The organism is Mesorhizobium sp. B3-1-8 (assembly GCF_006439495.1).
Taxonomy (GTDB): Bacteria; Pseudomonadota; Alphaproteobacteria; order Rhizobiales; family Rhizobiaceae; genus Mesorhizobium.
Genome location: NZ_VFTK01000020.1, coordinates 1 through 56,237 on the forward strand (window position 1 = coordinate 1; position 56,237 = coordinate 56,237).

The window sequence follows — 56,237 nt, forward strand, 5'->3', positions numbered from 1 at the left end:
CCAAATTAACGAACTCCTGCCCTGGACCTACATCGCCAAGCCGGAAATCAAGGCCGTGGCCTGAGAACGACGCTTACCCTTCTGGAGAGCTATCGTGGCTGCAGATTGGTCGCGGTCGTGCTGTCAATGGTCACACCCAAGAGGCGGTTGAATTGCCGTAACGGCCACAGTGCTGTCGTCGCACGGGTGTGCAAACCGCTTGCCGTCCGTCGGAAGTCAAGTTCGGACACTCGAACCACGCCCGTGACATCGCAATGCCGGTCGCTCTCCAGGAAATGCAGTCACGTTTTCGGGCGATAGCGTTCTAGCCTGCTAGGCCTAGGCGCAATTCGGCGGAACACGGGGTCGGGGACACCCATGGGCTCTGAGACGGTCAGCCACTGCAGATATTGCGTAAGCGCATCGACTTGGTCGTTATTTGACCCATGTGGAAACGCGGTGAGTTCGTCCAAGAAGTCTTCAATTCCGGGCATACCCGCAACGATATGAACGTACTGTCCGGCGATTTTGCCCATCACCACGTCGAGCCGCGCCTCTTTCGAAAATCCACCTGTATTGATGTCAATGACGTTTGCTCCACGAGCTCTGAGCTCGCTCGCTAGCGAAATGCCGGTCGAGGTGGCCTCGATTAAGTGTCGGGTGGGCTGATATCGGTCTTCCAGCGCAAGGGCTAGCTCCTTCAGTGCGACATAACCCAGGCGAACGCGACTTATGTGTTTGAGATAACTTACGGTCCCATGCTTCTGAAACACCAAACTGACCGAGAACGATGAACCGGGGTTGGTGCTTGAGGCGCAATCCCAAGAAAAGATGGTCTCGCCACCTGGTGGAAGGCTTTGGGCGATAGGAAAGTACGCGGCCTTGAGTACTCCGGACTCTCGGGCCGTCGGGCGTTGCTGGAACTGCGTGGCGAAGATATGCGGCGCCAGCGTGTCAAATTCCTTGGCAATGATCTCTGGCGTGTGCCGGCTAGGTTGCAGGACCTCGCCTTTTTCCCGATGAAACTGGATACGTCCGCGGGTAACATGTTCATCCTGCTCTGCCTTGAATGGGAGATTGAGGTGCTCAAAGCCGCGAGCTAGGAGATGGCCTTGTAGATCGTCTGGATGGACCCGGTGACCGATCGATATCACTGATTTGGTTGCCGGATTATTTCCTCGGGTGGAGAACACCGACTCGAAGGCGTTGATCACGCTCTCGCGCGCTGCTTTCGATTCTGCTTCATGCGGCGACAACGCGTCGTCCATAATAAGCAGGTCTGCGCCGCGCCCTTGCATTCTCGTTCCAAACCCGCCGGCCTTGAGGCCGCCACCAGCTTTGGTCCGAAAGTCCATTAGGGCCTGCCGGTCATCACGGATCTGCAAACCTGGAAAAATCTGATGGTATTCCTCGCTGCGCATCATTGAGGCGGCCTTCGCGGCCAAGTCTCTGGAGAGGCTTTCGGAATGGGTGACGAGCATCACTTCTCGGTCCGGGAATGTCCCCAAGTACCAAGCTATCGTCGACATTCCGGTGTATGATTTGAGATGGCGAGGGGGCAGAGTTATCACAAGGTTGCCATCAGTGCGTCGCAAGGCGGCGTCTTCGATGGCTTGCGCCATAAGAGTTATGTAAGGAAAACGTTCGTAGCCCGAGACCAAAGCTTTCAGCATGCGTTCGTTGAATGCCCAAAGATATTTTCGGCAAAGCGCGAGCGCTGTTTCGTGGTAATCTGGCGGCGTGCCGCCACTATTTCTTCCATGCATGGTAAAACGTCCAATTGACGGATTGAAATCTCGCTTCGATGTCGCTCGCTCGGGCGAGCGGGATTGGTCTTGCGGCACGTCTGCTGCGGCGGGTACGGTACCGCAGCAGACGTCTAGCTGCTTAAACCTTCTGCGATCCTCCGAAGTTGGGTCTCGTAGCCAGGTAGCTTCTCAGATCAACGAGTTTGGTCGGATCGACTTCGAGCACTTCCACAGTTCCGTGATACTTGCCCCACCCTTCATCCTTCGGGATCAGGGAAGGTCGCGGTTTCACGGAATGTTCGAAAATTATGGTCGAACGGATCCATATGAGGTCGTAAGTTGCGAACGGCATTATCTGGAAAGCCTTGACGAAGGGCTCCGTAGTTACAACCCACCCTGCCAACAGCGGAGCCCACACAACGCCTCTTATTCGGGGCGGCATGGTCTGATCCATGAGGTCGTCAAAGTCCTCTAGTACGAACTCTGGCGGAATACCGAAAATTTCTCGTGCGACTCGATCGATGAGAAACTTCGAAGTCGTTGCGTCCCACGTCCATCTGCCGCTCATCGTCAGCCTCCATTTGCAAAAACGTTGATTTGTGCTGCCTCTGGCGGAAAGTTCTCGGCGTGGGCGGCCGCTTTCCGCGCTTTCAATGCGGCCCGTGAGGCGCACTGGCCAAACGCTAAGATCTTGATGGAGGGTCGATGCAATCCGATCCAAGGCATTTGGCGTTTGCGCCGGGCCCTCGTTCTCGCGGTGTCACTCGGCATTGCCCGGCTCCTTCGTTGTTGAAGAGCCCTGCGGCTCCTGTGGGGGCCTTTCTGTACCTCCTCCGAACAGCCCCAAGAACTGATCGAGCAGTTGAGCATCATCATCGCTAGACGCACTGGTGCGCTTTGCATCGGCGTGGAGCTGGAACAGCTTTGGCAGCAATTCCCTGATCTCTCTCCAAGCGCGAACGTCGCCCTTCATGGCTTTGCCAACGAGCGTCTTGACGATAACCGCACCTTTCGTGAGTTGGATCTCGCGTCCGTTTTCGCGAACGACGACTTTGAGATCGAGTTCGGACTGGACTTCATTCGCGAAGTTTTTCTCGGGTTTTTTTGGCCGGCCCTTGGGGTTCCCCGACTGCCCCGGTTTGAACCGAGAGTGCTTTGGGGGTTTGCCGTAGCCGACTTCTTGCTCGTCATCGAAGCCGCTCATTGAAGCACCTCCTGCCTGGTGGCACTTTGGATTGCCGAAGAACTGAGTGTCTCGATAGGCGAGGACCCAGCTTTCGATTGATGGTGGTCTAAGAGGCGTTGCATGGTCGCTGCTCCTTCGGCGCGCCCCATGACAACCCTGCGAGAGGAGGGACGGGCGCCCGTTTGCTCGCGCCCTTGTGGTTCCATCAGATAAGTTTCAGAGGTGAAGGCCCGAGTTTTGATCACGTTCCCGTGATCCGCTAAACTTTTTTCAGCTAGCCACCCGGCTTTATCGATCGAACATTTCATCACATTGTCTCCCTTCAAGGCACGTGAGGAGAGCACAGCCTCAGCTCTGTTGCTGGAATGCAAAGGGTTGGATATTTGGCTGCAGGCCGGCACTATGCCGGCCTGCTGCCTATCTCCCCAACGCCCGTCGGCTTGAACCGATCGGGTCTTGCCTGTGCTATGAGCGGTGGGACAGCTTTGGCGCTTTTGGGCCGTCGAGAAGCAGGGGAGGTGATGGCCTTTGAGGCTCCGCCTCTGCTTCTGTTGCCGCCTCGGCTTCGCTGAAGGTTAGGCCGTCGCTTGCGCGGACCGCATCCTTCCCGGTCTCGGCCTGCCAACGCCGAATTGCCAGGTCGACGAAAGTAGGCTCGATCTCAATTCCGTAACATCGCCTGTCGGTCCGTTCCGCGGCGATAAGGGTCGTGCCAGAACCCAAAAACGGGTCAAAGATGATGTCGCCGGGAACGCTTACATCACGGACGGCATCGCAAACCATCGCGGATGGCTTCACTGTGGGATGTTCGGCAAGCAGGTGTCGCTCTGGTCCCATGACATTGACACCGCGATAATGCCAAACGTTCGATCTGGATCTGCCATGCTTGCCGAGTTCGATATTATTGCGATGCGACGCACCGGCCCTTTTAAATATGGCAACCAGTTCGTGTTGAGAGCGCAGGAAGCTTCCCATGCCCGGGTTGGTTTTCACCCAGACGGCGAGATTCAGGAGCTCAAGCCCGACGAAAGATCCGGCGTCAACAAGCGCAGCGATGGAACGCCAATCCATACAAACGTAAGCGACTGCGGTCGCGGCCAATCTGTCGAAAATCCGCTCTAACATCGCAGTGAGAAACGATTGGAACTCAGCCCTGCTCATTTCCCCAGAGGCCATCGCGAATTCTCTGTGAGATGTCTGGCCCAAGCCAGACACGTGGCCCTGAATAGGAACGTTGTAGGGTGGGTCGGTAAAGCAGACCTCAGCCGTCTGACCCTGAAATACCCGGTCCAGCACCGATTGATCGCGAAAGTCGCCACAGGCGATCCTGTGACCGCTTACTGGATCACCCAGGACCCAAATGTCGGCTGGTCGGGAGACTGCGATGGAGGACATCATCCTGGCATCAAGATGCTCCTCACTACCAGGCGCATCATCAAGAACGTCGATGGCAGTTTCGATTTCGACTGTCTCGAAGCCTGTAAGGTCTAAATCGTAACCGACTTCAATCAGATGTCTGAGTTCGGACCCGAGAGCCTTTCGGTCCCACTTGCCATCCTCGGCAAGGCGATTAATCGACAAGCGAAGGGCGCGTCTATCCACCTCCGCAAGATGTGAGACATCGATGGTTAGGAGATGGCTGAGTCCGAGCTCGCGAGCAACTTCAAGGCGCAGATGCCCGTCGACAATGAAGCCCCCGCTCTCTATAAGCAGCGGAAGCAGTTGGCCGTACTTCCGCATGTGGGCGGCCAATTTGCGGCTTTTTTCGCGCGGATGGTTGCGAACGGCAAACGGTGATGCACGAAGTTCCGCAATTGCGGTGAGTTGCATTTCGAGGCGATTTGACATGGGAATTCTCCGACCCATGGAAAAGCCCATGGTTGGAGGGTATAGTGAGCAGCCGGAAAAATGACCGCGGCTTTTCGCAAATCGTGATCAAATGTTACAGTCGATTTTTCGATGAGTTGCACAAATGCAACTAAATCGCCAGTTGTGCCACTTAGCCGCGGTCCATGCCGCGTTTTGATCACACCTGAAAGCATCCGCTGTCGCAATTGGGCTCCCGCAAGCACTGTTGATCGGATCTCAGCCATCGCAAGGCCGAGCGGCACTAGCCGCCTGGGTTTTTGGGCGAATTCAGGAGGATCGCTCGTGTCCGCGGGGTGGTCACAGCAAGCAGGTGCTTTTCCGATAGTTTCCGCTGTCCGTCTCCTAGAGAGACGGGACGCGCGATAGCACCCCGCCTGAATTGTAGCCTCGTAGGTCGCGTACCAAGGTTCCAAATGCAGGATTTCATCTCCGACCCCCCGCAACGGTCATCAGTGCTGCAAACAGCGCGTTTTGAGCCCCGCCGAATACCGTGATGCCGCTCTTAGCCCTTGCAAAGGCGGTTTCGCAACAATCACGAGCCTGTAGAATCTCCCCTGTCTCATACGACGAGTGATGATTGGTCAACTGGGCACATGTGCCTGATGATGTGACCAACTCAAGTTCAGATGCGGAGACATAAAATGAAGTCTGGCAAAGTCGCGTTCGTCACGGCTGGTGGCAGTGGAATGGGAGCAGCTGTTGCAAAAAAGCTTGCGGCGAACGGCTACGCCGTGGCGATTTGTCCTCATCGGGTAAGGGCGAGGCGCTGGCCCAAGAACTTGGTGGCGTCGGTGTCACGGGCTCAAATCTGTCAACGGATGATCTCCAGAACCTTGTCGACCGTGTCATGCAAAAATGGGGCAGGATCGATGTTCTCGTCAACAGCGCTGGGCATGGCCCGCGCGGTCCGGTGCTGGAGATCAGCGATGATGACTGGCACAATGGCATGGGGGTTTATTTCCTCAGTGCAGTTCGTCCGAGCCGGTTGGTGGCGCCGATCATGCAGAAGCAACGCTCTGGAGCAATCGTCAACATTTCGACTTTTGCTGCTTTCGAGCCAGACCCGGTGTTTCCAACCTCCGGCGTTTTTCGTGCAGGCTTGGCCGCTTTCACAAAGCTGTTCTCCGATAAATATGCGGCCGACAACGTCCGCATGAACAATGTGCTGCCGGGATTCATAAACAGCCTGCCTGAAAAGGAGGAATTTCGTAGCCGAATTCCGATGCAGCGTTACGGCAATGTGGAAGAGATAGCAGGAACGATTGCTTTCCTTGTGTCAGACGAAGGCGGATATATTACCGGGCAAAACATTGGCGTTGATGTGGGAATAACTCGTTGTGTGTAGTGGACGCTACGCAGCCGAAGTATAAGTGTATTAGATGGTCTTCGGTCGGGTGGAGCCCTATCGACAAGACTTCGAGGGTAAACCCGGCGGATCGGTGCTCAAAATCAACGGAGAGAGCAATGAAGCTACTTGTCGAACTGCCAGATTACAACATTACTGCAAAAGCTATTCCGTACCCAGATCGTGCGCCAAGGCGGTGCGCTGCGATCTGGGAGTCGCTCAAGGTTCCGTTCGTGACAAAAACCAGGCACGCAATCTTTGAGGGCTATGAGATCTACGCGTTTCTACCCCCATTCAAAGAAATACCTCCGATGGAAAATCAGACAATGCGTCCCAAACCGGGCGATATCACGAACTTCGTCCTCGGCAAAAAAGGACTACGCCTGTATGGCTTGGGGCATGTTCGATGACAACGAAAGCCACATCTACGAGTTGAACTTCATCTATGGCGAAGCCGACTTCCGCTACTTTTATGAGGAGGGGCAGAGGGCTGGTAGGGCGAATCGTTGAAGGCTACGAGGAGTTCGCAAAGGGTTGCGGGCGCACCCTTATCGAGGGCCAAACCACCCTGCGCATCAGCCGAGATGAATCGTAACCATCCTCCCGCGCCTTTGTAGGCGCGCTGGTCTGTCGCATTTCATGTACGCATGCGGCACGCGTCCACATGGGCGGACAGACCAGCAAGTTTATGACGGTGAAAGCGCCAGGCACGTTCGGCCCAGACGGTGCGTGCCGCGCGCTTGCGGCGCCATAGAAATAGCGCTCGCATTGCACTCGTTCCTGCGACGCTCAGCATAAACTCTCACACGGTATGCCGTCGTTGTCACGATCGAGCTTCCCACCCGGAGTTGACTTAAATTGTGAAAATATTCCTAAAATCCGAGCAAAGGCATTCCGACGCGCCATCGCGGCCTGTGTGCAATCGTTGGTAGTATTCGGTGGGAATGTCTAGGCTTTGAAAATGAAAGTCGCATAAAGGCAGTCCGGAATTTGACCTCGGTTGATCGCCAGCACCGCCCCTGCTTTTCTGTCTGCCAACCCGGTGGAACAGCGGCCGCGCGCCGTGCTTCGACGGAACGGTTTTGCCGCTGTCAACATATTGCCATTTTGGACCACTCGTTTCACGGCCTGCGCGTGGTATGCGGCGGCGCCTAGCTGCCTTTCGGGGGCCGGACCTCGCCGGTCATCACATTCATGATACTCTCCCCAATCGATCAGGCGATGCTCGCTCCCCAAGTGGGGAGCGAGTCTGCCGGCGCTCAGAAATCCATTCCGCCGCCGCCCGGCATCGCCGGGACCGGTGCTTCCTTCTTAGGCTTTTCGGCCACCATGGCTTCCGTGGTGACGAGCAGGCCCGCGACCGAGGCGGCGTCCTGCAGCGCGGTGCGCACGACCTTCGCCGGGTCGATAACGCCCTGCGTATAGAGATCGCCGAACTCGTTGGTCTGGGCATTCCAGCCCCAGCCGAACTCCGCCTTCTCGCGCAGCTTGCCGACGATGATCGAGCCCTCGGCTCCCGCGTTCTCGGCGATCTGGCGCACCGGGGTTTCGATCGCGCGGCGAACGATTTCGACCCCGGTCTTCTGGTCGGCATTGTCGACAGCCACGTTATCGAGCGCCTTTGCAGCCCTGAGCAGTGCGACGCCGCCGCCGGGCAGCACGCCTTCCTCGACAGCCGCGCGGGTCGCATGAAGCGCGTCGTCGACACGGTCCTTGCGTTCCTTGACCTCGACCTCGGTCGAGCCGCCGACGCGGATCACCGCGACGCCGCCGGCGAGCTTAGCCAACCGCTCCTGCAGCTTCTCGCGGTCGTAGTCCGAGGTGGTCTCCTCGACCTGCGCCTTGATCTGGGCGATGCGGCCCTGGATCTCTTCCTTGCGGCCGACGCCGTCGACGATCGTGGTGTTTTCCTTCTCGATCGCTACCTTCTTGGCGCGGCCCAGCATCTGGATCGTAACATTCTCCAGCTTGATGCCGAGGTCTTCCGAAATCGCGGTGCCGCCGGTGAGGATGGCGATGTCCTCGAGCATGGCCTTGCGACGGTCGCCGAAGCCCGGAGCCTTGACGGCCGCGACCTTCAGACCGCCGCGCAGCTTGTTGACGACCAGCGTGGCCAGCGCTTCGCCCTCGACGTCCTCGGCGATGATCAGCAGCGGCTTGCCTGACTGCACCACCGCTTCAAGCACCGGGAGCATGGCCTGCAGGTTGGAGAGCTTCTTCTCATGAATGAGCACGTAGGGCTCCTCGAGCTCGACGCGCATCTTGTCCTGGTTGTTGATGAAGTAGGGGCTGAGATAGCCGCGGTCGAACTGCATGCCTTCGACGACTTCGAGCTCGGTCTCGGCGGTCTTGGCTTCCTCGACCGTGATGACGCCTTCATTGCCGACCTTCTCCATGGCCTCAGCCAGGAAGCGGCCGATCTCGGCATCGCCATTGGCCGATATGGTGCCGACCTGCGCGATTTCGTCGTTCTTCGTCACCTTACGGGCGTTGGCCTTCAGCTCCGCGACCACTGCGTCGACGGCCTTGTCGATGCCGCGCTTCAGGTCCATGGGATTCATGCCCGAGGCCACGGCTTTGGCCCCCTCCTTGACGATCGCTTGCGCAAGAACCGTTGCCGTGGTCGTGCCGTCGCCGGCGATGTCGTTGGTCTTCGATGCCACTTCGCGCACCATCTGCGCGCCCATATTCTCGAACTTGTCCTCGAGCTCGATCTCCTTGGCGACGGTGACGCCGTCCTTGGTGATGCGCGGCGCGCCGAACGATTTATCGATGACGACGTTGCGGCCCTTTGGTCCCAGCGTCACTTTCACGGCGTTGGCGAGAATGTCGACGCCCCGCAACATCTTCTCGCGGGCTTCGGTATGGAATTTCACCTCTTTGGCAGCCATTGGATAACTCCTCTTTAGGCAGCTTTCATTGACTGGTTGACTGTTTGAAATAGCCCTCAGGCGGCCTTCTTCATTGTGGCAGTCTGCTCGATCACGCCCATCACGTCGCTCTCCTTCATGATGAGCAGGTCCTCACCGTTCAGCTTGATCTCGGTGCCGGACCATTTTCCGAACAGGATTCGGTCGCCGACCTTCACGTCGAGTTCGACCAGCTTGCCGCCGTCGTCACGAACGCCAGAGCCGACGGCGATGACTTCGCCTTCGCTCGGCTTTTCTTTGGCGGTATCGGGGATGATGATGCCACCCGCCGTTTTTTCGTCGGCTTCGATGCGGCGGACCAGGATACGGTCATGCAATGGACGGAACGCCATGTCGTTCTCCTTCAAGGACAAACAGGTTTTGAGGTTCCCCCGCACCGGACCGGCAATATCGGCCGGTGCGGGGCGACGCGACCCTCTCGGGCATCGCGCGCATATCGAGCTAGTTTTGGGATTTTCGGGTTTCAAGGGGCCTATGCAAAAAAATTGGCACTCGGCATATGAGAGTGCCAACAGACTGTTATCGTGCAGCTATTTCGTTCGAACGGGAGATTTTGCCGCTTGAATTTTCGCGACTCGCAGACAAAATTATCGCTGCTGCTGCCCATGGGACGGCAGCCTGGAACACGAACGCTATTCGAGGAGTTTTTGCAGACGGAGGACATCGATGAACCACCAGACGTTTTCGCCGATAATTTCCTCTCTTGCCCCCGAAACATCCGACTATTCGCTCGATCGCCTGCTGGCCCCGGCCAGGCATTTCAAGCATCCTGACGAGGTCTTGAAGGACGAGACGCTCGATCGTCAGGAAAAGCGGGCGATTCTGTCGTCCCGGGCTTCGGATGCCTGCGCTGTGGAATCCATGCCAGCGCTGCGTCAGCCGCCGGGTACCGAGCGGCCGGTAACCTTGGACCAGATTATGGATGCCTTGTGCAAACTCGATGTCGAGGCTGCGACGCCATATCCGGCAACCGATCGTCGGCACATGTTTGACCGACTGGACGCATGAAATCGTAAGGAGAAGCATATGGTCAACGCGGTCAGCAGGGAGTGCCGACTGCAGATGGTTGGCTACGGGCTGACCACCGCCGAGATCCATTACCATCTTCCCGATCACCCGAGCCTGCTGCAGCTCTACGTCTGGCAAGAATATGACCTGGCGCCGGAGTTTCCGGAGCTGCAAGAATTCCTGGGCTATTGGGAGCGTGAACTGGTGGGCGCGCTGCATTCCGTGCGAGTCGCCCACCATCGCCTCATCCAACCTTCGGAATTGCGCGCCGTCGACGGGATCATTGCCATCCACTGAGCGTGGCGTCAGATCGCAAGCCTCCGGTCGTCCTCCTCGGACGGCATTTGCGGAGCGCGGAATGGCCATCTGCCGGTATCAGGCCGGCCCGTTTCGCCGCTTTCTTGAAAGCGTTATAAGCCTCACGGCCGCTGCGCCAGCCATCCAGCGCGTCGCGGCAGGCCCGCTCTGCGGCGCGCCAGCTGCGTCCCTGCGCCCATTCAGGCCATTGCTGATCCAGGCATTCCAATGCCTCGAAGCTGCTGGCGACCTTGCGCGAAGTGGCGGGAAATTCGAGCTTGACCGGTTCGGGAAACCGAACGTCGTTCATCACTTCCTCCGTTTGTTGTTCCAGTCTTTTTGCGAGCAAGCAATCGGGCGGCGCCATCGGCGAACGCCCCTTGTCGAGATGGTTGGCCGCCCATGCCGTGTCAAGGTTGCCGCATGGCCGGCGTCAAAACCGTTGAACCTCCCCATCGGCAGCCAGCAGCCCGATCGGCCCGGCGATGCCTTCGGGCGCCATGATGATTGCCGCTCTGCCTCTTGACGCGGTGGAATTGAATTCCCAGATCGATTTTGCTGGCGCCTGAAAGGGCCAGCGAAGGTCAAGGAGCGCCGCATCCTTGGCGCTCCTCGTATCTATATTGCTCAATGGAGGATGTAGCTATGAGAACGACATTCGACTTTACCCCTCTGTTCAGGTCGAGCATCGGCTTCGACCGCATGCTGAACGCGCTCGAGGCTGCGAGCAGAGGCGAGCCGATCGACAACTGGCCGCCCTATGACATCGCCAAGACCGATGAGGACGACTACCGCATCACCATGGCGGTCGCCGGATTCAGCCAAGACGAACTGACCGTCACGCAGGAGCAGAACATGCTCATGGTGTCTGGCCAGAAGGTCGGCGAGGACAACAGCCATTACCTGCATCGCGGCATTGCCGGCCGAGCCTTCCAACGCCGTTTTGAACTGGCCGATCACGTCAAGGTTGTCGGCGCCGGTCTCGTCAATGGTTTGCTGACGATCGATCTCAAGCGCGAGATTCCCGAAGAGATGAAGCCGCGCAGGATCGAAATCGCATCCGACAAGACGATGCCGAAGGTCGCGGCGAACCGGAAGATCGAAGCTGAGAGGCAGGTCGCCTGAGAGCTCGCTGATGGTCTTGCGCGCGCGGCATCGGGCCTCGCCCGGTGCCGTCGCGAAACGATTGGTCAAATCCAATCAACAGAAAGGAGAACAACAATGAGTGTACGTGATCTGATCCCTTGGAGACGGGAAAATAGCCGGCTTCCGAGCTTGTTTCGCGATGACGAGCGCGACCCCTTTCTCTCGTTGCATCGCGAGGTGAACCGCCTGTTCGACGACGCTTTCCGCGGCTTCGGCCCTGCGGTACCGGCCTTCGGTACGCCATCTTCATTCGGCAGCGGCTGGCCGAGCGTCGAGATTTCCGACGGCGAGAAGGAGATCAAGGTGACGGCCGAGGTTCCCGGTCTGGAGGAAAGGGACATCGAAGTGCTGCTCGATGACAGCGTGCTGACGCTGAAGGGCGAGAAGCGCTCCGAAACGGAGGACAGGGACCGGCAGTTCTCGGAGCGCTACTACGGCCGCTTCGAGCGGCGCATCCCCCTCGGTTACGAAGTCGAGGAGGGCGAGGTCGACGCCCGCTTCAAAAACGGTGTGTTGACGGTGAGGCTGCCGAAGACCGCGAAAGCGCAATCACAGGCAAAGCGCATCGAAATCAAGAGCTGACATGTGGCGCGGAAGGTCGCCGACAGGCCGGGCCTCCCGCGCCACACCTGCTCTACCAGGAAGAGAAATGCCTCTCAGCGACGAGCCGCATTCCGGCAAAGCCCGAACGAAACACGCGGGCGCCGTCGAGAACGATCGAGGCTGCCGCTAAAGAGGAACGCATGCTGCTCGATTGAGCGCGGCCTAATGGCGCGGTTCAGATATCGGTATGATGCCAGCGGCCAAGCTCTCCTCTTCGAGAGTATCTGTGACATCACCGACGCTGGCCCCCGCGTTGGGGTGAGTCCTCGCCAGTTCTTCTGCCTTGGATTTCACATCAAAGGAAGCTCGCTGCCGCTTTTTTGCTGCTGCTACCGCATCCGCAATCTCGACTGCCAGGGTGAGTGCCGGTATTAGACTTCTCCCGGATGCCCAGCCTCTACTCCCAAACATTGCAGACGTTCGGCCAACCCGACAGCTGTGCCGGCGACAGCGTCACCGAGCCGCCAGCTCGGCCACATGAACTGTCCGTGGTTCATGCGCTTGGTGAACAGACAAAGACCGGTGACATCCCAGAACAGGATCTTCAGCAGCCAGGCATTCTTGCCGCGGAACACGAACAGATGCCTCGAGAACGGCTCCTTCTTCAGATGTTCCTGGATCAGCGTCGCGAGCCCATCGAGCCTTTGCGCATGTCGGTGTGACCCAAAGCCAGATGCACTTTCACGCCGGCCGGAACGACGATCATAACGCCTTCTCCGTGGCCGCCAGCTGCCGCTTCACCGCGGCCGCAGTGCTGCCAGTCGGCGCAAACACGCGTCGCCCATCATAAAGACCCCGCGCCAAGGCGCTAGGTGCCAAGGGCGGAAAGAAGCGCGCCGAGAACATGACGCCAGAGCGGCGCCGAGATCGTTAAGAAGGCAGCAGCGAAACACCGGGAAAATAGCAAGCACGTTCACTTTTGTGGTCGATGGAAGACCTTTGCGAGAAAATGGACGCCGTTGCGCCGAAGCCGGGCACGCGGTCCATGTAAGAAGCGCGCTGCGGACAACTCCTAACAACCGCAGGTCGATTAGATGACGCTACGGAAGAACGATTGCAGGAGATCCAGGGAACGAAAAGCCCGCCGCTACCCAGTCGAGCGGCGGGCTTCCTGCGATTTCGTAAGCGGCTACACCCCTGAAAGGAGCGACCGCTTCCCCGGTTAATGCGGCGACCGCGCAACGGTCCCGACAATTTTAACCAACGTCAAAATTTCAAACTGAGACACTACCGATACGAGCGCGCGTTGCAAAGCGGCAGCTGGCCGAGAGGCTGGCAAAAGAGACCGGGATCACGGAGCAGCGGGCCGCTGAGCTAATACATCTGATTGGGACGGACTGGACCGCTTTGCTCCGCGAAGCGCAATCCTGAAAAATCGGCATTGACAGTCCCCAGGCACTTGCGGATCTGGAACCGCCCGCTTGTCTCGATGTTATGCAACAGAAGGGACGTTGCAGCTTCCAAGGAGATGAGAACAATGAGGCAGATACTTTTAGCATCAGCGATAATGGCCATGTCCACGGGGCTGGGCTTGGCCCAGACCAACAGCACTACCACGAGTGGATCTTCTTCAAACACGACGACAATGCCCAGCGCTCAAGGCACCGACTCCACCACCACTAGCGGCACCAATTCCAATTCGGCAAAGGATTGTGCACCTGGCCAACAGACCGGCAGCGCAAAACAGGCGGCTCCGGGCCAGCAAGATACCAGCGCGAAATCAGCAGCCCCGGGCCAGATGAAAACAACCACCGAAGGGTGTTAGTCAACTCAAGCGAGCGGCGGCTTTTTCGTTTGATTTGTCTGCAACCAAATCCGCGCATCTGAGTCGGCAAGTGGTCAATCTCTACGGGGTGTAGCCGCTCACCACCCATCGCAGAAAAGCCGGTTGCTTACGCTTATTAGCTGCGACGGGCTTTGCAGATCACCCGGATTGGACGGCCCGCTTATTTATCCTGATGCGCGACTGTCACTGTCCTTTCGCTACAGCATCTGGCGCACCGCCCGCGCTGTCGGGTGAAATCCGAAGTGGTCCCCAACGCCTCGGTGGTCTGGGCGGCATGCGCATGAGAGCTGAGACGCAGGGCTTCGGCAATGCACCTATCGCAAATGGCTCCCGGATACCTGCACCGTGACGAAGTCGTTTATCATCTGAGCAACGATCACGGCGGGCCGCCCCTCCCTTGCATTGCGCTAAGCATAAAGGCCGAGATTGACTGTCACTTTGCCCTCATCGACGCGGGTGACATCGCCTATCAGCTCGATTGGCTGGCCGTGCTTCACCTTCGACGTCCTGTCCATTACCGAATGGGGAAAGTCGTAGCTGGGGTCGACACGCTGATCCGGTCTTCGGTCACATACGCCCGCGCAGCGTCGCTGTGATGGCGACTTCGTCGCCGATGTTGAAAGAGCCCTTCGCCATTCTGGGATTCTGGGGCGGCCGGCGTCTTAGTCAAGCAGTTGCTAATATATGTAACGCATATTGACAGTGGATAAGCCGACTGCGGCCGAAAAACGTGAGTTGCGAAAACCGCAAGCAATTGCGTCGACGCGGCGGCCCAATGCCCTCTATTTGCGGAGCTCCTGAGCCAAGGCGTTAAGCGCCTTGGTCATGACGGCGACGGCTTCAAGGTTGATTGCAATTTCGACATCCTCGCCGATCGTCTGCAGCGTTAAGACCCCGACCTTGGTTATGCCGTCGTCCATCATTGCGATAGAGACACCAGTTGGCATGTGAGGCGGCTTGCGCAGCGGTTTATGCAGCATCTCGGGCTCCTTTCGTCGCAATTGAGAGACAGTGAACGAAAAGAGAACAAAATGTCAAGGGATCCCTTGACCACACAGGATTGCGTTCCGCATTTCACTCCTATGCCTGAGCAACCCGAGAAGTGGCCGAGAGGTGCTCCCTGGACCTTGTCGCATGCCCACGACGCAGGGCAGGTGGCGGGGATCCGCTGCGCCCGCTGCAACATCACGCGCTACTACAAGCCGATCGAGTTGCGAGAGGTCATCGGCAACGTCACGATCGACGAGGTGAGGGGCAAAGCCCGCTGTCAGAAGTGCGGCGGCCGCGAGTGGATGAGCGCGCAGCTATTTCACGCGACCGGCGAGCAGGCCCACACGATCCGCTTTCGGCGGCTTGTCGAAATCCGGTGGGAGAAGCGGGTGATCTGGCGCGATGAGCAAAGGACAGCAGGAGCGGCCCGGCAGGCTGGCAGCTGCCAGCAAACGCCGGGCCTAGCCGATGGGTCTCGGGGGCGAGACACGGCACCGGCTAACGACAACCAGCGCGCTAATTCCCGCGCCGTCTGGCTCTTGATCCTGGCACGGTTTCACACGGATTTTCGGCCAATCTGGCGAGCCGCCGATCTCTCAGCCACAGGGATTTCTTGCTTTCCCGTCTCTCATGGCGAGCATCAAAAGCGGCCGATTGGCCTTGCATCGATGCGATGGCATAGTCGGCTCTGTTGGTTCGATAGTCTTCCTTTTGGATGGTCATTGGTATTCCTCCCGCGCGGCTTTTCCCTCCTAAATGACGGCCAGAACCAATAGCCGCCAATCGCAGGAGTCTACAAATTGAGGATTGTATTAAAATGATACACACCCGCGCGGAGCAGCAACGTTTCAGCGGGTGGCTGACGCGGGCGTAGCGGAACGGCGATTCCAGCTTCTAACAGTGTTCAATTCGTCGATGCAGACCGGGCCGGATGCGCCGCAGTCGCCCACGCAACGACGACCCGTACAATCACCGGCCCGAGCGCTTTTTACCGGCGATCCCCCTGGCTTGGCCCCAGGCTTGCGACGAGTCCGCTCGCCTTCGCCAGTGCCGACCGCTGCGCGGCATAATTTGGCGCTACCATCGGATAGTAACAAGCCAGGGCCCCATTTCTCGCGGTAGTCGTCGGGCGTCAGGCCGTGCAACGCAAGATGCCGCTTCAGCGATTTGAACTTCTTCCCGTCCTCGAGGCAGATGATGTAGTCGGGGAGCACCGATCGCTTCGGATTGACCGTGGGCGCCAACGCAGGTTGCTCTGGTGCCTTGGCTGGCGAATGCCGGACAGCGAGGTATCGAGAGAAGCAATGAGGTCGGGCAGCCCCGATACGGGGAGGGGATTGTTGCCGACATATGCGGAGACGATGTCTGCGGTTAAGTTGATTAGCTCGTTGTTTGGGTCTGGTCGGCCAAGTCGTTTTCTATCCTGCTAGTCACCGGCCGGCCAATCGGAAGCTTCGCCCGCACAATCAGAGATACGTGGCCGGGTTGCCTTCGAGGAACAGAACATGACGGCGCGCGCCCCAGGCAAAGCAGATGGCCCAACTCAACCAATCCTCTAATGCCGAAGGTTCTTCCAATCTGAGCGACAGCGATCCCGCCGCCTGATCAGCTACTTTGTGCGCATTTTGGAGCGGAGCGATTTGGCTGACTAGCAACCCAAGCTGGTCGAGCGGCGTATGCGATTTACATTATCTGAAGCCTTTCGCCGTAGCCGCGAGCGGATTCAGAAGACGCCTTAGACTCCGGCCGCTACTTCAGCCCATGACTCTAATAGCTTGCAACTTCATGGAACAATATCTTCCTCTGCGGGTAAGGTCTCCATGTCATCGGGTCGTTGTCTATGCGGGTCTGTGCGTTACGAAATAGCGGGCGAGCTTGCACAGCCTATAGCCTGTCACTGCACCCAATGCGCCCGCACAAGCGGCAACTTCGCGGCTATGGCGGCCTGTCGCTCGGAGGATCTCCGACTGCAAGCGTCGTCGACTCTCAGTTGGTACCGGTCGTCAGATGACGTCGAGCGGGGCTTCTGCTCGCGCTGCGGTGGTAATCTATTCTGGAAGGCGGCTCCGGGCATCGAAACCTTCGTCGCTGCTGGAACCCTTGACCGACCGACCGGCCTGCGCCTTGCCAAGCATATTTTCGTCGGCTCGAAGTCCGATTTCTACGATCTAACCGACGGCCTACCGCAGGAGCAGGATGGCTAGGTTCAGCCGGCAGGCGCTCGAATGGGGGCGCCTCAAACGGCCGCCGTCGGTTGCCAGTTTTTTTGGCCTGCACGCTTCGGCTGCCAGCTACAATTCGTCGCTTATGGCAAGTGAGGCGCCTCACCATCGATGATCAGCCGCCGATGCTCCGAGAAAGAGTGCCAGACCACCTGCCGCGCGTCCCGCTCATCCACCATCTGACCGCACCGGGGGCAGCGGTAGAAATACTCACTTTCGTGCTCGCAAATCCTTCCGTTGAGGTGAGCTTCGAATGGGCCGAGCTCCGAAAGCTTCGTCATGTCGCCTTGTCCATCAGAGGAGTCTTCCGCTTCGGCGGGACGTTGCGCATGACCAGCCTTACCGTATCGGCGTTGACCGTAACGGGAATGCCCAGGTTGACCGTGACCTTCGCTTCGTCGACATGGGTGACGTCGCCGGTCAGTTCGATCTCCTGGCCATGCGTGATCTTTGTCGTTCGGTCGATAATCGAGTGGGGAAAGTCGTATGAGGGGATCGTCACGCTGACGCGATCTCCGTCACGCGACCCCGCACCTTAGCGGTGATGGCGACCTCGTCGCCGACTTTGATGCCGCCCTTCGCCATAAAGGGAGTCTGGAGCGGGCAGCGGTTTAGTCAAGCAATCGCTAATGGAACGTTCAATCAGCCACCAAGTTGGGTGAATGCCGGGCGTGGAATCGTCCGCGCCGCTTTGTTGGGAGGTCTCCGGCCGCGCCCGCGCCGCGAGAGGCGTTGGAGAACTCGAGCCGAGAGTCTCGGCCACTTTGGATGAGTAGCGCTATGCCCCGTATGGTTGGTCGGCGATCCACAGCAACTGCACGCGATCGAGGCGGGTGCTGCGTTCCGTTCGATCCACGAACGTCACTGCGGCGTCGAAATCGGCCAGGTGCGCAAGCAGCGCGAGGACTGGCAGCGTGATGCCACCTGCGATTTGGCAACCGGCAGGATCGGCGCAGCGATCGACGCCTATGAGGCGCAAGGCATGGTGCGTCAGGCGGCGACTCGGGACGACGCGCGCAGCGGTCTGGTCGAACGCTGGGATCGCGACAGGCAGACGCAGCCTGAGGCAAGCCGGATCATTCTCACCCACACAACGACGAGGTGCGCGCGCTCAACCAGGCAGCACGCGAGCGCATGCGCGCTGCAGGCGATCTCGACGAAGATATTTCAAGTGGAAGTGGAACGCGGCGCGAGAGCTTTCGCCAGCGGCGACCGCATCATGTTCCTGCGAGAGGAAAATCAATAACCATGCAAAGGGAAGACAATCGAACGAACAGAGCCCATTTTCCCATGCATTGCTCGCCAAGAGACGTGGGAAAGAAATCCCCGTGAGTAAGAGACGTCGCCGCCATCAGGGCGATGGGCGGCAAGGGTCCGATCGGAATCAAACTTGGCGCTGGTGATCTGACCGGGACTGTCTTGCCTGGCCAATACCAAACGCAACGCTTCCCGGCTGTGAGCCCTTGGGTGGACGTGAACGAAGAGCTGGAGATTTGGACGCCGGATGAACGGCGCGCGCTCCTGCTGCGATTCTGGAATGCTCTGCTGGACGCCTACGGTCGGCCGCCTGCGTGCTCCATTACAGAGTTCGAGCGAGCAGCTGCGGTAGCGCCGCTTTCGAAATAGGCGATGCATGATTAACGCTTCTGGGGCTAAGCCAACGTCAGCAGTTCGATGCCGGACTGACCGGTTCCCAGTCGAAAGACCGACGGGTCAGCAACCCACCGAGCGCGTTGAAGCGGCCGTCCGCGCTACGTCGGATAGGCGCTCAAGTTCTTGCCGCATTCAACGCGGCTCGCCCTCGGCTAACATCATCGAAATGAGAATGGCCCATATGAGTTTCCGCTGCCTTGATCGGCCAGGCGAGGAGCGGTGTCGGCAGCACCATGGCTTGGGCCCGCAAGCCGTCTGGCGGTTGCGGACGCGAGGCGCAAAACGGCAGGCCTTCGAACTGGCCTGCCGAGATTGGCAACTGGCGGCCAACCCCGTCCGCTTCGAGCTTGGGAACTGGAATACGAGTTTGCCGGCGTCAGCCGCATTGAGAGCGCTCGCTGCGCTTGAAGCGCCCCTATATAATCCCCGCCGCCGCGTCACCTTGGGCGAATACAGCTTGAGAACGAAAAGAATATTCGCCACTTCTTGTGCGAAGGTGGAATAGCGCACAATGCCGTTTAACGAAGACCGCTTTGTCCTGAATCTGACCGACAGCGAACTGGAAGATTTAATCAAAAAGTGGTTCGCACGCCTCGAAAGCAGCTATATCGGATTTGAGCGTCCCACGCGATCAGCGGACATGGGTCGCGCCGCCGTCGGATTCCTGTCCAACAACGCTACGACGGCGAATGGCACAATTATCAGTGTAAGCACCTGAAATCGCCCTTGGGCAAGGCGGAGTTCGTCACCGAGCTCGGGAAATTTTCTACCATGCGGGCCAGGGCGAATTCACGCTGCCCACCAGCTACATTTTCGTCTGCCCCAACTCGGCGGTTCGCGATGTGAAAAAGGTGATTGACCGGCCGTCGTTCATCGCCGACTTCCTGATCGACAATTGGGCTGACTATTGCATCGCGCCGTCGACAGGACGATGACGCTGTTGAAGTAGACGTTCTATTTCCCGTATCGCTGCTCCAGCGCTTCGGCAATGTGTTCGCAAAGCAACTCCCCGGTGACGATGGTGACGTGGAGACGGATGCGTGCGCCCTGCGGATCGACCATCGTGATCACCGCGCCGCGGTCGGAGTATTCCAACGTATCCAGAACCTTGTGAATGACGAAGTCAGCTACGTTGGGCAGCGAGCCGGCGCGATCTTCCACGGCCTTTCTCCATCCCGAAATCAGCGGATCATCCCTTTGGTCGGCAGTCGTGTGCCTAGAAGGTCTCCGACAGCTGCCCGATCGTTAAATATGTAGCGGCTTGTACTAGCGTCCAGAAGAATATTAACGCTCCGCAGCATCCGTTGCGCATGTCCTTGGAGCGGGCGGCTTCTCGGCAAAGCCAAGCCGGGAACCGGATCTTTGACTGGCTGCTTTCCGCATAGGTCTGGATAAGCGTCAGGTCGCGGTGCCGTGCAAGCGTGCTGCGACGGCTCGAAAAATAGCGGCATCATCGAGTCGCCGGATTTGCTGGTCCGGCGCCCGCGAACGCCTTCCAGCATAACACCTGCCGTTAATGGCCGGGTGAATTGTGCAGCCCGTTGGAACCTCTTGTGAAATCGAGTGTTAAGCTGCGTTTAGGGGAATTCAATCTTTCATGGAACAACGAGCTTTGCCCTCCAGCATTTCTGGCGCGAAATCCTTCGCCGATGAAAGGGACGTCGAAGGGCCCCGTGCGGTCCTGCTCCCCGGCAGCGATATGGAAGATTTCTTCGAGAATGCAGCCGTGGCTCTCCACCTGGTCGCGAATGATGGCACGATTTTGCGCGCCAATAGAGCCGAACTGGACTTGCTCGGCTATGCCGCAGAGGAATACATCGGCCGGAACATCCGCGAATTCCACGCCGATCCCGCCGCGATCGAAGACATTTTGCACCGCCTTTCTCGGGATGAGCAGCTTCGACATTATCGTGCGAGGTTGCGCGCCAAAGAAGGCTCCATGCGTTGGGTCGAGATAACATCGAATGTGCGTTCGGTTGGTGGTCAGTTCCTCAATACGCGCTGCATCACCATCGACGTGACTGAGAAGGTCGAAGCGGAAGAGTTGTTGCGCGAACAGGAGCAGCGGCTTGCCCTGACCTATCACAGCGCTGGTGTGGGAATCGTGGAAGCTGACGCCGAAGGCCGGCTGCTGCGGGTGAACGGACATTTGTGCCGTCTTTTGGCCTGTACGCAGGAGGAGCTTGTTGGCCGATCTATTTTCGATCGGACCTTTCCTCCCGACGTCGAGGCGGATCGCATGAAATATCGCCAACAGGTCGCCGGCGAGATCAAAAGCTACACGATCGAGAAGCGGTTCGTGCGCAAGGACGGGTCGCTTTTTTGGGCTGTCGTGACGTCTTCCAGCGTCTACGACGGCAGTGGGCGGTTTCACTACGCGGTACGGGTGCAGCACGATATCACCGAGCGGAAAGAGATTGAGGCGACGCTCGCCCAAAGGGCCGAGGAGCAGGCTGCGCTGCATCAATTAACGGAAATGCTACAGCACGCCCGTACCCGCGAAGACGTCTACGAGGCGGCGCTCGACGCGATCCAGCGCGGGCTAAGATGTCAGCGTGCTTCTGTTCTGCTCTTGGAAGGCGGGATCATGAAGTTTGTCGCCTGGCGGGGCTTGTCGAAGGCATATCGAGGCGCCGTGGAAGGCCATTCGCCCTGGTCTGCGGCAGACCGCGATCCGCAGCCGATTTGCATGCGCGATGTGGAACAGGCCGAACTCCCCGACGGCTTGAGACAGGCAATCCGAACAGAAGGCATCGGCGCGGTCTGCTTCATTCCGATAACCGAAGGTGGGCGTGTGTTGGGCAAGTTCATGGCCTATTTCGACGAGCCGCACGAATGCTCGGCCGAAGAGGTTGAAGTCGCCCGGACAATTGCACGCCAGCTCGGCTTCGGCATTGAGCGTGTCAAGACACAGAATGCGACCCGGCAATTGGCGGCAATCGTGGAGTCGTCCCATGACGCCATCGTAAGCAAGGATCTCAGAGGCGTCGTCTCGACCTGGAATCGCGGCGCCGAGCGGTTGTTCGGCTATACGGCCGCGGAGATGGTCGGTAAGCCCATCACCACTATCATTCCCGAGGGTCGGCAGCACGAGGAGCCGCTGATATTAGGCCGCATCCGCAACGGCGAACTCGTCGATCATTTCGAAACGGTTCGCCGCCGCAAAGACGGAACGCTGGTAGATATCTCTCTCACAATATCGCCGGTGCGGGATGCGTCAGGCCATATCGTCGGAGCATCCAAAATCGCCCGGAACATAACCGACAAAAAGGTAGCGGAAGCGAAGATACAAGACAGCGAGCGCCACCTTCAAGACCTGCTCGCGGCCATTCCTGCCGCGATCTACACCACGGATGGCGACGGCAAGATCACCTACTTCAATGAAGCGGCGGTGCAACTCGCCGGCCGAACGCCCGTCATTGGCACCGACGAATGGTGCGTGACATGGAAGCTCTACTGGCCGGATGGAACGCCGCTCCCCCACGATCAGTGTCCCATGGCCATCTCACTGCGCGAAGGGCGGCCCATCCGGGGATATGAAGCGGTGGCTGAGCGGCCGGATGGCACCCGGGTTCCATTCATTCCCTATCCCACACCGATGCGCGATGCCGCGGGAAACATCACCGGCGCCATAAACATGCTGGTCGATGTGAGCGAGCGTAAGCAGGCAGAAAGCCAGCAACGGATCTTGCTCGACGAGCTCAATCATCGCGTGAAGAACAACATGATGATGCTGAAGTCCCTGCTTTCCATGGCGGCAAGGACCAGCAAGAGTTCGGAGGCTCAAACCGTTCTGCATGAGGCCAGCAAGCGGGTGGCCGCCATGGCTGCCGCTCAGCGGGTCCTCTATGACACGCCCGATGCCATCAACTTCGGTGCCGAACCTTTCCTGGGAGCTGTTTGCGAGACAGCAAAACAGATGTTTCCCGCAGCCGTTCAATTGGTCTGCGAGGCAGATCCGATCCAACTGCCGAACGACGTTGCGATGCCGCTGGCGCTTATTATCAACGAGCTTTTGATCAATGCCGTGAAGTATGGCTTGCCCGGAAATGAGCATGGAACCATTCGCGTTTGCATCAGACAGAACGGCCGAGCGATTAGCCTTGTGGTCGAGGATGAGGGCCCGGGCTTCGAACTGAGTTCGGTGCGCTCGTCGTCGTCGGGCCTGCGACTTGTCGAAGGCCTGGTGCGACAGATCGGCGCGACGTTCGAAGTCAGCCGGAGCCCGTCCAGATGCACCATTATTTTTTCTCAGATGCCTCAGGAGATTGGCCTTGCGACCAAAAGCAGCGATACCTGAGTTGAGCCGTGCGGGGGACATCAATCGGCCCTTCAAGCCGCAGGTAGTCTTCTCCCGAGATGATGTGAGCGGAGGACACCCCGAAACCGCTCTGAACCAGCCGATTCTGATCGTCGAAGACGACTACCTGATCGCGCTGGATGTAGAGGCGGGGCTGCTGGCCGAAGGCTTCTCGCTGGCGGGCCTCGCGACCAGCGCCGATGAGGCGATAAGTATGGCGCTCTCGACCAAGCCGGTGCTTGCCCTGATGGATATCCGCTTGCTCGGCAAGCGGGACGGCATCGACGCGGCCGTGGAATTGTACCGCGAGTTGGGCATACGATGCGTCTTTACGACGGCCCATAGCGATCGCGACGTGCGGCTTCGAGCCGAAGCGGCCAGACCGCTGGGCTGGGTGCAGAAACCCTATTCGATAGCGACGCTAGTCGCAGCCATTCGAAATGCTCTTCAGGAGCTCGAGAAGGAGAGCTGAACGCGCGGGGAGGGTCATTTAAGCAGTCGGACGTGCCGAGCGCCACGTCAGTGCTTGATTTTGGGTGTGATTTGAACCTATGGACCAGGTCTTGAGGGCGAGGCGATGGAGACTTTCGGTGGTACCTCGCTGGTTGCTCGCGGAAGCATAGGGAACGACACGCGAAGCTTCGTGATTTTGGCCTACAAAAAACGCGGGTCGTGTCCCCGCAGGTGGTTTAGCTCGGCGATAGCGCAGCCGTTCGCGAGCGCGCCCTCAACAGCGCCGTTTTATGGCAGGAATTGCATGCCTCCGTGAAAGGGACATGCAGACTTGCAGACTAATTCTTGGGCGGATTTCTGCGGGCAGTTATCGCGAGATCTCGAAACCTGCGGCGACCTGAAGCATGGTCGGTTTCTTTCAGGTCTTCTTCATCGTGTTCCTCGGCGATCACGTAGGTCGACCAGCGACTCGGCCTCGCCGATCTCGACCCCGTTCCTCGCGAACAGCGGCTCACTTCAAAGCGACCGCAGTTCCCAATGTTCGACGAACCAGCCTTAGCTGACAACGACTCTTGCTTTGACACAAGCCACGGGCAAGCGTTTCGTGACCATCCGCGGGCGGGAGGGCAGCCAGTCAGTCTTTCGCGTGAGCGGTCCTGTGGCCGGCAGGACCGCTGCAACTCCGTCGTGGCGCTAGGCCGCCTGCAGAGCACGTCGATTGGCATCGTTCTCGCCGAGAGCGTTGAGCGCCTCGTCGGTGTCGGACTCTTCTTTTAAGGTCTGACGGAGCAGCGGGAGAGCATCCTTGAGTCTGAGCTCCTCGGCCCATGCAATCAGCGTACCGTAGCGCGCGATTTCGTAATGCTCGACCGCTTGTGCGGCGCCCACCAGACCCGCGTCGAGCGCCGGTTCGTCCTTGTACTCCTCGAGGATTTCCGAGCCCTCCTCGATGATTCCATCAATGGCCGGGCAGGTCTTGCCCCGGGCCGGCTTGCCGAGTATGTCGAAGACTTGCTCCAGGCGATCGACCTGGGCTTCAGTTTCCTTCAGGTGCTTTTCGAAGGCAGCGCTTATCTTTTCGGACTGTGCTGCTTTCGCCAGCTTTGGCAATATCTTCAAGATTTTCTTTTCCGCATAGTAGATGTCTTTGAGTCCGTCCAGGAAGAGGCTTTCCAAGCCCTTCGAGGTCGCGGACGAAGCTTTCTTCGGCATTTTTACGCTCCTTTGCGGTTGCGATCGTGCGCCTGCAGCGCTCTTTCCTAATCCGCCCGGGGACCTGAAGTTCCGACAAGACCGTCGTGTTGAAACATCGCGTTCCAGACAACCGAACAAGCTGACCGTTTCACTATCAATCACGCCGTTGATGGAGATGGTGGGCGGCTGGAAAAGGAGTGTTGCCTGGTTCGGGCCGTCCTGCTGCCGTGAAGCGCTGTCGTGTCGGAAGTCATCTGAATGCCTCGCCGGGTCTTGGATCTGCAACCTTCCACCCGTCCGTTCGTTCCCCGTGCTTCGAGTTTGTGGGAACATCGGCGTCACGGCCCGGTTAAGTCGATGCGAGGAGGTGCTCCATGAACGCTCCAACGCGTGCTCGACAGAGCCGCCGAGGAAGATGCGGAGACGGAACCGAATCCCGATGAGGAGAGTTCGCTGGCGCCGATGCGCTGGAAGCCGTTGAGCCCGAGACGCACGGCGCTTGCCGCAAGAAGATCCCGCGGAAGGTTCACGCAAGACTGTGGATCGAAGCCATCGGCCAGCGAAGTCCGACAATTAGCCCCAGCGGGATCAGGTCGGCCTCGGCCAGGGAGCCGCGCACGCCCCTGTCAAAGCGTCAGGACGGTGGCGAGATTTTCCAGCTCGCCATGGTCGCGCATCGCACCCGTGTCGCAATGCCGGCCTCTCCAGGCCGGACTCGATCGCCAGATATTCCACATGACGGAAGGCTGGATCCTCCCGCAACTACGCTGCCGGCCATCGACCGAACGCAGCACCGCCCTGCCTGCCGGTGACGCTTTTCTGTTAAGTGAGCGAGATTGCGCGGGCTCTGGCGCGCTCAAGCCATGTCTTGGCTATGTCGCGTTCACGATCGTCCCGATAAAGCTGAAACATTGCGAGCTCAGTCGGACATGGAACCGGCCAGCCTCGATGCCGCAAATCCCGAACACGGAGGAACTTTCGCGTGGCTGCGGCTTTATCTTCGGGATTTGAAGCGATTGCAGCGAGGGGAAGATGTTGCGCACCGTTGCCCGGCCGAGCCGGGCCTTCCTGCCCCTGCTGGCGCTGGCGCTTGCCTCTTGTTCCTCGTCTGAAACCGTTGACCAGCAATCGAAGCTTGCGGCCTCGACGGCACAGGCGGCAGTGCTGGTGAGCGACGCCTGGCTCTCCGGCGCAGCGCCGTCCCATTATGCGTCCTCAGCATTGCAGTCCTTTGCCGAGACACTCGCCGACGCTGGCCGGCAAGTGGAATCGGCGTCTCCGTCCGACCGGGGAAAGCGAGATGCGTTGGCGGCCGCTGTTAGCCGGCTGTCGAATGCGGCAAGGCGGGCCAAGGACGCGGTCGAGGCCGGACAGGATGCGCAGGTCGGTCAGGCGCAACAGGAGCTTCGGGCCGCGCAAGGCGATCTCGCAACAGCCTATCGAAACTATTTCTCGCCGAAACGATGAAGAAGCTGCTGGAGATTTCGCTTGGTGTCGTCACCAGCGTCGGCGGCTTCCTGGAGGTCGGATCGATGGCGACGGCGGCGCAGGCCGGCGCACTGTTCGGTTTCCGGCTCATCTGGGCGGTGGTGCTCGGTACCATCTGCATCATCTTCCTGGTCGAGATGGCCGGTCGCTTCGCCGCGGTCAGCCATCACACCATTGCCGACGGCATCCGCGAACGGTTCGGCTTCAATGCGTTCATCTGGCCGCTCCTTGCCACCCTGCTGGTCAACTTCCTGGTGCTTTCCGCCGAGATCGGCGGGGTGGCTATCGCCGCCGAGCTTGCCACGGGGATCAGCTTTCAATGGTGGGCCTTGCCGGTCGCTTTCCTGGCTTGGCTGCTGTTGTGGAAAGGCACATTCGGGCTCATCGAGAAGGGGGTGTCGATGCTTGGTCTGGTAACGCTCTGCTTCGTCGTCGCAGCCGTGATGCTCCGCCCCGAATGGAAAGAGGTGGCGGTGGGGGCCGTGCCCAGCCTGCCGCAGCACGACACGGCAAAATACTGGTTCATGGCCGTCAGCATTCTCGGCGCCTCGATATCGCCTTACCTTTTCATGTTCTATTCCTCTGGCGCGATCGAAGATCAGTGGGACAAGAGCTATCTCGGCGCCAATCGGGCGATAGCCGGGCTCGGTATGAGTTTCGGCGGCACGATCTCGGTGGGCGTTCTGATCGTGGCGGCGCTGGTTCTTGGTGCTCATGGCGTTACCGAAGTGGAAGACTACAACCAGCTTCCGTTGATGTTGATTCCGATGTTCGGCTTCTGGGGCTTCGTCCTTTTCGTCGCGTCGCTGGCCATCGCCTGCTTCGGCGCTGCGCTCGAAGTGGCCTTGCAGCAGGCCTATCTCGTCGCGCAGGGATTCGGCTGGACCTGGGGCGAGGATCTGAAGCCGCGCGACGATCCCGGATTCAGCCTCATCTACACATTGACGCTCTTCCTCGCCGCGGTCCCGATAGCGCTCGGTCTAGACCCGTTGAAGCTCACTATCTTCTCGATGGCGCTGACAGCGGCCAGCCTCCCGCTGACGGTTGTGCCGTTCCTCTTCCTGCTGAACGACGACCGCTATGTAGGCAAGCATCGCAACGGCGTCATCTCGAACGCGGCCGTGATTTTCGTCATCGCGCTCGGCTTCGTGCTGGCGCTCGTGACGATTCCGCTGCAGATATTCGGAGGCACGTGATGCAGCTGCTGCGCGATATCCTGGACAAACAGGTCGTCGATCGCGAGCAGGTCAAGATCGGCAAGGTTGATGGCCTGGTCGCCGAGCTGAGGCCGGGTAAGCCGCCCAGGCTCATTGCGATCGAGCTTGGCTCGATCGCGCTGGCACGTCGGCTTGGCGCGCGGCCCGGCCGATGGACCGCGCGGCTCGCGGCAAAGCTTGGCGGCAAGCGCCAGGCACGGCCGCACCGGATCGCGTGGCACAAGGTGCGCGACATCGGTGTCGACATCGAATTCGACATCGACGTGCGACGCACCAAGATCTTCGCCTGGCAGGACTGGCTGCGCGAACATGTCGTCGGCCGAATCCCGGGAGCCTGAGGATGGCGACTGTAAATCTCGAGCATCTTGCCGGCAGGCCCGTATTCTCCGAGCGCGGCAAGAGCATCGGCTATATCGAAGAGATCGTCGCCGAGCGGGACGGCGACGACCTCGTCGCCACCGAATTTCATGTCGGCATCTTCGCCGCGTTCGAGCGCTTGTCCGCTTCGACTATCGGCGCTGCATTGCTCGACTTCTTCGCGCTGAGGCGCCATGAGGGCCTTTATCGCATTCCCTGGGACAAGATCGATATTTCCGATCCGACACGCCCCCGGCTGCTTTGCCCGGACCAGGAGCTTGCCGCTTTCAGGGCAAAGCCCGAGAGCAAATGAGAATTTGCTAAAAAGCCGCTCGTCCAGGGGAACATCGCAGCCGGCGGGAAGTTCGGACTGCATCGAGGAGGCTGCATCATGAACAGTGTCATCTATCTCATTGGTCTGATCGTCGTTGTGCTCGCAGTGTTTTCCTTCCTCGGCTTTCACTAGGAGGCACCATGCAGCGCGAGGATGATCGGGATCCCCAGTCCGCCGACTTTGCCAAAGCGAAGGACGACATTTCCGACCGGATCCGGCAAGAAGCGCAGAGCGCCGGCGAAGCTCTCCACGATGCCCGCGACGAGGTTGCCCGCAGGGCTGGAGCGTATGCCGCCGAAGCCCAGCAGGCCGTCTCCGAAAAGGCCGAGCAGACGCAGCGCGATATCGGATCGAGCCTTTCGGCTTTCGGCGGCGCCCTGCGCGCCGCGAGCAATCACTTGGCTAACAGCGACCAGACTGCGGCCTCGAAGTTCATGCAGGAGGCCGCAAGCGGGCTCGAGCGGCTGTCCTCCTCGTTGAAAGAGAAGCCGTTCGGACAGGTGCTGGAAGACGTCCAGTCTTTTGGCCGCCAGAATCCTGGGGCGCTTCTTGCCGGTTCGGTTCTGGCGGGATTGGCACTTGGCCGCTTCATGAAGGCTTCGCCGCCCGGCACGCGCCGCCCGACGCAGGGCGCGGCAACGTCCGATCACCCCCGACAAACCGGCATGGGAACGAGCGCGCGCCGGCATAACGCTCCAGCAAATTGGGGTTCCGATGGCGGCATACCCGGGAAGGCAGCGGAGCTGAAGAAATGAGCACTGAGGACAATCCAAGTCTCGGCACATTGGTCGCCGATCTGGCGCAGCAGGTGAGCACGCTCGTGCAAACGGAGGCGAGGCTCCTAAGAGCGGAGATATCGGAGAACGCGACCAAGACCGGCGCAGGCGCCGTGGAGGTGCTGGGCGGCGCGATATGTCTGCTCGCCGCGCTGCTGGTTTTGTTGCAGGCACTCGTCATCGCCCTGGCTCGCCTTGGTCTGGGCGCCGGGTGGTCCGCCTTGCTCGTCGGCGTGGTCGTTGCCGTGCTCGGCGTCATCCTGTTGCGGACCGGCATGGCGAGCATGGCGCCTTCCGAGCTCGCGCCGGACCGCACACAGGAACAGCTCAAGCGAGACGTGAGCGTGATCAAGGAACAAGCGAGATGACCGAGAGATCCGCAGCCGAGCTCGAACGCGAGGCGGAAGCCACACGCGCAAGGGTGGTGGCGACCGCCGACTCCATTCGCGACAAGATGACCCTCGGGCAGCTCTTCGACGAGTTCACCGGGCTTTTCAGAGGCGGCGCGGGCTCCGACATGCTTCACAACCTGAAGGCCCAGGTACGGGACAATCCGTTGCCGCTGACCGTGATCGGCGCGGGCCTGGCCTGGCTGATGTTGGGCAGCGGCGCCTCCGCCACCCCGGCTGGTACCAATGGTGTGACGCGGCGCGGTCCTGGCCTCGATCATGGCGCATTCGGCGCTGGAATGGCTTCGAGCGCGTCGGATGCGGCAGGCTCTGTTGCCGAAGCCGCCAGCGGAGCGGCCGGAACTGTTTCGGGAATGGCAAGCGAAGCAGCCGGCACGGTGTCGAACCTGGCAAGCAGCGCAGCCGACACACTGGCGAACTCGGCGGCGGCTGCGGCCGATATGGCGACGAGCGCCAGCCGATCGGCGCATGGTCTGCTTCAGGACCAGCCTCTCGCAGCAGCCGCCATCGGCCTCGCCGTCGGAGCTGCGATCGGCGCCATGCTGCCCCACACCGAGGTCGAGGATGAGCGATTGGGTGCCTATCGCGAGAGGCTTCGGGACAGTGCCGAAGACACTTTGAAAGAAGGCCTCGACACTGCAAAGCAAGTCGCGGCCGAAGCCTACCAGACGGCGAGCGACGAAGCCGGACGTCAGGCCTCGAGCGAGGGCACGCTGGCCGACAAGGCCGGCGGCGTTGTCAAAGCCGCGGCCGACAAGACCGACGAATCGATGCGGGAGAAACTCTCCGGTTCCGACCCGTCCTCGTCCCGGAAATCGTAGACGCTTTTCATCACGTTCAAGGAACAATGCGGGCCACCCTCGGTTCGGGCGGCGTCAAACTGATGGAGACACCGCAATGGCTGAATCGCGCGAATGGCTTGTTCAATGGTTGAGGGACGCTCACGCAATGGAGGAACAGGCCGAGACGATGCTGTCGGGCCAATTGAGTCGGATAGACAATTACCCCGAACTCAACGAGCGAATCCGTAGCCATCTGGAAGAAACGAAAGAGCAGGCCAGACGGCTGAAGACCTCCCTGGATGGCCTCGACGAAGGATCGTCCATGCTGAAGGACGCAGGCGGCAAGCTGACCGCCACCGCGCAGTCGATCAGCGGCGTCTTCGCCGGTGACGAAGTGATGAAGGGCTCTCTGGCGAGTTACACATTCGAGCATATGGAAATCGCGTCCTGTACGATCCTCATCGCCGCGGCCAATGCCGTGGGCGAAGCCGAGATTGCCCGCGTGTGCGAACAGAACCTGCGCGAAGAGGAAGCCATGGCCGAGTGGCTGAAGGACCACCTTCCGCAGGTCACCCAGACGTTCCTGACGCGTGCGGACGCAGATAGCGACAGCGCCAAGCGCTGAGACGGCGGTTAGATCAATTCCAGGAAAAGTGTGAGCGGTTTTCCGCCCGGAATTGCGTCAAAACAAGGAGGTGGAGCATTTCACCGTTTCCGCGAAACGGTGAAATGCTCCAGAGGGATTCACTGTTTCACGGAAACGGCGAACCGCCTCATCTTCTTGTTTTGACCCAATTCCGGACGGAACCGCGGACGAGCGGCCTGCCTGTCTGCCTATTCGTCATTCTCATCCTGGAACCGCGGTGATCTTGCACGCGGCTTGCGATCTCGGTTCCCTTGCTGATCATCTCAGCCCGTATAGATAGGCCGCGATATCGCGCGCCTGCTGCTCGGTAATCCTCGTCGATGGCATGGCGGTGTGCCGGTTGATTTCCCTTGCCGAGCGGATCCAGCGGATCAGATTCTCCGGATTGTTCGCCAGCACCCCGCCGATATAGACGCGGCCGGCGAGGCTGCCGTCGAGGCGCGGCCCGACCTGGCCTTGCGCTCCCGGCACGCCGGGAATCGAATGGCAGCCGGAACAGCCATTCGCGGTCATGATCGGAATGGCGCGTGCGCCCACGCCGCCGGTCGCGGCATCCGACTCGTGCCGGACGCGATCGCGCCGGTCGGTCCATACGGCCGCCAGGCCGACCGCGGCGAGCAGCAGGCTCACGGCCAGGGCGCCGCCGATGAGCCTAGCCAGGTCGGAGCGCATGCGTTGCCTCCCTGGTTCCGCTGTTGCTTATCCAAAGGCCGGCGATCAGCAAGGCCGCTCCGCCATAGATGAGCCCGGCCGGAACCCACATCACCAGCCCGGCGAGCTGCTGGTCCTCGATGGGACTCAGACCCCAGAGCGCGGCGCCGGAGGCATTCTCCGGATACCAGAGTTTGGGCGATACCAGCAGCAGGACGCCGAGCAGGCCGGTATGCAGCGACGTGAAGAAGAGATGCATGATGGAGCTACCATAGGTTTGCTGTCGGCCAGAGCGCGGCAGAAGCACCCACCAGAACAGCAAGGCAGTGCCGAGGAAGCTCGCATGTTGCGCATAATGCACCACGCCCTGCTGTAGCGCTGCCTCGAACAGCGCTGGAATATGCCAGATCCAGATCGCTATCCCGTGAAGGATCGTCGCGTTGAGCGGGCGAGCGGCGAACGCCCAGACCGCCTGGAGCATCTTGCCATGGGTGAGTTTTCCTGTCCCCCGCCGAAGTGTGGCCGGCAACGCCCACATCAAGGCCGCGCTCGGGCAGGCGGCGACAAGAAGCGGCGCCGCCACGGCCATCAGCAACTCATGCTCGATCATGTGGGCTGAAAACACCCGCTCGCCGAGCGCATGGATCGGGCTCACCAGCGCTCCCGTCAACACGCCCCAGCCGGCGGCGAACAAAAGAGCCTGGCGAAGCCGCTCGGGTCGGCCTCGGCCGCTGCGGCGCCACAGCCGGCCTGCGCCGATCCCATAGATGAGCGCGATTGCAGCCAAGGGAAGCGTAATAGGAAACGCCAACGTCCATCCGGCCTCGGGCGCGCCGGCGCCGTAGCATATCGAGGTCGAGAAGAACGCATCGAAGCTCATCGCAGGCACTCGTCGAGGATAAGCGCCGCGCTGCCCTGCATGACGATGACGAGGGCAAACAACAGAGCCGCGAGCATGCCGAGATCGGCGACGAAACGTTCGGTGCTGCGCGTGCGCTCCGGCTTGAACGCGGCGCCGCCCTGCCGCTTCGCCCGCCATGACAGCGCGCCGCCGAGCAGCGAAAACACGGCGAGCAACAGCGCCGCCGGGAGCACGACCTGCACCTGACGATTGCACTGCCAGTGCACAAGCGCGTAGTTCAGCTGCGTCGAGATTGCCCAGGCCAAAGGCCCCGACAACAAACCACCCCAGGACGTGCCTAGCCGCAGCGCACGCATGTCAGCCCCACCTCGGCAGCCAGTAGATGAGCAGGTAGATCGGGATCCAGGTGAGGACCACGAAGTCCCAGTAGAAAACATTGTCGCCGACATCGCCGAAGCGCCGGCCGTTATAGCCATGGTGCGTGAACATCAGCACCGTCAGAACGATCGTGTCGCCGACGTCGGTGATGAGATGCGTGGTGTGGAGACCAAGCAGCACCCACAGCATCGAGCCATAGGCGTTCGTGTCCCAATAAATATTCAGTGCCGGAAACTCGAACCAGCGCACAATGAGTGGCGCAATGCCGAGCAACGACATCACCACCATGCCGATCCGCACCGGCCCGATCGCGCATTCCTTGGCGTAGCGGTTGAGCATGTGGTTCGGCACCAGGCTGACGATGAGAAGCAGCGTCACGATCGTTCCCGGCCAGTGGTTGGGTTCCGGAGCGCTCAGACGCCAGTTGGGCCACAAGGTCGCCAGATAGAGGTAAGCGCCGGCCGCCAGTGCAAAGCCCGTCCCTTCCAGCGCCATGAAGCCAAGCGTGCCCCACCAGGTGGGACTGCCCGGACCATGTCCAAAGGTCGGGAGGCCGGAAAGATCTGCGGCGGGACGCTTGTTCATTCCTCGTCCTCCGGATCGTCCTTGGGCCAGAACCAGCCGATCAGGGTGATGGCGATCGGGCCCACGCCCCAGACGATGGCCCAGGGCGTGAAGATCGAATAAAGGAAGGTGCCGCCGACCGCGATCGCAGCCAGCAGCGGCCAGATCGACGGCGTCGCCGATTTCTCGCGGATGTCTGGATGGGCTTCCGCCACCGTCGAGATGACCAACTCGCGCACGTCGACGCGAAGCCCGGTCGCGACCGGGAGCGCCTCGCGTTCGGCCCACAGCGGCTCGACATTTGTCACGACCGGAATGCGCGCGAAATTGTAGCTGGGTGGCGGAGAGGAGGTTGCCCATTCGAGCGTGCCGGCGTCCCATGGATTGTCGCCGGCGGGCGCGCCGCGCAATGCACCATGCACGAGATTGAAGGTGAACAGCACGAAGCTCAGGAAGAACAGCACCGCGCCGGCGGTGATGAAAAGATTGATGTTGCCCCAGCCAAGCTCGGCTGGATAAGTGTAGACCCTGCGTGGCATGCCCCACAGGCCGACGATATGCATCGGGAAGAAAGCGGCGTTGAAGCCGATCAGGGCCAGCCAGAAGTGCCAGCGCCCAAGGCGCTCGCTCATCATGCGGCCGGTGATCTTGGGGAACCAGAAATAGGCTGCGGCCAGCAGCGGGAAGACCGAGCCGCCGATCAGCACGTAGTGGAAGTGGGCGACGACGAAATAGGTGTCGTGCACCTGCAGGTCGAGCGGCACCGAGGCGAGCATGACGCCGGTGAGGCCACCAATGACGAAGATGAAGAAGAAGCCGAAGACGAACAGCAGCGGGGTGCGGATCACCGGTCTGCCGTCCCACAATGTCGCCAGCCAGCAGAAGATCTGCACGCCGTTGGGGATGGCGATCATCATGCTGGATGCGGTGAAGAAGCTGGCGCCGAGCTTCGGCAGTCCCGTCGCGAACATGTGGTGGACCCAAAGGCCGAACGACAGGAAACCGACAGCGATCAGCGACAGCACCAGCCCCAAATGACCGAACGCCGGGCGCCGCGCGAAGGCTGGAATGATGGAGGAGACCATGCCGGTCGCCGGCAGGAAGATGATGTAGACCTCCGGATGTCCAAAGAACCAAAACAGATGCTGGAACAGCAGCGCATCGCCGCCCTCCGCCGGGTTGAAGATGTGCGTGCCGACGAGCCGGTCGAGAATGAGGAAGGTCGACGTGATCATCACCGCCGGCATGGCGAAGACGATGACGAAGGAAGTGACCAGCAACGCCCAGACGTAAAGCGGTATCTTCTCCAGCGACATGCCGGGCGCGCGCTGCTTCAGCACCGTCACGATGGTGGCGACGGCGACCGACAGCGAGGACACTTCGGTATAGGTGATCATCTGCGCCCATACATCGGCGCGCTTGCCGGGACTGTATTCCGGCCCGGACAGCGGCACATAGGCGAACCAGCCGACATCGGGCGCCATCGAGAGGGCGAAGGATACCCAGGCGAAGATACCCCCCGAGACATAGACCCAGTAGCTGAACGCGTTGAGGCGCGGAAAGGCAATGTTGCGGGTGCCGACCATCAACGGCACCAGATAAATACCGGTCGCCTGCACGATGGGCACGGCGAACAGGAACATCATGGTGACGCCATGCATCGTGAAAAGCTGGTTGTAGAGATCCGGGCCGATGAGCCCGCGCTGCGGGCCCGAGAGCTGGACGCGCATGACGACGGCGTTGAGCCCACCCAAGCACAGAAATAGGAAGGCGGTGATGAGGTAGCGCTGTGCGATCACCTTGTGATCGACGCTCGAGAGCGCACCGATGATGCCGGGGGGCGTGCGCCACGTCCGCGCCAGCCAGCGATGCAGGCTGGCATCATCCAAGCCGCTGTCGCGCGGCCCATCACGCTCGGGTGCAAGATCGCCTTTGGCGGACACCTCGCGCTCGGGCGGCAGATCGCGTTCGCTGGTGAGATCCGCGCTGCTCATTTCAGCCCCTCGAGATAAGCGACGATGGCGTTGAGCTCGTCGCCGCTCAGATCGACAACCGGCATGTGAGAACCCGGCTTGATGCCTTGCGGATCGGCTATCCAGGCGGCGAGATTGCCGCGGCTCATCGTCAATGTTCCGGCCGCAAGCGTTTGCCGGCTGCCTATATGCGTCAGGTCGGGAGCGACCGTTCCTCCGGCGGGGGTGCCCCCGATCCTATGGCACATCACGCAGGGCCGCTTGAGAAAGAGGTCTTCGCCGGTCTTTGCCTCGTCGCTCGCCGGGCCAGCGGCCGGCTGCAACTGGTCGTTCCACCAGGCGTCGAACTTTGCCCGCGGCTCGGCGATAATGAAGGTACCCATATTGGCGTGCTGCGCGCCGCAGAACTCGGCGCATTGGCCGCGATAGACGCCGGGCTTATCCGCCTTGATGTCGAGCACGTTCATGTGACCGGGAATGAGGTCGAGCTTGCCGGAAAGGCTCGGGACCCAGAAGGAATGGATAACATCGGTCGAGGTGAGGAGAAGCCGAACCGGTTCGCCGGCGGGAATGTGGATCTCGTTCGCCGTCGTCAGGATGCGGCTCGGCGTGGCGTCCTCATAGCGCACCTCCCACCACCATTGATGGCCGGTGACGCGAATGGTCAGCGCGGCGTCCGAGCCGATCGCGGCGAGCGTCCTGTTGGCGAAGAAGCTCAGCAGAGTGAGCCCGATCAGGATGACGGCGGTCAGCCCGACGGCGGCCGTCACCACCCGCAGCTTCCGATTGTCCGCGCCGGCGTCAAGCACAAGCGGCTCCAACCGGTCCCGCGGCCGCATCATCAGCGGCGCGGCAAGAGCGATCATCACCAGCACCCACACCACCGCGCAAAGCCCGGTGAAGAACCAGATCAGCCATGCCAGTTCGCTCGCCGCCGGGCCCTTCGGGTCGAGCGCCGATTGCCAGCCTGCGCATCCCTGAAGAAGCAGGGCGATTGCCGTGGCGAACGCAATCGTGGCGAAGCGTTTCACGGCGACTTCCCCAGCGTGGCGGCGTCCGGCATGCGGTTTTCCGACGGATGCACCATCATATCGTCATTTCGGGAAGGCGCGGCGGAGGAGGGTGCGTTGCCGCTCAGCGAGCGAACAAAAGCTGCGAGCTCCCAGATCTGGTCGTCAGGGATCTTGTCGCGGAAGCTCGGCATGCCGTTCGGACGACCGTCGCGGATCGTGGCGTGAATGCTTTCCATCGAGCTGCCATAGATCCACTTTTCGTCCATCAGCGCAGGGCCCATGCCGCCGCCGCCATTGGCATGGCATCCTGAGCAGTTGAACCAGCCGAACAGGCGCTTGCCTTCGCTCAGATGGAAGGCATTGGCCTCGAAGCTCGCCGCCTTGTTGTCTGTGGGAGAGGGCCGCTGCCCGCCGGGTTCCAGAGTCGTCACCGGTGTCGGCTGCTCGCCGGAGCCGAGCGCCGACTGCGGCCGTGTGTCCCGCTCCTCGCGCTGGCAGGCCGCCAGCGCTAAAATCGCCAAGAGAAGCATGGCGGCGGTCGATCTCATCGCACCGGGCTCCCGGCCACGTCGAGACGAGGCACTCCATATTGCGTCAGAACCGCGTCGATCTCGGCTTTGTGTCTGGCAAGCGCGCTGTTCACATCGCTGCGCAGCGCATCGTCCTCGCGCCGAACGCCCATCGAGATGTCATACATCAGCGGCAATTGCGGCCCGTCGATGCGAGGCGTAACCGGCGTGATCCGGAGCGGCACCTTCTGCTTCTGGGCGAAATAGCCGGCGAGCGGACCCCAGACCACCGCGAGGTCGATATCGCCGCTCGCCACTGCTTCGACGATACGCGCCGGAGGATTGGGAGCGGAGTAGTCGCCATAGACGGGGTAGCCGATTAGATGCCCAATGATGCCGCGGCGGCCAAGCGCCTGGACAGGAGGCGAGTTGGCGCCGTCGTCGCCGATGAGCTGAACGCCGATGCGCAAGTCGCGCAGCCGCGGGTCGTTGAAGGAGGCGACGTCGGGGTCGTCCTGGCGAGTCACGAAGACATAGGAGGAGCGGTAGTAGGGCCTCGTGGTGCGCAGCATTTCGAGATTGGCCGGCGTGCCGGGCACGAGATCGCAGAGACCCGCCTTCAGCGTGTTGCGCACGAAGCCGCGGCGCTGCGCCCACCAGGTGTAGGTCAGCTTCGCGCCGAGATCGGCGGCGATGATTTCGGCGATCCTGTTCTCGAATCCTTGTCCGGCCGCATTGGAAAAGGGCAGGTTGTTCGGGTCGGCGCAGACCCTGAGCTCACGAACGCCGGCTGTCGCCGGCAAGAGCAGCAAGGCGAGTGCGACGGTGCCGAGCGCCATTCGTGGGAACGCCTTCCGTGCCACGCCGTGGATCAAGCCGAACGCATCAGGGCAGCCGGAACACATAGAGCGTGCCTCCCGCCGTGGTCGCGTTCTTCAGGTCCTTCATCGCATTGACGAAACCGAGCGCGGCGCTGGCATCGCGCGGGTCGAGGTCGCCCGACACGATGGCGCCCGCCCAGCCGCCGACGCCGGATAAGACGGCGACATATTGGTGGCCGTCTGGGCCGCGATAGGTGATGGGTTGGCCTATGATGCCGGACGAAGTCTTGAACTGCCAAAGCAGGTCGCCGGTCTTTGCGCTCACTGCCTTGAACCAGCCTTCCATCGTTCCATAGAAGACCACGTCGCCGGCGGTCACGACCGCGCCGCTCCATACCGGGAAGTTCTCCTTGAGGCTCCAGGCGGGTTTCTCAGCCGCGATATCCCACGCGGTGAAAGCGCCGCGATTGCCGCCCGGCCCGGGGATCATGCGCACGTTCATCCCCACATAAGGCGTGCCGGCGATGTAGTTCACCTCGACGCCTTCTTCGTCCATGCACAGATTGTTGTGCGGAATGTAGAGCAGGCCGGTTTTCGGCGAGAAGGCTGAAGGCTGCCAATCCTTGAGGCCCGACGCGGTCGGGCAGATGTCGCGGACGACTTTGCCGGTGCCGGTCTGCTTGTCAGGGTTTTCGATCAGCCGGCCGGTCTTGAGGTCGACGCCCTTGCTGGAATTGACGGGACCATAAGGTTTTGCAGACAGGACCTCGCCGGTGGTGCGATCAAGGACATAAAGGTAGCCGTTGCGTTCCGGACGGACCAGCACCTTGCGCGGCTTGCCCTGCCAGTTCATGTTGAGCAGGACCTGCTCGTTGATGCCGTCATAATCGTGCAGGTCGTGTGGACTCCATTGATAGAACCATTTCGCCGCTCCGGTATCGGGATCGCGGGCGAAAATTCCCGATGTCCACTTGTTGTCGCCGGGCCGCAGATCCGGATTCCAGGGGCCGGGATTGCCAGTGCCGTGGAAGATCAGGTTGAGGTCCGGATCGTAGGAAATCCAGCCCCACATATTGCCGCCGCCGATCTTCCAGGCCTCGGGCGGCCATGAGGTGACGCCGAGGTCCTTGCCCTTGTCCATATCGTAGTGGGGCTTGAAGTCCGGTCCGATCAGCACGTCCTTGTCCGGCCCGGTGCCATAGGCCGTCCAGACGACGTGACCGTCGCCGGCGTCCAACGCCTTGACCCAGCCGCGAACGCCCATCTCGCCGCCGGAATTGCCGACCAGCACTTTGCCTTTCACCACAAGCGGCGCCATGGTGATGGTTTCGCCGATATTGATGTTGCCGATATGGGCGTTCCAGAGCGGCTGGCCGCTGTCCGCATCGAGCGCGATGGTGTGGCCGTCGAGCGTGTTGAAGAAGAGGCGCCCGTCCGCGAAAGCCGCGCCGCGGTTGACGACGTCGCAGCAGGCAACCCCTTGAGCGGCCGGCTCAGGATTGGGCTCGTATTTCCATTTCATCGGCGCGCCGGGCTTGGAAAGGTCGAGCGCGTAGACGATGTTGGGAAACGGGCTCACGATATACATGGTGCTGCCGACCACCAGCGGCGCTGCTTCCTGGCCTTTGTTCACCCCGGTCGAAAAGGTGAAGGCGACCTGCAGGTTCTTGACGTTACCCTCGTTGATTTCCGCGAGTTCGCTATAACGGGTCGAGGCGTAGTTCTTGGCGGGCATCGTCCATTGCCCGTCATCAGGCGGCGCGGCCGCGGGAGGCGGAGATATCGCCGGCGATGGGGGAGCTTCCGAAGCGGCTGTCAGCAAGGGGGCGCAGACCAGCAGCATGGCTGTAAGAACGCCAAAACGTTTTTGAGATGCGGCCGGGCGGTCGGAATATGCGGCATCATCGCAGAATGTTGCAGTTTCGGTTGCTTGCTTCATTTCGGCGGCGAACCTCCGACGCCGGAACCGATTTCCGCCGCAATATCGGCCTCGCGACCGGCACAAAGCGGATGACCCCAGCCGGAGGCGCTTTTCCCCCCGGGATCAAGATCGTAGATGATGGCGTCCTTGCGATTGGGATTGACGCCCGCCGGAACCTTGTCGAGGCCGAGAGCGGCGCGAACGCGCCAGGCGACATTGTGGTCGGCACAGGAGGAATCGCCGCTGATGCCGAGCGCCCCGACGATTGTCTTGCCGTCGTAAAGAGCCAGTCCCCCGCCAAACACGACGACGCCCCCGATCGACTTGCCCATAAGCGGGTCGTTGGCGCTGCCGAAAGTCTTGGGGTCACCGGCATAGGCTGCTGCCTGGTTGACGGGGCTGGTGGCCAGGAGACCGAACAGCGGCCCGCCCGGCTGCACCCCGGCATAGAGATTGGCTGTCGACAGCGCCATGTTGGCCAGGCTGAGCCCGTTGGCCGTATTGGCCTTCTCGGCCGCGATCAGCCGGCTGCCCGGCCACTGCGCATCGGCGGTAGGTCCGCTGAAGGCAACGGCACAGACGGTACCGTCGCGGGCGACTATCGCTGCCCATTCATTGTTCTCGAAGCCGCCATTCGCGGGGCCGCCACTTGCCTTGACATTAGCCTTCAACGCCGAGAGCAGCTTATCGTGATCGGCCGAGCAGGGCGCCTGGGCCTGAGCAGTGCCTTGCTGCATCGAGCCAAACGCCAAGACCAGGAAACCCAGACCCAGTGACGAAAACCGACGATGAGCCATGGCCTCGAAGCACTCTGTTGAGGCTATTCAAACTGGCAACAGGCAGCTTTGTTCCTCCTTCATGAAAGGCGTTTGTAGCCGACCAAGTCCGCTGGCGTGGAAGGACGTCGAGCAACCGATTCAGTATGGATCAGTGGCCGCCTCAGACGTGTCGGCGCCAGGTCGGATCATGGCATTGGGGCAGGGCTTGGCCGTTTTTTGCGACCGCGGCAGGGTTACAAAACTGTCTTTACTCTGTCTGCCACGCGAATTCCCCGAACCGCTCGGCACGCCGATCGAGATGGCGAGAGTGGCTGCGTTGCGCTGTTGCCGATTATCCCAGCCTCGCCATCAGTAAGATTGGTGACCGGAACACGAGTCGGGCTTTGCAATCGAAGGACAGGCTTGCCGGAGGTATCCCGTCCGAAACCACGATGCCGGCGGCTTGGAATGCCTGGCGCATGGCAAGCAGCTTTTCCGGCGGGTGGACGGCCACCACGCTCAAACGCGCGAACACTCGCTTCGCTCAAATCACATTTTGCTCCAAGCCGCACCGGAGGACAGATCAACCGGACACGGGGCGCGTTACCTGTTCTGGCGTTAGAGGAGCCACCAAACGTCTCCACTGCTTTTGGTCCTGCCTCGAACTGGAAGCTCAAGAACATGTTCTATTGCCGGCAAATTCAGAAGGCGTCATGCCCGAGGACTGCCGTCTTGAGCCCCGCTTGGAACAACGATGAGGGGCGCGTCGTTCGATGGCAATGGAACAGCTTCGTTCAGATTTCGCGGCAATGGCGCAGCCGGGCTATTGGATTGCCCTCGCACTCCTCATTATCCCATATGGAGTGGGCGTGTTTTTGCTCGTAAGGACTTGCCACTGTATGTGACCGCGTGCCGTGCTGCGGTCCAAGGCGACGCGATCTGCAGCAAATACAACGGACGGTCGAATGTCACGTCCCGTTACGGGCGGCAACAAGAGCCGCTATCGGGAGCTCGGTCGCTCTCCAGCAACGGGAACTGGTGATTTATAGCGAGCGGCGCATTCCCGCCTGCACTCCGGGTCGGAAGTCGCAGTCGAGGAACATTCTTCTTTCCGCGCTATTCGGGAGGAGTTTCCCGGGACACACAACATGTCGATACTGGGCTGGATTCTCGGTCGCCGGCTGGCCAATCAGGAACAGTCGCAGCGCAAGATCGGTGTTTTCGAAGGCGTGCCAACCATGGGCCTCGATGGGCTGGGTTCGTCGGCCTACGGTCCGGAAGCGGCGCTCACGATCCTGATCCCGCTCGGCGCGGCGGGTCTGGGCTATATCGGTCCGATCATGGGCGCCATAGTCGGTTTGCTCGCGGTCCTTTATCTTTCTTACCGCCAGACTATCGCCGCTTACCCCAGCAATGGGGGCGCTTATATCGTCTCGCGCGAAAATCTTGGCCGCAACGCCAGCCTGCTTGCCGCCGCCGCGCTGATGGTCGACTACGTGCTCAATGTCGCCGTAGGCATCTCTGCCGGCGTCGGCGCACTGGTGTCGGCGCTGCCTTCGCTGCATGCCTACACGCTTTGGATCTGCCTCGGGATCCTGCTTTTGGTGACCGTCGTCAATCTGCGCGGCACGCTCGATGCCGGCCGGCTGTTTGCCTTGCCGACCTATCTGTTCGTCGCGAGCTTCCTGGCGATCCTGGCGATCGGCGTCGCGAAGACGGTCGCCTCCGGCGGTCAACCGGTGCCGGCAATTCCACCGCCGCCCCTGCAGCAGCCGTTCGAAACCGTAAGCCTGCTCCTCTTGATGCACGCCTTTGCCAGCGGCTGCACGGCGATGACCGGCGTAGAGGCGGTCAGCAACGGCATGACCGCTTTCAAGGATCCGGCTGTCAGGCACGGCCGGCGCACGCTGGCGGCGATCTGCCTGATCCTTGGGCTGCTGCTCGGCGGCATCGCGTTCCTGTCGGCACACTACCGTATCGGCGCGATGGATCAGGAGAAGGACGGCTATCAGAGCGTGCTGTCGCAGCTTGCGCATGCCGTCGTTGGCGACGGTGTCTTCTACTACGTCGCCATCGGTAGCCTGCTTTGCGTGCTGGCGCTTTCGGCCAATACAAGCTTCGTCGATTTTCCCCGCCTTTGCCGCATGGTGGCGGAAGACGGGTACCTTCCCAAACCCTTCGCCATGGTTGGCCGGCGGCTCGTTTTCTCGATCGGTATCCTTTATCTCGCCTTGTCGACGGGACTGCTGCTGATCGTGTTCGGCGGCATCACCGACCATCTGATCCCGCTCTTCGCCATCGGCGCCTTTCTGACCTTCACGCTGTCGCAGACCGGGATGGTGATGCACTGGGTAAGGGCGCTTCGCACAACCAAGGACACGAACCGGACGGGCAACCACATGCATCTGGCGATCAACGCGTTCGGCGGCATAGTCACCGCGCTGGCGCTCATCGTGATCGTCGTCGCCAAATTCAGGGAAGGGGCCTGGATCACGGTGATCGTCATCCCGGTGGTGATCCTCCTGCTGCGGCTGGTGCGGCGCTATTACGACCAGCTCGAGGCAAGTCTGCGCGAGCCCGGCAAAGTCGATTTGAGCAGCACCGAGCCCGCTGTCGTTCTTGTCGTGACCCAGCAATGGAACAGGATGGCGGACAAGGCGCTCAGCTTTGCCTTTCACCTGTCCGGAGATGTCATCGCCGTCCATGTGGCGCGGCTGTCGGGCGAAGAGAGCGATGAAGAGCGCGCAATTCGCGGAAGGTGGTCGCAGGATGTGGAAGCGCCGGCGAGAGCGGCGGGCCTGCGCCCGCCGCGTCTTCTTCTCCTCAATGCCGACTACCGGCTGATGTACGAGCCGTTACTGAAGGAGATCAGGACGTTGCGCGGAGAGTTCGATGGCCGTCCCATTGCAGTGCTGCTCCCAGAGGTCGTGCCGCCCAATTGGTGGCAACATATCCTGCATACGCATCGCGCTCGCCGATTGCACGCCAAACTGCTCGAGTTCGGCGGGTCGGACATCGTGATCATTTCAATGCCCTGGTATATCGAAGAACCGAGGATCGAGGGGGCCCATTGAATGTTGCCGCTCCCTTCGATCACGCCACGTCGCCAAAAGTTTTGGCCGAGCGATGGAAAACAGGAACGTTCCTTTTTTTCAAACATTCTCCCTGGTCTGCACCTCGTAATTCCTACTTGCTGGGGCCGGAACATTGTCATCCAGAGAGCATAATTTGCCGAGCCCCAGCACCGAGGAGATCTCCATCGTCGATCTCATTCCTGCCTTACGGGCTTTTGCCCGAACCTTCTGTCGCGTGCCTGACGATGCCGACGATCTTGTGCAGGAAACGTTGGCCAAGGGGCTTGGCAATCTGGACAAATTCGAGCCCGGCACGCGCCTGAAGTCCTGGCTCTTCACCATCATGCGCAACACGCACTACACGCGTATCAAAGCGGCGGCGAGGGAGGCGCCCGGGCTGCTCGACTGCGCCTCCAGCCGTCCGACTTCGGAACCGTCCCAGGACTGGTCCGTGCAAAGCAGGGAAGTGCATCAAGCCATCCAGAAGCTGCCTTCCCATCAGCGTGAGGTTTTGATGCTGATCGGCGTACTGGGCGTAAGCTACGAAGAAACCGCGCAAATATGCGGCTGCGCTGTCGGCACCGTCAAAAGCCGTCTCAACCGCGCCCGTGCCGGCGTTCTGGAGTTCCTCGGGGAAACCTCGCCGCAAGTGCTGATCGAGGCACGAGGTCAATTTTCGGACAACCATTGGGATACTGAGGGCGCAAGGCGCTAAGCGCGGCCAAATCCTACAGGCGCTGAGCTGCTCTCATGACTTTCGCCTCTCTCATCAACGAGGCCCAATTCAGGCCGAGCAGAGCAACAAGTTCGAGCGCTTGCGCTTCGGTGATGCCCGTCTTTGCGACTAGTCGCCGAGCGAGTTCGTCCACTTCCGGAGTTCTGCCAGCCATCGGGATACCCCCCAAACGGCTACAACGATTCACTTATGTTAAGGTTCCACCGATCACGCGACAGCGGGCGATATTGATACCTGCCCGTCTCCGAGTAATGCTGCATCCTTGCCGGTGACATCTTCAACCGCGCTCACCCGTCATGTCGCCTTTGCGCTTTTCGATCAGCGCCTTCTGCAGTTCGAGCGCAAGCCTTGTCAGCCGGTCAGGGACCTCTTCCCGCTCGATAGCATTCAACAGTGATGCGATCTCCTGGTCCAAGCTCAGGATCAACTGGGCGCAAAGATCGCGCTGACTCCTGTGAGGCATCGCATTCTCTTAACAAATAGAGGCCCCTTCAAATCTCACAGGGGCATAGCCGACCAGTCTTTGCAAGGCGCTTGCCGCAGGCTGTGGGATTTCCGGTCCGTTGTCACCGGATTTCGCGGCAAGAGGTGATCTGGGAACATCAGCTCAATCCTCGGGAAGGCGGTTCGCCGCGTGATCCTGATACTGATCGGACTTAATCCGGTTGCCGTCGAGACCGCGTTGCTCGGTGTGCTGCTTCTTGTCCCGGTTGGACAGCACGTCGTTCTCGCCGACCACGTCCTTTGCAAGCGTCGCCTTCGCTCCGCTTCCGGAACCCTTGCCCTGGCTGCCGCGGCCCATCTGCTTCTTACCGCCGGATGCCATTTCCTTCTCCCTGTTCTGCTGGCGTGGAACTGTTCGGTGACCGAACTGCCGCCGGTGCGTTATGTTCCGCCGGCACGGCGGACGAGGAAGACCATGCCGTCCCAACTGCCGAACGGCATTTCACCGTCGACCGCAACGTCCATGCCGCATACATGAGAAAGACGGCTGATGTCGCGGGAATCGATGCCCGGCGATGTGCGATAGGAATAGTTGAGGATCGCTGCCATTCCTCCCCGTCGCAGGACGCGCGCGATCTCGCTGAAATGCCGCTCGGCAACCCCGGCGAGCACCAGGTAAGGAAAACTGTCCAGGGCCAGCACGCCGTCAAAGCTTGCATCGGCGAAATCACCGAGATCAAGGCCCGAGGTCAGGCGAAATTCCACATTGACAAGGCCGGCGCATCGCCGGCGCGCGATTTCGATCATCCGCGACGAGATATCGATGCCGACGACATATCCTGCCTGGGTGCCGAGCGCATGTCCGAGACGCCCGATGCCGCAGCCGATGTCCAGTATGTGCTTATGGGCACCAAGGAAACCCTGCTGTTCCAGCCATGAGACAATCTCGGCGGTCGTAGTCGAAAGCCTGTGCTCGTCGCCAAGCGAGGACAATTGGACGCTGGCCGCGGGAGATATGGCGGCCGCCCGATCGAAGCTGCCGGCCAGCCGTTTGACAGTCATGGCGGTCGGTTCGCTATCCGGCCGGTCATGCGACACGCAGGCAGCCGCTCTTCGGACCTTGTCGAAGGCATCCGCCTTGCCACGAAGCATCGTGGCGATCTCTTCCAGCCAGCATCGCCGGGGAGCATGGCTTGGACGCATATCCAGCGCGATATCCGCCAGTTGCGCCGCGCTGGTCGTCTTGTCAATATAAACAGCCAATCTGCCCAGCGCGTTGTCAACGGAAAGGCTGTCCGTCATGCAATCCTCGAGCAGCGCCTGGCAATCGCGCCTGATTGCTTCGCGATGTTCACGGCGACGCGCTCCTGGTCCACACCTTCTGCGCCGTCCAGCGGTCCTTCGCGCCCCAGCCATATTTGTAACCTTCTCTGCCGCGTAGGAAATCGAACTCCAGCGCGCCCTCGCTGGCGGCTCCGGTGATGGCATGCCCGATCAGAATCGCGCCGGGGCTTTCGTCGGCATAGGCCGGATCGAAACCGCCAAGGTACGCATAGGCCCGGTCGCGGTGATGAAAACCGTAATAGGCACCGACGACGACATCGTCGATCTGGATCGTCAAGCATCGCGCCAGGCCGTTATCGGCAAGCCGCGGCAGGGCCCTGCGATGAAATTCCACAGCCGTGTCGGATAGCACGCCACCGCCATGGCCAGTCCAGCGCGCGCCATGCAGTCGGATGAGCCTGTCGAGAAATGTCTGCGGATCGGACTCGCCGCGGCTGATAATCACGGCTCCTCTTCGCCGGGCAGCTCTCTCGGCACGGCGCAACTGACGCCTTCGTCTCGCCGGAACCGAGCGGGCCAGAGTCCGATCGCCATCGAGCGACAGCACAGGACAGGCCGCGTGGGCCATCGATCTGCGCTCTTCGGCATTCGGCAGTTCAAGGCTCAGCGATATGGCATCGGCCGAGAGGTCGGGCAGGATCCACTGCGACCATTCCAACGACAGCGCCGCCTCGGCTATGGCGGCCTCAGCCTCCGCCTGCAGTTCCGGCGCGCACAAAATGTCGAGATAGTCGCTCAGCGAAATCCCGATGGGGAGCAGGCGCTGACCGCAATTATGCCTATCGATATAGAGCGGCGCCAGCCCGGCGAGATCGTCTCCGCTCCACACGGCAATTGCCGTGAGATCGCCCGGCGCGAATGTACGCCACCAGGGGATGAGCCAGGCAGGAGATTGGAACGGCGTGGCCGAGATGCTTTGCCCCCAGAGCTGCCACCAGCACGGCTCCAGGTCCTCGAACGTTCCGGGTGCGCGAATGATCTCGGTGCGCAGACTGCCCATCAGCCGGTTCCCAGCAAAGCGCGACGGGTGCCAAGCTTCGCCAGCGCTTCGTAAGCATCCATGTAGGATGTGATCATGCGCTCAAGCGAGAAGCGGCGGCGCGCCTCGGCCCGGCATGCCTCGTGGTCCAAGGCTCCGGATGCGACAATGGCCTTCGCCATTTCCTCGACGTCATTGACCAGGAATCCGGTCCTGCCATGCTCGATGACATCGGGAAGGGCGCCGTTCGGGAAAGCGACGACCGGCGTGCCGCAGGCAAGCGCCTCCATCGCGACAAGCGAGCTTGTTTCGGCGGCAAGGCTGGGAACGACGAGGCAGCGGGCGGCGTTGAGCAGGCGCCGCTTGGCACAAAAGCCGAGTGGCCCGAGGAAACGCCGCTGCCGATCGAGCCGAGGGTGCACTTCGTCGGCGAAATAGCGCAGATGGGTCTCGTAAGGATAGACCTGGCCGGCGATCGCCAGGGGAATGCCGGCGCGCTTGGCTGCCTCTATCGCGAGATGGATGGCCTTTTCGGGACAGATGCGGCTGAGCACCAGCACGAAATTGCGCCGCGATCGGGGCTGGTTCAGCGCCTCGATATCAACGCCGTTTGGAATAGGCTTCGCAAGTCTCGACCCTGCCGGCGCCGTCCTGTGCTGCGCCCACGAGACCGCGTGCAGCCACAGGTCCTCGCGTGGCGGGGCAAGCACCTCGGACGAATACCAGCCGAGCGGCAAGTGCAACGTCACCAGGGTTGGGCCCTCGGAAGGCAGATAGGCATCGAAGTCGATCCCGTGGAGATGAACAACGTCGATGTGCCAGCGCGCCCGGGCGGCCGTGATCGCATCGCGATGCGCCTGCTGGGCCCGGTCCTTCGCCGCCTTGTCGAGCACGCCTGCTTCGGCCGGTGTTTCCACCAGGACGCCAGCCGTCTTTGACCCATGGCAGGCGACGACAACCGACCGGTGGCCTTTCTCAACCAGCCCCCGGTCCAGCGCCGACAGCACCTGCTCGGCGCCGCCGACCGCATCCGGCCCGACCGGCGCGAGGGGGTAGGCGACGTTGAGGACGGTCAGTGTCATAGCCGATCGAGCCGGAACTCACCATGCTGCCGACACACGTAGCGTTGGTGCCATGTCATCGCTGATCGCCGGAGCGTAGCGGCGGATCATCGCCGCACAGAACTCGGCGAATTCCTCCGGCACTTGGGGCGGGCTGGTGTGATGGGGCTGCAGACCGCGATGTTGCGGCGTGAAGCAGAAGGTGACCGTGACGTTGAAATCGGCAAGCGCTTCCATCTGACGATCGAACCAGCCCTGCGCATTCGGCCGAAAACTGTCGGCCCAGGATAGGCCTGTGCGCAGATGCGTAACGCCCAGACGGTGCATCCAGGCAACGGCATCATCCAGCCGATGGTCCTCATAGTGGAACCACTGCACTAGGCCCATTTGCGGAGTGTGGCGCGCGAACTCCTCGAGCGCCGGCTTGGGCGTGCCGTCCTCGCGCAGCAGGCCCATGTAGAAGTGCCTGTAATAGGACGAGCCTTCCGCTTCCCGATGGCGCGTCGTCGCCTCCCAGGAACGCGGCAGATCATAGAGGCTGTACCACTGCACGCGTGGCGCGAGGCTGAGCAAAAGGTCCGCGGTCCGGCGCAAGCCCCAAACTTGCACCTCCTCGGCGCCGAAGGTAGACACACCGACTTCGCTGACCCAGACCGGAATATCGGCGACTGTAGCAATCTCACCGAGCTTGTGAGGCCACTCGTGGATCTGCCAGAGGTTCCAGTCGAGCGGGAAGCCATGCACTGCGGCGGCATCGACGTGGTCAAGCACGCCGAACTCCTTCATGCGCGTCATGAAGCCAGCATCGATCGGGGAAATGCCGCCGAGGACCTTGGTGATTGCCGGGTTCTCGCGGCGTATCGCATCGGCAGCCATGATCGCCATCGTGGCAAAACGGCTCCAGTCGGGGTCGAGCTCTGGGTCCCAATGCGATTTGTTGTTGGGCTCGTTCCAGATCATGGCGGCTTCAATCATCGGTCTCTCCTTTCGAAGGATAGACGGCGCCGCTGCCTGTCGGGTCGTCGGACGCGCGGCAGAAATAGACCTCGTCTTCCGGATGCAGCAGGATGTCGAAACCAGCGCTGCGCAGCATCGCTTCGGTGCAGGCGCGGTTCGGGATCCACCAATTGGTCGGGTCGTCGGCGTAACGATGCTCGATGAAATGCAGCTTTGGAAATTCTGGCTGGTCGAACAGATCGCGCGTCCAGAAATGGTAGTTCTGTTCGAGCGGTAAGACTTTGCCGCTGCCGCGCTGCATCGACTGGAAGATCATCAGGTCGCCCGCGACATGCGCTCGGATCAGGTCGAGCGCCAGCAACGGGTGGCGCAGGTGGTAAAGCACGCCCATGAACAGCACGATGTCGAAGCGTTCGCCGAGCGCCCCGACATCGTAGACGGACAATTCTCGGAACTCTATCTCGCAGTCGGCGATCTCGGCGGCGAAGCGGGCCTGGGCGAGATAGGCTTGGTCGAAGTCGATTCCGAGCACGCGAGCGGCGCCGCGTTTCTTCATTTCGATCGAGTAGAAGCCGGCGTTGCAGCCGATATCGAGCACCGACTTGCCCGAAAGATCAGTCGGAATGGCATCCGCGAATTTGCGCCATTTGATCAGCGGGTAGTTGCCGAGGAAATGATCGGGAGCGGTCTCCACGCCCGCGAGCTCCATATTGTGAAACCAGGGCCCCAATGCGTCGATGCGGCGGCGTATCTCCGTGCTGGAATGGGGCATGACTAAGCTCCTTCGCTTGGGAGGAGTGGCACAGGCGAGCGGTCTTGCCGGGCGAACATCGGCGGGACTTCGTCTTCCGCGGCGCCGTTGTTTTCCAGCAGCCTGAGTGCCGTGCGATAGCCGTTGAAAGTACCGACATCGACATAAGCCGTCCCGGCCTTGACGCCGTAAGCCTCGCCTCCGCCGGCGAGATAGGCGTTGACCAGAGTGCCCAAATACTCGTCCAGGCCGTCGCGCTGGCGCCACAGTGCCGCCAGTTGAAGGAAGATACGACCCGGCATCTTGAAGGCGCCCCAGACCCAGTTTGTCGCTGCGTCAGCTTGCTTGACCTGGATCTGCTCGACCCGCCCGTTCCGATCGAGGATCACGGCGTCGAACAGGTCGGGGCGATCGACCGGAAACATCAGGAAAGAAAGCTGGTCGTCGGCCAGGTGGCAGAAGCCGTCTTCAGGAAACCAGATCGTGTCCGGTAGGCCGATCAGGACCGTTTCTTCCGGCGTCACAAGCGGTGTCGCGCGGAAGATCGCGTCGCACAGTCCAACCGGCGAAGGCTGCGCCACGAAGATCGCCGTGGCGTCGTCATAGCCGGCGGCGTAGTATTCGAGGATGTCCGACTTGCCGGAACCGATGATGAAGCAGATGCGGTCGACGCCGTTACGGACCATCCGCCGCACCAGATATTCGCTCACCGCGCAAGGGCGTTCGGTCTGGCCATCCAGTCGGCTGCCGACCGGCAGCAGTTCCTTGGAAAAACCCAGCGGTTGAATGCGGCTGCCGCGACCTGCGGCAGGCACGATGCCCAACATCAGACGACTTCCTCCATTGCTCCACCTGCCGTGGACACGGCGCCGTTCAAGATGCGATCGAGTTCGGCGGCGCGGTGCGCGGATGTGTGCTCGTCGAGAACGCGTTCACGGGCGCGGCGGCCAAGCGCCTCGATTTCGCTATCCGACAGGCCAAGCGCGGCGACGACATCGTCGGTAGTGTGTGCCAACAGAATCTCGCTGCCGGGCGTGAAGAAGCTGTCCAGGCCGGCCCAGTCGTCGGAGATGATCGCGGCGCCGCATGCGGCTGCTTCGAACAGACGCCCTGATGGGCACCAGCCCTTTCGCGCCATCGCTTCACGGGTGACGTTCAGCGTCAGGCGCGAGGAGGAAAAGAAGGCAGGGTGATCGGCGGGCGGCAGGTGCCGGACGAAATAGATGTTGCCGCTCCAGGGGAAGTCCTGCGGGTATTGCGCCCCGCCGATGACGAAACGTCGGTTTGGAAGCCGGGCGGCAGCAGCGACGAGCAGGCTTTCGACGCCTGCCTGCCGATCCTCGGCGTAGGTCCCGAGATAGGATAGGTCGCCGGCAAACTCGGGCCTTGGCTGCGCCGGCTGGTGACGGTCGGGATCGACATGGCCGTAGAGCGGCAGGACATCGCGCACGCCGAGAATGCGCTTCAGCGCATCGATGGCCGGCCCTCCTGTATAGCTGAGGACCAGATCGAAATCGCGCAATCCTTCCGGCTCGAAATAGGCCGGGTAATCACCTCGCTCGATGCTCGCCAGCGTCACCGGTGTATCAAGGTCGTAGAATACTTTCAGGCCGCGACAGCGGTCGTTGGCGAGCCGCGAGGCCTCCACGGCATCTGGACAATAGGAGGTGACGATGACGACGTCGGCCTGCCGTATCGCGGCCTCGGCCTCTTGGCGGATATCTTCCCAATCCGGGTAAAGAACGACACCGCCGCCGCTCAACCGGTCGATGTCCCTGGCGCCGGCATAGTACGGTGTATTGCGCTCGAAGAAGCTGATCGACCAGCCAAGCGGTGCTAGCGCGCTAATCAGTCCCCGCCAGAGCGTGGCATGCCCATTGCCCCACGACGATGTAACGGTCAGACCGAATATGACCATGCGCATGGGCGACCACTCCCTCAGGCAACTTCATTCAAACGGATCAGTTTGGAGCCCCAGTCGCCGTGGACGACTGTTGTGATGGAGGCCGGCGCGATATCGAAGCGAAAGCAGTCGCCAAGCTGCAGGCCGAGGATCGCGCAGACAGCCGCCTTGATCACATCGGCATGACTGACAAGCGCGATGCACTGACCCTGTCCATTCTCGCGCAGCGCGTCCATCAGGCCGATCATCCTGTGCTGCACATCCAGCATGGTCTCGCCGCTCGGCGTGCGGGCGCTCTGGCGCTGGTCGTTCCAAAGCCGCCAGCTTGCATCGCCGCTCAGTTCTTCGAATGTCTTGCCGGACCACTCGCCGAAGTCGATCTCGTCGAGTTCCTTGCAGATCGCGATCTTCTCAATCTCGCAAGCGATGGCGATCGGCTTCGCTGTTTCCAGCGTGCGCTCGCGCGGACTGCTCAAGATCGCCGCGAGCGGCTCTCGCGTCAGTCGCCGCGCGAGGTGCAGTGCCTGCGCCTGGCCGGCTTCGCCGAGGCGAACGCCTTCGAGCCGCCCGGCCAGGTATGAGCCAACATGATCATGCGCCGCGTGGCGGATGAGAAAGAACGTCGTGGTCATTCGGCGGCGTCCAGCATAGGCTTGTCGTTACCGGCGATGAAGGCGAGCGTGCGCAGGCGCGCTTCCGCGTCGGTGAACTGCTCCGGCGGCGACTTCATGAAGTAGCTGCTGGGGCCTGTGAGCGCGCCGGCGATGCCGCGGTCGAGGGCGAGCTTTGCGCAGCGGAGGGCGTCGATGACGACGCCGGCCGAGTTGGGCGAATCCCAGACCTCCAGCTTGAGCTCGGCATTGAGCGGCACGCCTCCAAAAGTAGTGCCTTCGACACGGATATAGGCCCATTTGCGATCGGTCAGCCACGGGACATGGTCACTGGGTCCGACATGGATGTTGCCGGCCTCAAGCGGGACGTCGATCTGGCTGGTGACGGACTGCGTCTTCGAGATCTTCTTCGATTCCAGCCGCTCGCGCTCGAGCATGTTGAGGAAGTCGGTGTTGCCGCCGAAGTTGAGCTGATAGGTGCGATCGATGCGCACGCCGCGCTCACGGAAGAGATTGGCGAGCAGCCGATGCACGATGGTTGCACCGACCTGGCTCTTGATGTCGTCGCCGACCAGGGGAAGGCCACGTTCCTCGAAGCGCTTGCGCCATTCCGGCCGCGAGGCGATGAAGACAGGGATGCAATTGACGAAAGCGCAGCCGGCCTCAAGCGCGCATTCGGCATAGAAGCGCGTCGCCTGTTCGGAGCCGACCGGAAGATAGGATATCAGCACCTCGACCCCGCTCCCGCGGAGCCGGGTGGTTACGTCTGCGGCCGGTTCATCCGACTCTTCGATCTCCTCACGGAGATATTTGCCGATGCCGTCGAGTGTTGGACCGCGCTCCACACGAACGCCGGTCGGCGCGACATCAGCAAAGCGAAAGGTGTTGTTGGGCGCGGTGTAGATCGCTTCCGCCACATCGCGTCCAACCTTGTTTTTCGCGACATCGAAGGCGCAGACGACCTCAATGTCGTCGACATGATAGCCGCCGAGATCGGCATGCATCAGCCCGGGAATCGGCTCGTTGCCGTTGACGTGGCGATAGTAGGAGAGACCTTGCACAAGAGATGACGCGCAATTGCCCACGCCGACGATGCCGATACGAACTTTCTTCGATGTCACGAAACCGCTGCCCCTTTTGGTTGGAGGTAAGTTCCTCGCCGCCGAACCGGGAGCGGCCTCGAATGTTCCGTGGCGCCGCGAAAAATTGCCCGGCGTCCGAAAATTGCTGGGCTGGGTTGCGGATCAAAAGAGACGCGGTTCGCGTTGGCGGCAGACAGCCGGGTAGGAGCCGCATGATCGTCTTCGGCGACCACAAGCGAGCGCACAGCGCACAACAGCTCAGGGAAGCTGTGTTGGCCGCCGCGAGAGCGATCGGCGATCTGCCCGCGGGCATCGAGCGCCACGCTGCCCTGGTCGATCTTTTCGTCGGCGCTTCCGAACTTATACAAGGCCTTGCCGATGCGGAATTCGACATCAAGGGAGGCGATTGGAATTCCTCGAGACAGAAGCTGGGGTCGGAAATTCTCGTCGAGTTGTCGGAGGAAGTGCTGCGATCCTGGCAACAGGGATTTGTCCGGCACGGAGTGCTCGATGCGTCGCTGCTTGCGAAGCTTGCCGGCATGGACTGTGGCAACGAAATAACCACCGGCCCGGCCGAAGGTTACGCGCTTTATGCGCTATATCCGGAAACCTATCTGCTTGCAGCGCTGCGGTCGGGACTCGACGCAAACACATGCGTCATCGGCATCCGCAGCATTGGTCTCGGCTTGGCGGCGATGGTCGCCGCCGCCCTGCATGCGCCGCCGCCTGTTAGCGTGCGACCGATCGGCCGTCCGTTTTCCCGGCACATTTGCGCCGCGCCCGAACTCCTCGGCTCTTGGCGCGACAGACCTCTTGCCAAATTTGCCATCGTTGATGAAGGTCCGGGCCTCTCCGGCAGTTCCTTTCATGCTGTCGTTGCCTGGCTGCGCCGGCAGGACATCGACCAGGAGCGCATTCATCTGTTCCCAAGCCACCGCGGCGGGCCGGGCGTGCAAGCTTCGGCAGACATGCAGGCTATTTGGAGTCACTGCTCGCGCCATGTCGCGGACTTCGAAGCGGCCTTCGATGGATGCGTCGCGCCGAACCTTCGCCGATGGGTGGCGAACCTCCTCGGCAAGGCCGATGTCGAACTCAGCGACATTTCCGGCGGCAAATGGCGCAAGCATATTTCCACGGCGCCGGAGCATTGGCCTCCGGTGTTTGCCGGATTTGAGCGGCGAAAATTCCTGGCACTGGCGGGCACGGAGCGTTGGTTGGTCAAGTTCGCCGGTCTCGGCGGGACCGGGCAGCACAAGCTGCACACGGCAAGGTCGGTGCACAGGGCCGGTTTTGGAACGCAGCCTGCCGGACTCTGCCACGGCTTCCTGATCGAGCGTTGGACAGACGCGGACAGGCTGGATCGGACAGAGCTGGCCAGGGACCTGCTGGTCGAATGGCTTGGACGCTATCTCGGCTGGCGCGCTGCCGAGTTGCAGACGGAAGAGGCCGGCGCGTCGCTGGAGAGGCTTGCAGACATGGCCATGCAAAACTGCAGGGAAGCCTTGGGGGAAGAGCCGGCCCAAGCATTAAAGGGTTGGTTCGCCCGCCACTCCTCACATCCCTTCCTGCGGAGGATCGAGATCGACGGACGCCTGCACCCGTGGGAATTTCTGGTTCGGCCGGAGGGAACCCTGCTCAAGACGGACGCCGTCGACCATTGCCGCTCGCACGACATTGTCGGCTGTCAGGACATAACGTGGGACATTGCAGGCGCGACGGTGGAATATGAGCTTTCCAACGCCGAGCTTTCGCGGCTCATCCAAGGCGTTGAGGCAGAAATGTCGCGTGCCGTCGATCATTCCTTGGTGGACTACATGGAGCCCTGCTATCTCGCCTTCCAGCTTGGGCTGTGGACGATGGCCCGACAGTCGACACACGGCGATGAGCGGATAAGAGCCACGCGCGCCGCCGACCGCTACGAAACCAGGCTTTCGCGTTTTATCGAGCGCGCGAGGACCTGATCAGTCCAGCCTGCGCAGCATGTCCGCTTCCTCCTCCAGAATTGTGGCCACTTCCTCGCGCTGCAGATGTGTCATCATCAGACTGACGCAACATTCGAGATAGGTGATGGAGGCTCGCCGCAGGAACGCGGCGGTTTCGGCCGCCGCCATCTGGTCGATGTCCTTGATTGGTCGCTTCGGCTGCACAGTTCTTCTCCATGACGGTTGTCATGTCCAACCGCAATCCCGGTCGGTTGTTCCGCTACGGTGAAGGAAGCCACCGCCTCAGAGCTGAAGGTTCTGAGCTTTTCCGGCCTCAGTCCTGTTGACCGGTACGATGGCCTCCATCGCAAGGTCGTCGAGCCTCGAGAAAAAGGCGATGGTTTGCAGTAGGCCTTGCCTGAGAGGCACCTTCGGTGACCAGCCGAGAAGCGCTCTTGCGCGGCCTATGTCGGGCCGCCGGCGGCGCGGGTCGTCCTGCGGCAAGGGCAGGAATTTCACGGGTGATCTGCTGCCGGTCAGTTCCCGAACCAGCCTTGCCAATTCGAGGATCGAAAACTCGCCGGGATTGCCCAGATTGACCGGCTGTCGCGGATTGGGATCGACATCCATAAGGCGTCGCAATCCTCCGATCATGTCGCTGACATAGCAGAATGAGCGGGTTTGCCGGCCATCGCCGAATATCGTCAGCGGCCGTCTCTCGATCGCTTGCATGACCAGGTTGGACACGATGCGGCCGTCGGCTGGGTCCATTCTGGGACCATAGGTGTTGAAGATGCGGGCGACGCGAATATCGGCCATCTCGGCCCGCAGATAATCGAAGCAGAGCGTCTCCGCGGTGCGCTTGCCCTCATCATAACAGGCGCGCGGTCCTGTGCAGTTGACGTGGCCGACATAGTCCTCGCGCTGTGGGTGCTGTTCTGGATCGCCGTAGACTTCGCTGGTCGAGGCCTGCAGGAAGCGGGCGCCGTTGCTTGCGGCGAGCTCGAGCAGATTGAGCGTTCCGATCACACAGGTGCGCGTTGTGTGGACCGGATCGGCCTGGTAGCGGGGCGGCGATGCCGCGCAGGCCAGGTTGAAAACGCGGTCGACAGCCTCGCCGAGTTCCAGCGGGACGCAAACGTCCTGCTCGATCAGCCGGAACCGGGCTTGGCTGATTAGCGAGCTGACATTCTCCATTCGGCCC

Annotated in this window: 56 protein-coding genes and 3 pseudogenes (1 of these 59 running past the window's edge); 22 read left to right on the forward strand and 37 right to left on the reverse strand. The window is 61.0% G+C overall.

Translation table 11 applies throughout. The features are described 5' to 3' along the window. Positions 1-281: 281 nt before the first annotated feature. The 4 genes from FJ424_RS19045 to FJ424_RS19060 form a co-directional block, all read right to left on the reverse strand. Positions 282-1,745, reverse strand: a complete 1,464-nt coding sequence (locus FJ424_RS19045; RefSeq protein WP_140654289.1) for a hypothetical protein — start codon at positions 1,743-1,745, stop codon at positions 282-284. A 121-nt stretch (positions 1,746-1,866) separates the two neighbouring features. Then, positions 1,867-2,295, reverse strand: a complete 429-nt coding sequence (locus FJ424_RS19050) for a hypothetical protein (RefSeq protein WP_140654287.1) — start codon at positions 2,293-2,295, stop codon at positions 1,867-1,869. A gap of 192 nt (positions 2,296-2,487) precedes the next feature. Next, positions 2,488-2,931 carry a DUF5681 domain-containing protein gene (locus FJ424_RS19055; RefSeq protein ID WP_140654285.1) on the reverse strand — a complete coding sequence of 148 codons (444 nt, stop codon included), beginning with the start codon at positions 2,929-2,931 and terminating at the stop codon, positions 2,488-2,490. Between the two features lie 447 nt (positions 2,932-3,378). After that, positions 3,379-4,761, reverse strand: a complete 1,383-nt coding sequence (locus FJ424_RS19060) for a DNA modification methylase (RefSeq protein ID WP_181182051.1) — start codon at positions 4,759-4,761, stop codon at positions 3,379-3,381. Between the two features lie 662 nt (positions 4,762-5,423). On the opposite strand from FJ424_RS19060, the pseudogene FJ424_RS19065 reads away from it, so the two are divergent. Together FJ424_RS19065 and FJ424_RS19070 are read left to right on the forward strand one after the other, a co-directional pair. Next, positions 5,424-6,127 (forward strand): annotated as a pseudogene (locus FJ424_RS19065) (SDR family oxidoreductase). A 119-nt stretch (positions 6,128-6,246) separates the two neighbouring features. Continuing rightward, positions 6,247-6,537 carry a DUF3830 family protein gene (locus FJ424_RS19070; protein WP_140654282.1) on the forward strand — a complete coding sequence of 97 codons (291 nt, stop codon included), beginning with the start codon at positions 6,247-6,249 and terminating at the stop codon, positions 6,535-6,537. Positions 6,538-7,386: 849 nt separating this feature from the next. Here the strand turns inward: FJ424_RS19070 and groL are convergent. Both groL and FJ424_RS19085 read right to left on the reverse strand, forming a co-directional pair. Continuing rightward, positions 7,387-9,018, reverse strand: coding sequence for a chaperonin GroEL (gene groL, locus FJ424_RS19080; RefSeq protein WP_140654278.1), 1,632 nt, complete (start codon positions 9,016-9,018; stop codon positions 7,387-7,389). Positions 9,019-9,074: 56 nt separating this feature from the next. After that, the gene (locus FJ424_RS19085) at positions 9,075-9,389 is read right to left on the reverse strand and encodes a co-chaperone GroES (protein ID WP_140645542.1); all 315 of its coding nucleotides are present in this window, start codon (positions 9,387-9,389) and stop codon (positions 9,075-9,077) included. Positions 9,390-9,723: 334 nt separating this feature from the next. Here FJ424_RS19085 and FJ424_RS19090 point away from each other — a divergent pair, with 334 nt between their 5' ends. Together FJ424_RS19090 and FJ424_RS19095 are read left to right on the forward strand one after the other, a co-directional pair. Next, positions 9,724-10,065, forward strand: a complete 342-nt coding sequence (locus FJ424_RS19090) for a hypothetical protein (protein ID WP_140654277.1) — start codon at positions 9,724-9,726, stop codon at positions 10,063-10,065. Between the two features lie 18 nt (positions 10,066-10,083). Next, the gene (locus FJ424_RS19095; protein WP_140654275.1) at positions 10,084-10,362 is read left to right on the forward strand and encodes an usg protein; all 279 of its coding nucleotides are present in this window, start codon (positions 10,084-10,086) and stop codon (positions 10,360-10,362) included. Here FJ424_RS19095 and FJ424_RS19100 read toward each other — a convergent pair. Further along, on the reverse strand, positions 10,346-10,729 hold the full coding sequence (locus FJ424_RS19100; RefSeq protein WP_246677295.1) for a DUF982 domain-containing protein: 384 nt from the start codon (positions 10,727-10,729) through the stop codon (positions 10,346-10,348). The genes FJ424_RS19095 and FJ424_RS19100 overlap by 17 nt on opposite strands. A gap of 278 nt (positions 10,730-11,007) precedes the next feature. Between FJ424_RS19100 and FJ424_RS19105 the strand changes: the two genes are divergently transcribed. Both FJ424_RS19105 and FJ424_RS19110 read left to right on the forward strand, forming a co-directional pair. Beyond that, the gene (locus FJ424_RS19105) at positions 11,008-11,487 is read left to right on the forward strand and encodes an Hsp20 family protein (protein ID WP_140645538.1); all 480 of its coding nucleotides are present in this window, start codon (positions 11,008-11,010) and stop codon (positions 11,485-11,487) included. A gap of 96 nt (positions 11,488-11,583) precedes the next feature. Continuing rightward, positions 11,584-12,090 carry an Hsp20/alpha crystallin family protein gene (locus FJ424_RS19110; protein ID WP_140654273.1) on the forward strand — a complete coding sequence of 169 codons (507 nt, stop codon included), beginning with the start codon at positions 11,584-11,586 and terminating at the stop codon, positions 12,088-12,090. Positions 12,091-12,482: 392 nt separating this feature from the next. On the opposite strand, the gene tnpB is transcribed toward FJ424_RS19110, so the two are convergent. The 4 genes and pseudogenes from tnpB to FJ424_RS34075 form a co-directional block, all read right to left on the reverse strand. After that, the gene (gene tnpB, locus FJ424_RS34070; protein WP_348640132.1) at positions 12,483-12,734 is read right to left on the reverse strand and encodes an IS66 family insertion sequence element accessory protein TnpB; all 252 of its coding nucleotides are present in this window, start codon (positions 12,732-12,734) and stop codon (positions 12,483-12,485) included. A 691-nt stretch (positions 12,735-13,425) separates the two neighbouring features. Beyond that, the gene (locus FJ424_RS33645) at positions 13,426-13,689 is read right to left on the reverse strand and encodes a hypothetical protein (protein WP_181182050.1); all 264 of its coding nucleotides are present in this window, start codon (positions 13,687-13,689) and stop codon (positions 13,426-13,428) included. A gap of 990 nt (positions 13,690-14,679) precedes the next feature. After that, positions 14,680-14,877, reverse strand: a complete 198-nt coding sequence (locus FJ424_RS19130; protein ID WP_140645536.1) for a hypothetical protein — start codon at positions 14,875-14,877, stop codon at positions 14,680-14,682. 998 nt (positions 14,878-15,875) lie between these two features. Continuing rightward, a pseudogene (locus FJ424_RS34075) lies at positions 15,876-16,268 on the reverse strand (MucR family transcriptional regulator). A 439-nt stretch (positions 16,269-16,707) separates the two neighbouring features. Between FJ424_RS34075 and FJ424_RS19145 the strand changes: the two are divergent. Beyond that, entirely contained in the window at positions 16,708-17,091 is a 384-nt protein-coding gene (locus FJ424_RS19145) for a GFA family protein (protein WP_140654272.1), read from the forward strand. A gap of 295 nt (positions 17,092-17,386) precedes the next feature. On the opposite strand, the gene FJ424_RS19150 is transcribed toward FJ424_RS19145, so the two are convergent. Continuing rightward, complete coding sequence (locus tag FJ424_RS19150; protein ID WP_348640016.1) at positions 17,387-17,611, reverse strand: hypothetical protein; 225 nt, start codon at positions 17,609-17,611, stop codon at positions 17,387-17,389. A 291-nt stretch (positions 17,612-17,902) separates the two neighbouring features. Between FJ424_RS19150 and FJ424_RS19155 the strand changes: the two are divergent. Next, positions 17,903-18,346 (forward strand): annotated as a pseudogene (locus FJ424_RS19155) (AAA family ATPase); the annotation flags it as partial. A 927-nt stretch (positions 18,347-19,273) separates the two neighbouring features. Next, a complete protein-coding gene (locus FJ424_RS19160) occupies positions 19,274-19,480 on the forward strand; it encodes a hypothetical protein (RefSeq protein WP_140646435.1) in 207 nt (68 codons plus the stop codon). A gap of 236 nt (positions 19,481-19,716) precedes the next feature. On the opposite strand, the gene FJ424_RS19165 is transcribed toward FJ424_RS19160, so the two are convergent. Then, positions 19,717-19,923: a hypothetical protein gene (locus tag FJ424_RS19165; RefSeq protein ID WP_140654270.1), complete on the reverse strand. Its 207-nt coding sequence runs from the start codon at positions 19,921-19,923 to the stop codon at positions 19,717-19,719. Between the two features lie 436 nt (positions 19,924-20,359). Here FJ424_RS19165 and FJ424_RS34080 point away from each other — a divergent pair, with 436 nt between their 5' ends. Further along, positions 20,360-23,062 carry a PAS domain S-box protein gene (locus FJ424_RS34080; protein ID WP_246677296.1) on the forward strand — a complete coding sequence of 901 codons (2,703 nt, stop codon included), beginning with the start codon at positions 20,360-20,362 and terminating at the stop codon, positions 23,060-23,062. Further along, positions 23,037-23,534 carry a response regulator gene (locus FJ424_RS19190; RefSeq protein ID WP_226892151.1) on the forward strand — a complete coding sequence of 166 codons (498 nt, stop codon included), beginning with the start codon at positions 23,037-23,039 and terminating at the stop codon, positions 23,532-23,534. The genes FJ424_RS34080 and FJ424_RS19190 overlap by 26 nt, the downstream gene beginning before the upstream one ends. Before the next feature lie 674 nt (positions 23,535-24,208). Here FJ424_RS19190 and FJ424_RS19195 read toward each other — a convergent pair. Further along, a complete protein-coding gene (locus FJ424_RS19195) occupies positions 24,209-24,727 on the reverse strand; it encodes a ferritin-like domain-containing protein (RefSeq protein WP_140654268.1) in 519 nt (172 codons plus the stop codon). A gap of 1,017 nt (positions 24,728-25,744) precedes the next feature. On the opposite strand from FJ424_RS19195, the gene FJ424_RS19200 reads away from it, so the two are divergent. The 8 genes from FJ424_RS19200 (at position 25,745) to FJ424_RS19235 (ending at position 30,698) form a co-directional block, all read left to right on the forward strand. Beyond that, positions 25,745-26,176: a hypothetical protein gene (locus FJ424_RS19200; protein ID WP_140646430.1), complete on the forward strand. Its 432-nt coding sequence runs from the start codon at positions 25,745-25,747 to the stop codon at positions 26,174-26,176. Further along, a complete protein-coding gene (locus FJ424_RS19205; protein ID WP_140654267.1) occupies positions 26,173-27,393 on the forward strand; it encodes a divalent metal cation transporter in 1,221 nt (406 codons plus the stop codon). Before FJ424_RS19200 ends, FJ424_RS19205 begins: the two co-directional genes overlap by 4 nt. Further along, a complete protein-coding gene (locus FJ424_RS19210) occupies positions 27,393-27,752 on the forward strand; it encodes a hypothetical protein (RefSeq protein ID WP_140646427.1) in 360 nt (119 codons plus the stop codon). The genes FJ424_RS19205 and FJ424_RS19210 overlap by 1 nt, the downstream gene beginning before the upstream one ends. Before the next feature lie 2 nt (positions 27,753-27,754). After that, positions 27,755-28,084, forward strand: coding sequence for a PRC-barrel domain-containing protein (locus FJ424_RS19215; RefSeq protein ID WP_140654265.1), 330 nt, complete (start codon positions 27,755-27,757; stop codon positions 28,082-28,084). 161 nt (positions 28,085-28,245) lie between these two features. Next, a complete protein-coding gene (locus FJ424_RS19220; protein WP_181182049.1) occupies positions 28,246-28,860 on the forward strand; it encodes a hypothetical protein in 615 nt (204 codons plus the stop codon). Next, positions 28,857-29,249 carry a phage holin family protein gene (locus tag FJ424_RS19225; RefSeq protein WP_140654263.1) on the forward strand — a complete coding sequence of 131 codons (393 nt, stop codon included), beginning with the start codon at positions 28,857-28,859 and terminating at the stop codon, positions 29,247-29,249. The genes FJ424_RS19220 and FJ424_RS19225 overlap by 4 nt, the downstream gene beginning before the upstream one ends. Positions 29,250-29,305: 56 nt before the next feature. Next, entirely contained in the window at positions 29,306-30,112 is an 807-nt protein-coding gene (locus FJ424_RS19230) for a hypothetical protein (protein WP_246677297.1), read from the forward strand. A gap of 76 nt (positions 30,113-30,188) precedes the next feature. Beyond that, positions 30,189-30,698 carry a DUF892 family protein gene (locus FJ424_RS19235; protein ID WP_140654259.1) on the forward strand — a complete coding sequence of 170 codons (510 nt, stop codon included), beginning with the start codon at positions 30,189-30,191 and terminating at the stop codon, positions 30,696-30,698. 279 nt (positions 30,699-30,977) lie between these two features. Here the strand turns inward: FJ424_RS19235 and FJ424_RS19240 are convergent, their stop codons facing one another. The 10 genes from FJ424_RS19240 to FJ424_RS19285 all read right to left on the reverse strand — a co-directional run bounded on the left by FJ424_RS19240 (position 30,978) and on the right by FJ424_RS19285 (position 40,148). Continuing rightward, positions 30,978-31,391 carry a c-type cytochrome gene (locus tag FJ424_RS19240; protein WP_140654257.1) on the reverse strand — a complete coding sequence of 138 codons (414 nt, stop codon included), beginning with the start codon at positions 31,389-31,391 and terminating at the stop codon, positions 30,978-30,980. Then, complete coding sequence (locus FJ424_RS19245; RefSeq protein WP_140654255.1) at positions 31,372-32,250, reverse strand: cytochrome c oxidase assembly protein; 879 nt, start codon at positions 32,248-32,250, stop codon at positions 31,372-31,374. The genes FJ424_RS19240 and FJ424_RS19245 overlap by 20 nt, the downstream gene beginning before the upstream one ends. Then, on the reverse strand, positions 32,247-32,588 hold the full coding sequence (locus tag FJ424_RS19250) for a hypothetical protein (protein ID WP_140646416.1): 342 nt from the start codon (positions 32,586-32,588) through the stop codon (positions 32,247-32,249). Before FJ424_RS19250 ends, FJ424_RS19245 begins: the two co-directional genes overlap by 4 nt. A 1-nt stretch (position 32,589) precedes the next feature. After that, entirely contained in the window at positions 32,590-33,195 is a 606-nt protein-coding gene (locus tag FJ424_RS19255) for a cytochrome c oxidase subunit 3 (protein ID WP_140654253.1), read from the reverse strand. Then, entirely contained in the window at positions 33,192-35,168 is a 1,977-nt protein-coding gene (ctaD, locus tag FJ424_RS19260; RefSeq protein ID WP_140654251.1) for a cytochrome c oxidase subunit I, read from the reverse strand. Before ctaD ends, FJ424_RS19255 begins: the two co-directional genes overlap by 4 nt. Next, a complete protein-coding gene (gene coxB, locus FJ424_RS19265) occupies positions 35,165-36,178 on the reverse strand; it encodes a cytochrome c oxidase subunit II (protein WP_181182048.1) in 1,014 nt (337 codons plus the stop codon). The genes ctaD and coxB overlap by 4 nt, the downstream gene beginning before the upstream one ends. Then, entirely contained in the window at positions 36,175-36,708 is a 534-nt protein-coding gene (locus tag FJ424_RS19270; protein ID WP_140654249.1) for a c-type cytochrome, read from the reverse strand. The genes coxB and FJ424_RS19270 overlap by 4 nt, the downstream gene beginning before the upstream one ends. Beyond that, on the reverse strand, positions 36,705-37,508 hold the full coding sequence (locus FJ424_RS19275) for a substrate-binding domain-containing protein (RefSeq protein WP_226892155.1): 804 nt from the start codon (positions 37,506-37,508) through the stop codon (positions 36,705-36,707). Before FJ424_RS19275 ends, FJ424_RS19270 begins: the two co-directional genes overlap by 4 nt. A 46-nt stretch (positions 37,509-37,554) precedes the next feature. Further along, on the reverse strand, positions 37,555-39,333 hold the full coding sequence (locus FJ424_RS19280; protein ID WP_181175578.1) for a methanol/ethanol family PQQ-dependent dehydrogenase: 1,779 nt from the start codon (positions 39,331-39,333) through the stop codon (positions 37,555-37,557). 92 nt (positions 39,334-39,425) lie between these two features. Further along, positions 39,426-40,148 carry a heme-binding protein gene (locus FJ424_RS19285; protein ID WP_140654244.1) on the reverse strand — a complete coding sequence of 241 codons (723 nt, stop codon included), beginning with the start codon at positions 40,146-40,148 and terminating at the stop codon, positions 39,426-39,428. Positions 40,149-41,317: 1,169 nt separating this feature from the next. Here FJ424_RS19285 and FJ424_RS19290 point away from each other — a divergent pair. Together FJ424_RS19290 and FJ424_RS19295 are read left to right on the forward strand one after the other, a co-directional pair. Further along, positions 41,318-43,243: an APC family permease gene (locus FJ424_RS19290; RefSeq protein WP_140654242.1), complete on the forward strand. Its 1,926-nt coding sequence runs from the start codon at positions 41,318-41,320 to the stop codon at positions 43,241-43,243. A 133-nt stretch (positions 43,244-43,376) separates the two neighbouring features. Beyond that, positions 43,377-43,958, forward strand: a complete 582-nt coding sequence (locus FJ424_RS19295; protein WP_246677298.1) for a sigma-70 family RNA polymerase sigma factor — start codon at positions 43,377-43,379, stop codon at positions 43,956-43,958. A 298-nt stretch (positions 43,959-44,256) separates the two neighbouring features. Here the strand turns inward: FJ424_RS19295 and FJ424_RS19300 are convergent, their stop codons facing one another. The 11 genes from FJ424_RS19300 to FJ424_RS19350 all read right to left on the reverse strand — a co-directional run bounded on the left by FJ424_RS19300 (position 44,257) and on the right by FJ424_RS19350 (position 53,150). Further along, positions 44,257-44,394 (reverse strand): hypothetical protein, encoded by a 138-nt coding sequence (locus FJ424_RS19300; protein WP_319023005.1) that lies wholly within the window; start codon positions 44,392-44,394, stop codon positions 44,257-44,259. Positions 44,395-44,586: 192 nt separating this feature from the next. Further along, positions 44,587-44,805 (reverse strand): hypothetical protein, encoded by a 219-nt coding sequence (locus FJ424_RS19305; protein WP_140646397.1) that lies wholly within the window; start codon positions 44,803-44,805, stop codon positions 44,587-44,589. Between the two features lie 59 nt (positions 44,806-44,864). Then, on the reverse strand, positions 44,865-45,725 hold the full coding sequence (locus FJ424_RS19310; RefSeq protein WP_246677299.1) for a class I SAM-dependent methyltransferase: 861 nt from the start codon (positions 45,723-45,725) through the stop codon (positions 44,865-44,867). Between the two features lie 49 nt (positions 45,726-45,774). After that, entirely contained in the window at positions 45,775-46,767 is a 993-nt protein-coding gene (locus tag FJ424_RS19315; protein ID WP_140654237.1) for a GNAT family N-acetyltransferase, read from the reverse strand. Beyond that, entirely contained in the window at positions 46,767-47,828 is a 1,062-nt protein-coding gene (locus FJ424_RS19320) for a glycosyltransferase family 4 protein (protein WP_140654235.1), read from the reverse strand. The genes FJ424_RS19315 and FJ424_RS19320 overlap by 1 nt, the downstream gene beginning before the upstream one ends. Positions 47,829-47,846: 18 nt before the next feature. After that, the gene (locus tag FJ424_RS19325) at positions 47,847-48,782 is read right to left on the reverse strand and encodes a beta-xylosidase (RefSeq protein ID WP_140654234.1); all 936 of its coding nucleotides are present in this window, start codon (positions 48,780-48,782) and stop codon (positions 47,847-47,849) included. After that, positions 48,775-49,536, reverse strand: coding sequence for a TIGR04290 family methyltransferase (locus FJ424_RS19330; protein ID WP_140654232.1), 762 nt, complete (start codon positions 49,534-49,536; stop codon positions 48,775-48,777). The genes FJ424_RS19325 and FJ424_RS19330 overlap by 8 nt, the downstream gene beginning before the upstream one ends. A 2-nt stretch (positions 49,537-49,538) precedes the next feature. Then, positions 49,539-50,342, reverse strand: a complete 804-nt coding sequence (locus FJ424_RS19335) for a sugar phosphate nucleotidyltransferase (RefSeq protein ID WP_140654230.1) — start codon at positions 50,340-50,342, stop codon at positions 49,539-49,541. Next, positions 50,342-51,439, reverse strand: a complete 1,098-nt coding sequence (locus FJ424_RS19340; protein WP_140654229.1) for a glycosyltransferase — start codon at positions 51,437-51,439, stop codon at positions 50,342-50,344. Before FJ424_RS19340 ends, FJ424_RS19335 begins: the two co-directional genes overlap by 1 nt. Before the next feature lie 14 nt (positions 51,440-51,453). Beyond that, on the reverse strand, positions 51,454-52,050 hold the full coding sequence (locus FJ424_RS19345) for a histidine phosphatase family protein (RefSeq protein ID WP_140654227.1): 597 nt from the start codon (positions 52,048-52,050) through the stop codon (positions 51,454-51,456). After that, entirely contained in the window at positions 52,047-53,150 is a 1,104-nt protein-coding gene (locus FJ424_RS19350; RefSeq protein WP_140654226.1) for an inositol-3-phosphate synthase, read from the reverse strand. The genes FJ424_RS19345 and FJ424_RS19350 overlap by 4 nt, the downstream gene beginning before the upstream one ends. A gap of 173 nt (positions 53,151-53,323) precedes the next feature. Between FJ424_RS19350 and FJ424_RS19355 the strand changes: the two genes are divergently transcribed. Further along, on the forward strand, positions 53,324-55,072 hold the full coding sequence (locus tag FJ424_RS19355) for a hypothetical protein (protein WP_140654224.1): 1,749 nt from the start codon (positions 53,324-53,326) through the stop codon (positions 55,070-55,072). Here the strand turns inward: FJ424_RS19355 and FJ424_RS19360 are convergent, their stop codons facing one another. Beyond that, entirely contained in the window at positions 55,073-55,258 is a 186-nt protein-coding gene (locus tag FJ424_RS19360) for a hypothetical protein (RefSeq protein ID WP_140654223.1), read from the reverse strand. A 78-nt stretch (positions 55,259-55,336) separates the two neighbouring features. Then, positions 55,337-56,237: the 3' portion of a UDP-glucuronic acid decarboxylase family protein gene (locus FJ424_RS19365; protein ID WP_140654221.1), read on the reverse strand. 134 nt of this gene lie beyond the right edge of the window; only the last 901 of its 1,035 coding nucleotides appear in the window; the start codon falls outside the window, past its right edge — the gene reads right to left on this strand; its stop codon occupies positions 55,337-55,339.

Bases quoted from the DNA above. Each gene is read 5' to 3' on its own strand.
- FJ424_RS19045 (WP_140654289.1), bottom strand. From the start codon at position 1,745: ATGCATGGAAGAAATAGTGGCGGCACGCCGCCAGATTACCACGAAACA.
- FJ424_RS19050 (WP_140654287.1), bottom strand. From the start codon at position 2,295: ATGAGCGGCAGATGGACGTGGGACGCAACGACTTCGAAGTTTCTCATC.
- FJ424_RS19055 (WP_140654285.1), bottom strand. From the start codon at position 2,931: ATGAGCGGCTTCGATGACGAGCAAGAAGTCGGCTACGGCAAACCCCCA.
- FJ424_RS19060 (WP_181182051.1), bottom strand. From the start codon at position 4,761: ATGTCAAATCGCCTCGAAATGCAACTCACCGCAATTGCGGAACTTCGT.
- FJ424_RS19070 (WP_140654282.1), top strand. From the start codon at position 6,247: ATGAAGCTACTTGTCGAACTGCCAGATTACAACATTACTGCAAAAGCT.
- groL (WP_140654278.1), bottom strand. From the start codon at position 9,018: ATGGCTGCCAAAGAGGTGAAATTCCATACCGAAGCCCGCGAGAAGATG.
- FJ424_RS19085 (WP_140645542.1), bottom strand. From the start codon at position 9,389: ATGGCGTTCCGTCCATTGCATGACCGTATCCTGGTCCGCCGCATCGAA.
- FJ424_RS19090 (WP_140654277.1), top strand. From the start codon at position 9,724: ATGAACCACCAGACGTTTTCGCCGATAATTTCCTCTCTTGCCCCCGAA.
- FJ424_RS19095 (WP_140654275.1), top strand. From the start codon at position 10,084: ATGGTCAACGCGGTCAGCAGGGAGTGCCGACTGCAGATGGTTGGCTAC.
- FJ424_RS19100 (WP_246677295.1), bottom strand. From the start codon at position 10,729: ATGGCGCCGCCCGATTGCTTGCTCGCAAAAAGACTGGAACAACAAACG.
- FJ424_RS19105 (WP_140645538.1), top strand. From the start codon at position 11,008: ATGAGAACGACATTCGACTTTACCCCTCTGTTCAGGTCGAGCATCGGC.
- FJ424_RS19110 (WP_140654273.1), top strand. From the start codon at position 11,584: ATGAGTGTACGTGATCTGATCCCTTGGAGACGGGAAAATAGCCGGCTT.
- FJ424_RS19130 (WP_140645536.1), bottom strand. From the start codon at position 14,877: ATGCTGCATAAACCGCTGCGCAAGCCGCCTCACATGCCAACTGGTGTC.
- FJ424_RS19145 (WP_140654272.1), top strand. From the start codon at position 16,708: ATGTCATCGGGTCGTTGTCTATGCGGGTCTGTGCGTTACGAAATAGCG.
- FJ424_RS19160 (WP_140646435.1), top strand. From the start codon at position 19,274: ATGCCGTTTAACGAAGACCGCTTTGTCCTGAATCTGACCGACAGCGAA.
- FJ424_RS34080 (WP_246677296.1), top strand. From the start codon at position 20,360: ATGGAACAACGAGCTTTGCCCTCCAGCATTTCTGGCGCGAAATCCTTC.
- FJ424_RS19195 (WP_140654268.1), bottom strand. From the start codon at position 24,727: ATGCCGAAGAAAGCTTCGTCCGCGACCTCGAAGGGCTTGGAAAGCCTC.
- FJ424_RS19205 (WP_140654267.1), top strand. From the start codon at position 26,173: ATGAAGAAGCTGCTGGAGATTTCGCTTGGTGTCGTCACCAGCGTCGGC.
- FJ424_RS19210 (WP_140646427.1), top strand. From the start codon at position 27,393: ATGCAGCTGCTGCGCGATATCCTGGACAAACAGGTCGTCGATCGCGAG.
- FJ424_RS19215 (WP_140654265.1), top strand. From the start codon at position 27,755: ATGGCGACTGTAAATCTCGAGCATCTTGCCGGCAGGCCCGTATTCTCC.
- FJ424_RS19220 (WP_181182049.1), top strand. From the start codon at position 28,246: ATGCAGCGCGAGGATGATCGGGATCCCCAGTCCGCCGACTTTGCCAAA.
- FJ424_RS19225 (WP_140654263.1), top strand. From the start codon at position 28,857: ATGAGCACTGAGGACAATCCAAGTCTCGGCACATTGGTCGCCGATCTG.
- FJ424_RS19235 (WP_140654259.1), top strand. From the start codon at position 30,189: ATGGCTGAATCGCGCGAATGGCTTGTTCAATGGTTGAGGGACGCTCAC.
- FJ424_RS19240 (WP_140654257.1), bottom strand. From the start codon at position 31,391: ATGCGCTCCGACCTGGCTAGGCTCATCGGCGGCGCCCTGGCCGTGAGC.
- FJ424_RS19245 (WP_140654255.1), bottom strand. From the start codon at position 32,250: ATGAGCTTCGATGCGTTCTTCTCGACCTCGATATGCTACGGCGCCGGC.
- FJ424_RS19250 (WP_140646416.1), bottom strand. From the start codon at position 32,588: ATGCGTGCGCTGCGGCTAGGCACGTCCTGGGGTGGTTTGTTGTCGGGG.
- FJ424_RS19255 (WP_140654253.1), bottom strand. From the start codon at position 33,195: ATGAACAAGCGTCCCGCCGCAGATCTTTCCGGCCTCCCGACCTTTGGA.
- ctaD (WP_140654251.1), bottom strand. From the start codon at position 35,168: ATGAGCAGCGCGGATCTCACCAGCGAACGCGATCTGCCGCCCGAGCGC.
- FJ424_RS19270 (WP_140654249.1), bottom strand. From the start codon at position 36,708: ATGAGATCGACCGCCGCCATGCTTCTCTTGGCGATTTTAGCGCTGGCG.
- FJ424_RS19275 (WP_226892155.1), bottom strand. From the start codon at position 37,508: ATGGCGCTCGGCACCGTCGCACTCGCCTTGCTGCTCTTGCCGGCGACA.
- FJ424_RS19280 (WP_181175578.1), bottom strand. From the start codon at position 39,333: ATGCTGCTGGTCTGCGCCCCCTTGCTGACAGCCGCTTCGGAAGCTCCC.
- FJ424_RS19285 (WP_140654244.1), bottom strand. From the start codon at position 40,148: ATGCAGCAAGGCACTGCTCAGGCCCAGGCGCCCTGCTCGGCCGATCAC.
- FJ424_RS19290 (WP_140654242.1), top strand. From the start codon at position 41,318: ATGTCGATACTGGGCTGGATTCTCGGTCGCCGGCTGGCCAATCAGGAA.
- FJ424_RS19305 (WP_140646397.1), bottom strand. From the start codon at position 44,805: ATGGCATCCGGCGGTAAGAAGCAGATGGGCCGCGGCAGCCAGGGCAAG.
- FJ424_RS19310 (WP_246677299.1), bottom strand. From the start codon at position 45,725: ATGACGGACAGCCTTTCCGTTGACAACGCGCTGGGCAGATTGGCTGTT.
- FJ424_RS19315 (WP_140654237.1), bottom strand. From the start codon at position 46,767: ATGGGCAGTCTGCGCACCGAGATCATTCGCGCACCCGGAACGTTCGAG.
- FJ424_RS19320 (WP_140654235.1), bottom strand. From the start codon at position 47,828: ATGACACTGACCGTCCTCAACGTCGCCTACCCCCTCGCGCCGGTCGGG.
- FJ424_RS19325 (WP_140654234.1), bottom strand. From the start codon at position 48,782: ATGATTGAAGCCGCCATGATCTGGAACGAGCCCAACAACAAATCGCAT.
- FJ424_RS19330 (WP_140654232.1), bottom strand. From the start codon at position 49,536: ATGCCCCATTCCAGCACGGAGATACGCCGCCGCATCGACGCATTGGGG.
- FJ424_RS19335 (WP_140654230.1), bottom strand. From the start codon at position 50,342: ATGTTGGGCATCGTGCCTGCCGCAGGTCGCGGCAGCCGCATTCAACCG.
- FJ424_RS19340 (WP_140654229.1), bottom strand. From the start codon at position 51,439: ATGCGCATGGTCATATTCGGTCTGACCGTTACATCGTCGTGGGGCAAT.
- FJ424_RS19345 (WP_140654227.1), bottom strand. From the start codon at position 52,050: ATGACCACGACGTTCTTTCTCATCCGCCACGCGGCGCATGATCATGTT.
- FJ424_RS19355 (WP_140654224.1), top strand. From the start codon at position 53,324: ATGATCGTCTTCGGCGACCACAAGCGAGCGCACAGCGCACAACAGCTC.